This is a genomic window from Mycobacterium sp. (genome assembly GCF_049647605.1).
In the GTDB taxonomy this organism is placed as follows: Bacteria; Actinomycetota; Actinomycetes; order Mycobacteriales; family Mycobacteriaceae; genus Mycobacterium.
In genome coordinates this window covers 1-57,671 of record NZ_JBARXZ010000159.1, presented here as the reverse complement: position 1 = coordinate 57,671, position 57,671 = coordinate 1, and the positions used below count along the sequence as shown (strand labels likewise).

Annotated in this window: 54 protein-coding genes and 2 tRNA genes (1 of these 56 running past the window's edge); 24 read left to right on the top strand and 32 right to left on the bottom strand. The window is 66.6% G+C overall.

Features of this window, described 5'->3' with window-relative positions:
- The 3 genes in view from tilS to dacB are tightly spaced (each overlapping or abutting the next) and all read right to left on the bottom strand, a layout consistent with a single transcriptional unit that may run on beyond the window.
- Positions 1-206, bottom strand: the 5' portion of a protein-coding gene (gene tilS, locus WBB07_RS20520) for a tRNA lysidine(34) synthetase TilS (RefSeq protein ID WP_526310198.1). It extends 757 nt beyond the left edge of the window; only the first 206 of its 963 coding nucleotides appear in the window; its start codon is at positions 204-206; its stop codon lies beyond the left edge, outside the window.
- Complete coding sequence (locus WBB07_RS20515) at positions 185-1,249, bottom strand: Rv3626c family coenzyme F420 biosynthesis-associated protein (RefSeq protein ID WP_526310197.1); 1,065 nt, start codon at positions 1,247-1,249, stop codon at positions 185-187. Before WBB07_RS20515 ends, tilS begins: the two co-directional genes overlap by 22 nt.
- Positions 1,246-2,628, bottom strand: coding sequence for a D-alanyl-D-alanine carboxypeptidase/D-alanyl-D-alanine endopeptidase (dacB, locus tag WBB07_RS20510; protein WP_526310196.1), 1,383 nt, complete (start codon positions 2,626-2,628; stop codon positions 1,246-1,248). Before dacB ends, WBB07_RS20515 begins: the two co-directional genes overlap by 4 nt.
- A gap of 86 nt (positions 2,629-2,714) precedes the next feature.
- Between dacB and WBB07_RS20505 the strand changes: the two genes are divergently transcribed.
- Together WBB07_RS20505 and WBB07_RS20500 are read left to right on the top strand one after the other, a co-directional pair.
- Positions 2,715-3,203, top strand: coding sequence for an inorganic diphosphatase (locus tag WBB07_RS20505; RefSeq protein WP_526310195.1), 489 nt, complete (start codon positions 2,715-2,717; stop codon positions 3,201-3,203).
- Positions 3,204-3,280: 77 nt separating this feature from the next.
- On the top strand, positions 3,281-3,796 hold the full coding sequence (locus WBB07_RS20500) for a 2-oxo-4-hydroxy-4-carboxy-5-ureidoimidazoline decarboxylase (RefSeq protein ID WP_526310194.1): 516 nt from the start codon (positions 3,281-3,283) through the stop codon (positions 3,794-3,796).
- A gap of 85 nt (positions 3,797-3,881) precedes the next feature.
- Here WBB07_RS20500 and WBB07_RS20495 read toward each other — a convergent pair whose 3' ends face one another.
- The 5 genes from WBB07_RS20495 to WBB07_RS20475 form a co-directional block, all read right to left on the bottom strand.
- Positions 3,882-4,874 carry a phospholipase D-like domain-containing protein gene (locus tag WBB07_RS20495; protein ID WP_526310193.1) on the bottom strand — a complete coding sequence of 331 codons (993 nt, stop codon included), beginning with the start codon at positions 4,872-4,874 and terminating at the stop codon, positions 3,882-3,884.
- Between the two features lie 55 nt (positions 4,875-4,929).
- Entirely contained in the window at positions 4,930-6,078 is a 1,149-nt protein-coding gene (locus WBB07_RS20490; protein WP_526310192.1) for a hypothetical protein, read from the bottom strand.
- 50 nt (positions 6,079-6,128) lie between these two features.
- Positions 6,129-6,725: a hypothetical protein gene (locus WBB07_RS20485; RefSeq protein ID WP_526310191.1), complete on the bottom strand. Its 597-nt coding sequence runs from the start codon at positions 6,723-6,725 to the stop codon at positions 6,129-6,131.
- A gap of 9 nt (positions 6,726-6,734) precedes the next feature.
- Positions 6,735-7,454, bottom strand: coding sequence for an MspA family porin (locus WBB07_RS20480; RefSeq protein ID WP_526310190.1), 720 nt, complete (start codon positions 7,452-7,454; stop codon positions 6,735-6,737).
- A gap of 127 nt (positions 7,455-7,581) precedes the next feature.
- A complete protein-coding gene (locus WBB07_RS20475; protein WP_526310189.1) occupies positions 7,582-8,232 on the bottom strand; it encodes an MspA family porin in 651 nt (216 codons plus the stop codon).
- Between the two features lie 335 nt (positions 8,233-8,567).
- On the opposite strand from WBB07_RS20475, the gene WBB07_RS20470 reads away from it, so the two are divergent.
- Positions 8,568-9,113: an Rv2240c family protein gene (locus WBB07_RS20470; protein WP_526310188.1), complete on the top strand. Its 546-nt coding sequence runs from the start codon at positions 8,568-8,570 to the stop codon at positions 9,111-9,113.
- 42 nt (positions 9,114-9,155) lie between these two features.
- Entirely contained in the window at positions 9,156-9,848 is a 693-nt protein-coding gene (locus WBB07_RS20465; RefSeq protein ID WP_526310187.1) for a hypothetical protein, read from the top strand.
- 2 nt (positions 9,849-9,850) lie between these two features.
- Here WBB07_RS20465 and WBB07_RS20460 read toward each other — a convergent pair whose 3' ends face one another.
- On the bottom strand, positions 9,851-10,291 hold the full coding sequence (locus WBB07_RS20460; RefSeq protein WP_526310186.1) for a hypothetical protein: 441 nt from the start codon (positions 10,289-10,291) through the stop codon (positions 9,851-9,853).
- A gap of 60 nt (positions 10,292-10,351) precedes the next feature.
- Entirely contained in the window at positions 10,352-11,332 is a 981-nt protein-coding gene (locus WBB07_RS20455; RefSeq protein ID WP_526310185.1) for a TerC family protein, read from the bottom strand.
- A 246-nt stretch (positions 11,333-11,578) separates the two neighbouring features.
- Between WBB07_RS20455 and WBB07_RS20450 the strand changes: the two genes are divergently transcribed.
- Genes WBB07_RS20450 through WBB07_RS20430 form a run of 5 tightly spaced genes read left to right on the top strand, consistent with a single transcriptional unit; the run spans position 11,579 to position 20,827 of the window.
- Positions 11,579-15,493 (top strand): Pls/PosA family non-ribosomal peptide synthetase, encoded by a 3,915-nt coding sequence (locus tag WBB07_RS20450; protein WP_526310184.1) that lies wholly within the window; start codon positions 11,579-11,581, stop codon positions 15,491-15,493.
- Positions 15,490-16,821: a M1 family metallopeptidase gene (locus WBB07_RS20445; protein WP_526310183.1), complete on the top strand. Its 1,332-nt coding sequence runs from the start codon at positions 15,490-15,492 to the stop codon at positions 16,819-16,821. Before WBB07_RS20450 ends, WBB07_RS20445 begins: the two co-directional genes overlap by 4 nt.
- Before the next feature lie 13 nt (positions 16,822-16,834).
- A complete protein-coding gene (locus WBB07_RS20440) occupies positions 16,835-18,103 on the top strand; it encodes an MATE family efflux transporter (protein ID WP_526310182.1) in 1,269 nt (422 codons plus the stop codon).
- Positions 18,100-19,077, top strand: a complete 978-nt coding sequence (gene galE / locus WBB07_RS20435; protein ID WP_526310181.1) for a UDP-glucose 4-epimerase GalE — start codon at positions 18,100-18,102, stop codon at positions 19,075-19,077. Before WBB07_RS20440 ends, galE begins: the two co-directional genes overlap by 4 nt.
- Entirely contained in the window at positions 19,052-20,827 is a 1,776-nt protein-coding gene (locus tag WBB07_RS20430) for a hypothetical protein (protein ID WP_526310180.1), read from the top strand. The genes galE and WBB07_RS20430 overlap by 26 nt, the downstream gene beginning before the upstream one ends.
- A gap of 10 nt (positions 20,828-20,837) precedes the next feature.
- On the opposite strand, the gene WBB07_RS20425 is transcribed toward WBB07_RS20430, so the two are convergent.
- Both WBB07_RS20425 and WBB07_RS20420 read right to left on the bottom strand, forming a co-directional pair.
- Positions 20,838-20,913, bottom strand: a tRNA-Thr gene (locus WBB07_RS20425).
- Between the two features lie 56 nt (positions 20,914-20,969).
- Positions 20,970-22,178, bottom strand: coding sequence for a DNA polymerase III subunit delta' (locus tag WBB07_RS20420; protein ID WP_526310179.1), 1,209 nt, complete (start codon positions 22,176-22,178; stop codon positions 20,970-20,972).
- Here WBB07_RS20420 and WBB07_RS20415 point away from each other — a divergent pair.
- Positions 22,177-23,823: an adenylate/guanylate cyclase domain-containing protein gene (locus WBB07_RS20415; RefSeq protein WP_526310239.1), complete on the top strand. Its 1,647-nt coding sequence runs from the start codon at positions 22,177-22,179 to the stop codon at positions 23,821-23,823. The two genes, WBB07_RS20420 and WBB07_RS20415, sit on opposite strands and share 2 nt — an antisense overlap.
- Here the strand turns inward: WBB07_RS20415 and topA are convergent.
- From topA to WBB07_RS20400, 3 genes are all read right to left on the bottom strand, one after another.
- Positions 23,820-26,651 carry a type I DNA topoisomerase gene (gene topA / locus WBB07_RS20410; RefSeq protein WP_526310178.1) on the bottom strand — a complete coding sequence of 944 codons (2,832 nt, stop codon included), beginning with the start codon at positions 26,649-26,651 and terminating at the stop codon, positions 23,820-23,822. The two genes, WBB07_RS20415 and topA, sit on opposite strands and share 4 nt — an antisense overlap.
- 131 nt (positions 26,652-26,782) lie before the next feature.
- Positions 26,783-27,361 (bottom strand): hypothetical protein, encoded by a 579-nt coding sequence (locus tag WBB07_RS20405; RefSeq protein ID WP_526310177.1) that lies wholly within the window; start codon positions 27,359-27,361, stop codon positions 26,783-26,785.
- Between the two features lie 95 nt (positions 27,362-27,456).
- On the bottom strand, positions 27,457-27,660 hold the full coding sequence (locus WBB07_RS20400; RefSeq protein WP_005138711.1) for a cold-shock protein: 204 nt from the start codon (positions 27,658-27,660) through the stop codon (positions 27,457-27,459).
- A 220-nt stretch (positions 27,661-27,880) separates the two neighbouring features.
- On the opposite strand from WBB07_RS20400, the gene sftH reads away from it, so the two are divergent.
- Positions 27,881-30,211 carry a DNA 3'-5' helicase SftH gene (gene sftH, locus WBB07_RS20395; RefSeq protein WP_526310176.1) on the top strand — a complete coding sequence of 777 codons (2,331 nt, stop codon included), beginning with the start codon at positions 27,881-27,883 and terminating at the stop codon, positions 30,209-30,211.
- Between the two features lie 338 nt (positions 30,212-30,549).
- Positions 30,550-31,554, top strand: a complete 1,005-nt coding sequence (locus WBB07_RS20390; RefSeq protein WP_526310175.1) for a PAS domain-containing protein — start codon at positions 30,550-30,552, stop codon at positions 31,552-31,554.
- On the opposite strand, the gene WBB07_RS20385 is transcribed toward WBB07_RS20390, so the two are convergent.
- The 7 genes from WBB07_RS20385 to ssd form a co-directional block, all read right to left on the bottom strand.
- Positions 31,545-31,946, bottom strand: a complete 402-nt coding sequence (locus WBB07_RS20385) for an Rv3654c family TadE-like protein (RefSeq protein WP_526310174.1) — start codon at positions 31,944-31,946, stop codon at positions 31,545-31,547. The two genes, WBB07_RS20390 and WBB07_RS20385, sit on opposite strands and share 10 nt — an antisense overlap.
- Positions 31,912-32,196 (bottom strand): TadE family type IV pilus minor pilin, encoded by a 285-nt coding sequence (locus WBB07_RS20380; protein WP_526310173.1) that lies wholly within the window; start codon positions 32,194-32,196, stop codon positions 31,912-31,914. Before WBB07_RS20380 ends, WBB07_RS20385 begins: the two co-directional genes overlap by 35 nt.
- A 35-nt stretch (positions 32,197-32,231) precedes the next feature.
- The gene (locus WBB07_RS20375) at positions 32,232-32,432 is read right to left on the bottom strand and encodes a DUF4244 domain-containing protein (RefSeq protein WP_526310172.1); all 201 of its coding nucleotides are present in this window, start codon (positions 32,430-32,432) and stop codon (positions 32,232-32,234) included.
- 63 nt (positions 32,433-32,495) lie between these two features.
- Entirely contained in the window at positions 32,496-33,074 is a 579-nt protein-coding gene (locus tag WBB07_RS20370) for a type II secretion system F family protein (RefSeq protein WP_526310238.1), read from the bottom strand.
- Between the two features lie 5 nt (positions 33,075-33,079).
- A complete protein-coding gene (locus WBB07_RS20365; RefSeq protein ID WP_526310171.1) occupies positions 33,080-33,871 on the bottom strand; it encodes a type II secretion system F family protein in 792 nt (263 codons plus the stop codon).
- Positions 33,868-35,049 (bottom strand): TadA family conjugal transfer-associated ATPase, encoded by a 1,182-nt coding sequence (locus tag WBB07_RS20360; RefSeq protein WP_526310170.1) that lies wholly within the window; start codon positions 35,047-35,049, stop codon positions 33,868-33,870. The genes WBB07_RS20365 and WBB07_RS20360 overlap by 4 nt, the downstream gene beginning before the upstream one ends.
- On the bottom strand, positions 35,046-36,116 hold the full coding sequence (ssd, locus tag WBB07_RS20355; protein WP_526310169.1) for a septum site-determining protein Ssd: 1,071 nt from the start codon (positions 36,114-36,116) through the stop codon (positions 35,046-35,048). The genes WBB07_RS20360 and ssd overlap by 4 nt, the downstream gene beginning before the upstream one ends.
- Positions 36,117-36,551: 435 nt before the next feature.
- Here ssd and WBB07_RS20350 point away from each other — a divergent pair, with 435 nt between their 5' ends.
- The gene (locus tag WBB07_RS20350; protein ID WP_526310168.1) at positions 36,552-37,409 is read left to right on the top strand and encodes an HAD-IB family hydrolase; all 858 of its coding nucleotides are present in this window, start codon (positions 36,552-36,554) and stop codon (positions 37,407-37,409) included.
- 422 nt (positions 37,410-37,831) lie between these two features.
- Here the strand turns inward: WBB07_RS20350 and WBB07_RS20345 are convergent, their stop codons facing one another.
- Positions 37,832-38,587, bottom strand: a complete 756-nt coding sequence (locus WBB07_RS20345; RefSeq protein WP_526310167.1) for an oxidoreductase — start codon at positions 38,585-38,587, stop codon at positions 37,832-37,834.
- 141 nt (positions 38,588-38,728) lie between these two features.
- Here WBB07_RS20345 and acs point away from each other — a divergent pair, with 141 nt between their 5' ends.
- Positions 38,729-40,690 (top strand): acetate--CoA ligase, encoded by a 1,962-nt coding sequence (gene acs / locus WBB07_RS20340; RefSeq protein WP_526310166.1) that lies wholly within the window; start codon positions 38,729-38,731, stop codon positions 40,688-40,690.
- Positions 40,691-40,713: 23 nt separating this feature from the next.
- On the opposite strand, the gene WBB07_RS20335 is transcribed toward acs, so the two are convergent.
- Positions 40,714-41,352, bottom strand: a complete 639-nt coding sequence (locus tag WBB07_RS20335; RefSeq protein WP_526310237.1) for a chymotrypsin family serine protease — start codon at positions 41,350-41,352, stop codon at positions 40,714-40,716.
- A gap of 194 nt (positions 41,353-41,546) precedes the next feature.
- Here WBB07_RS20335 and WBB07_RS20330 point away from each other — a divergent pair, with 194 nt between their 5' ends.
- Together WBB07_RS20330 and WBB07_RS20325 are read left to right on the top strand one after the other, a co-directional pair.
- Positions 41,547-42,053, top strand: coding sequence for a phage holin family protein (locus WBB07_RS20330; protein WP_526310165.1), 507 nt, complete (start codon positions 41,547-41,549; stop codon positions 42,051-42,053).
- Positions 42,054-43,010: an alpha/beta fold hydrolase gene (locus tag WBB07_RS20325; RefSeq protein ID WP_526310164.1), complete on the top strand. Its 957-nt coding sequence runs from the start codon at positions 42,054-42,056 to the stop codon at positions 43,008-43,010.
- A 4-nt stretch (positions 43,011-43,014) separates the two neighbouring features.
- Here the strand turns inward: WBB07_RS20325 and marP are convergent, their stop codons facing one another.
- From marP to nth, 4 genes are read right to left on the bottom strand one after another with little or no spacing between them, the layout of a single operon-like run.
- A complete protein-coding gene (gene marP / locus WBB07_RS20320) occupies positions 43,015-44,202 on the bottom strand; it encodes an acid resistance serine protease MarP (RefSeq protein ID WP_526310163.1) in 1,188 nt (395 codons plus the stop codon).
- Positions 44,199-44,966: an NUDIX hydrolase gene (locus WBB07_RS20315; RefSeq protein WP_526310162.1), complete on the bottom strand. Its 768-nt coding sequence runs from the start codon at positions 44,964-44,966 to the stop codon at positions 44,199-44,201. Before WBB07_RS20315 ends, marP begins: the two co-directional genes overlap by 4 nt.
- 14 nt (positions 44,967-44,980) lie before the next feature.
- On the bottom strand, positions 44,981-45,616 hold the full coding sequence (locus WBB07_RS20310; RefSeq protein ID WP_526310161.1) for a TlpA family protein disulfide reductase: 636 nt from the start codon (positions 45,614-45,616) through the stop codon (positions 44,981-44,983).
- Positions 45,613-46,293: an endonuclease III gene (nth, locus tag WBB07_RS20305; RefSeq protein ID WP_526310236.1), complete on the bottom strand. Its 681-nt coding sequence runs from the start codon at positions 46,291-46,293 to the stop codon at positions 45,613-45,615. The genes WBB07_RS20310 and nth overlap by 4 nt, the downstream gene beginning before the upstream one ends.
- A gap of 607 nt (positions 46,294-46,900) precedes the next feature.
- Between nth and crp the strand changes: the two genes are divergently transcribed.
- Positions 46,901-47,575: a cAMP-activated global transcriptional regulator CRP gene (gene crp, locus WBB07_RS20300; protein ID WP_005138643.1), complete on the top strand. Its 675-nt coding sequence runs from the start codon at positions 46,901-46,903 to the stop codon at positions 47,573-47,575.
- 181 nt (positions 47,576-47,756) lie between these two features.
- Here the strand turns inward: crp and WBB07_RS20295 are convergent, their stop codons facing one another.
- The 3 genes from WBB07_RS20295 to sp36 are packed head-to-tail and all read right to left on the bottom strand — an operon-like array spanning position 47,757 to position 49,143.
- Entirely contained in the window at positions 47,757-48,533 is a 777-nt protein-coding gene (locus tag WBB07_RS20295; RefSeq protein WP_526310160.1) for an MBL fold metallo-hydrolase, read from the bottom strand.
- The gene (locus tag WBB07_RS20290; protein ID WP_526310159.1) at positions 48,530-48,985 is read right to left on the bottom strand and encodes a RidA family protein; all 456 of its coding nucleotides are present in this window, start codon (positions 48,983-48,985) and stop codon (positions 48,530-48,532) included. Before WBB07_RS20290 ends, WBB07_RS20295 begins: the two co-directional genes overlap by 4 nt.
- Positions 48,982-49,143, bottom strand: a complete 162-nt coding sequence (gene sp36 / locus WBB07_RS20285; RefSeq protein WP_197378998.1) for a Sp36 family protein — start codon at positions 49,141-49,143, stop codon at positions 48,982-48,984. The genes WBB07_RS20290 and sp36 overlap by 4 nt, the downstream gene beginning before the upstream one ends.
- A gap of 48 nt (positions 49,144-49,191) precedes the next feature.
- Between sp36 and bagA the strand changes: the two genes are divergently transcribed.
- A complete protein-coding gene (gene bagA, locus WBB07_RS20280; protein WP_526310158.1) occupies positions 49,192-50,211 on the top strand; it encodes an ATPase BagA in 1,020 nt (339 codons plus the stop codon).
- Between the two features lie 2 nt (positions 50,212-50,213).
- Positions 50,214-51,329 carry an ATPase BagB gene (gene bagB, locus WBB07_RS20275; RefSeq protein WP_526310157.1) on the top strand — a complete coding sequence of 372 codons (1,116 nt, stop codon included), beginning with the start codon at positions 50,214-50,216 and terminating at the stop codon, positions 51,327-51,329.
- Between the two features lie 229 nt (positions 51,330-51,558).
- On the opposite strand, the gene WBB07_RS20270 is transcribed toward bagB, so the two are convergent.
- Positions 51,559-51,867 carry a WhiB family transcriptional regulator gene (locus tag WBB07_RS20270; RefSeq protein ID WP_526310156.1) on the bottom strand — a complete coding sequence of 103 codons (309 nt, stop codon included), beginning with the start codon at positions 51,865-51,867 and terminating at the stop codon, positions 51,559-51,561.
- A 336-nt stretch (positions 51,868-52,203) separates the two neighbouring features.
- On the opposite strand from WBB07_RS20270, the gene ponA2 reads away from it, so the two are divergent.
- From ponA2 to WBB07_RS20245, 5 genes are all read left to right on the top strand, one after another.
- The gene (ponA2, locus tag WBB07_RS20265) at positions 52,204-54,651 is read left to right on the top strand and encodes a transglycosylase/D,D-transpeptidase PonA2 (RefSeq protein WP_526310155.1); all 2,448 of its coding nucleotides are present in this window, start codon (positions 52,204-52,206) and stop codon (positions 54,649-54,651) included.
- Between the two features lie 39 nt (positions 54,652-54,690).
- The gene (locus tag WBB07_RS20260) at positions 54,691-55,650 is read left to right on the top strand and encodes a metallophosphoesterase (RefSeq protein WP_526310154.1); all 960 of its coding nucleotides are present in this window, start codon (positions 54,691-54,693) and stop codon (positions 55,648-55,650) included.
- Positions 55,651-55,653: 3 nt separating this feature from the next.
- On the top strand, positions 55,654-56,748 hold the full coding sequence (gene cds1 / locus WBB07_RS20255) for an L-cysteine desulfhydrase Cds1 (protein ID WP_526310153.1): 1,095 nt from the start codon (positions 55,654-55,656) through the stop codon (positions 56,746-56,748).
- A gap of 291 nt (positions 56,749-57,039) precedes the next feature.
- A tRNA-Pro gene (locus tag WBB07_RS20250) sits at positions 57,040-57,113 on the top strand.
- A 181-nt stretch (positions 57,114-57,294) separates the two neighbouring features.
- Entirely contained in the window at positions 57,295-57,561 is a 267-nt protein-coding gene (locus WBB07_RS20245) for an SRPBCC family protein (RefSeq protein WP_526310152.1), read from the top strand.
- Positions 57,562-57,671 lie beyond the last annotated feature (110 nt).

The window sequence follows — 57,671 nt, the reverse complement described above, 5'->3', positions numbered from 1 at the left end:
TCGGCAACCGTCCGGGAGCCCGGCTGCAATCCGTGATCGACGATGAGTGCCGTCGTCGGCAGCACCCGCGCCGCCGCCGCGGTCAGTGCCAGTGAGTCGGCGCCGCCGGACAGCGCAACACACCACCGGTCCGCATCACCGGCATAACCACCGGCGAAAGCGGTTACCGCGGTGACGATCCGGTTCAGAGAACTCTGTCGATCCATTTCTCAGGCTGATCGATCTCGTCGGGACGCGGCAACGTCGCACTGCTGGTCCAGATCGCGTTGAAGCGGTCCATACCCACCCGGCCCACCACGTCGTCGACAAACGCCTTGCCACGCGTGTACTGCGCCAATTTGGCGTCAACCCCGAGCAGGGACCGCAGAATACGTTGCAGCGGAGGCTGTTTACGCTTCTTGCGCTGCTCGAAACGGTGACGGATGGAAGCCACACTGGGCACCACCGCCGGGCCCACCGCATCCATCACATGATCGGCGTGACCTTCCAGCAGCGTCCCGAGCACCAAGAGCCGATCCAGGGCTTCTCGTTGCTCGTCGGACTGCACGGCCCGCATCAACCCGAGAACCCCCTGGGAGTCCGGACCGTCGTCGACGCCTTCGCGGCGCCGCTTCACCAAGTCGGCGAGTCGGCCGACCACCTTGGTGACATCCTCGCCGCCCTCCCGGGTCAGCGTTGCCAACGTCGACGACATGTAGCCCGCCAGCCACGGATTGGCGGTGAACTGCACCCGGTGAGTCACTTCGTGCAAGCACACCCAAAGACGAAAATCCTTGGGGGGCACCCGCAGCTGCCGTTCCACCGCGATGATGTTGGGATACACCAGCAGCAGCCGGCCGCCACCGTCCTGCGTCAGCGAGACAAACGGGTCGTACTGGCCGAGGATGCCGGAGGACACGAACGCCAGCACCGCACCGGTCTGGGCACCCGTCACCCGCCCGGTCAGGAATCCCGGCGGGGTGGAGTCGCTGCCGCCGGTCATGGCCCGCATCGATTCCGTGGCGGCCTCGATCCACTCCGGCCGGTCCACGATGCGGGCATCCGGGACCGGCCCATCAGCACTGAGCCCGGTGACGTCGCGAACCGGCGGTTCAGCCGCCCGCGACGACGCCGCGAGTTCGGCGATCGCCTGATTACGGGTGTATTCGGTGACCGGCGCCGCCGACCGGGCGAGTTTGGCGCCGACCGTGGCCGCAAAACCCCAGTCGACGGCCTGCCCGATAGCCGGGTCGCCCGCGGCCGGACTCACTTGTCACACCCACAGGCGCGCAGGGTGGCGGCCAACACGTCGAGCGCGACCCGGCCCGTCGGCCCCGCATCGTTGGAGATGAACGCAAAAGTCAGCACGCGGCCGCTGGCATCGGTGAGCACACCCGCCAAGGTATTCGTGCCCGTCAGCGACCCGGTCTTGGCACGCAGCCATCCGGCGGCCGAACCGGTCACGTCATCGGAGTATCGGTTCGACAGAGTGCCGCTGCCACCGGCGACCGGCAGTAGATCCAGCAACGGCCGCAGCCGCGGATGATCCGGCCCGGCCGCTGCGCCCACCACCTCGTCGAGGGTGCGGGCAGTCAGCCTGTCGTCGATCGACAACCCGCTGGAGTCGAACAGTCGCGCCCCGGCGAGGTCGATGTCGATGCCACGCAACTCATCGAGCACCGCGTCGGCGGCACCGGCGAAGCTCAGCGGCCGCCCGGTGGCGGCCGCCACCTCTCGACCGATGGTTTCGGCCATCACATTGTCTGAGGCACCCATCATCTGCCGTAGCCGCTCCATCAGCGGGGCCGACTGCACCGAGGCGAGTTCCCGGCCCCGCTGCGGCCCGGCCGCCAGGGTGACCGTCGCCGGATCGACCCGCAGCGCCGCGGCCAACGCCTGGCCCGCATCCAGGGCCGGTGTCCTAGAACGCCGGGAATCGAAGCTGGTCGGCTGAGTACGTCCGCCGTCGAGCATGACCGATTGGATCGGGGCGATATCGCCGCCGTCGATATCGGCGGGATCCCAGCCCGGCGCCATATCCGGCCCGGTGAACAGGGATATGTCGACCTGTACGGCCGTCACCTGCACCCCACTCTCCCGCACCCCGGCCGCCAGGTCGCTGATCCGCGCAGCGTCGCGGTACCAGGTGTCCTCGTCGGCGGCAGCCGCCGACAACACCGGGTCGCCACCGCCGACCAGCACCACCACACCCGGGCGTGCTCCCTCGACAACCGAGGTGGTCAGGCGCGCGTCGCGATCCAGGGTGAGCAGCGCGGCGGCCGCGGTCAGCGACTTGTTGGTCGACGCCGGTTGCATCGGCGTGTCGTCGCGCTGGCTCCACAGCTCCTCACCGGTATTGGCATCGGTGATCCGGCCGGTCAGATTGCCCAGATTCGGATCCCCAAGCGCCTCGGCCAGCGCCCGCGCCAACCCGGCCTGCGTGGGCGCCGGCGCCCCGGACGCCACCGGAGTGACCGCAGGCTCCACGGTGACCGGCGCCGGCTGCGCCGTGATCTGCGGGTCCGGTTGCCTGCCACCGGCGGTCACAGCCGTGACCGCCACGACCGCAGCAACGCCCACGAGCACAGTGGCGCCCACCGCCAGATGGGTGGACCTTTTCCAGCTCGAGGGCCACCGGGTAGCACGCATGCACTGCAGAGTATCGCTCCATTAAGGTTTGTCCCGACGACCAGAGACCCCCAGATGTCTCACCAAAGGCGAAGGAGCCGTGCGGCGTGGAATTCGACGTCACTATCGAAATCCCGAAAGGGCAGCGCAACAAGTACGAGGTGGATCACGAAAGCGGGCGAGTGAGGTTGGACCGCTATCTCTACACCCCGATGGCTTATCCCGCGGATTACGGCTTCATCGAAGACACCCTCGGCGAGGACGGCGATCCGCTGGACGCGATGGTGCTGCTGCCGGAGTCGGTGTTCCCCGGCGTGCTCGTGGAAGCACGGCCGATCGGCATGTTCAAGATGGTCGACGAGGCCGGCGGTGACGACAAGGTGCTGTGCGTCCCGGCCGGTGACAAGCGCTGGGACCACATCCAGGACATCTCCGATGTCTCGAGCTTCGAACTGGACGCGATCAAGCATTTCTTTGTGCACTACAAGGACCTCGAGCCCGGCAAGTTCGTCAAGGCCGCCGACTGGGTGGGCCGTGAGGATGCCGAGGCTGAAGTGGTGCGCTCGATCGAGCGATTCAAGACCTCGGACCACTGACGCGGAGCTGAATTTCCACGGCCGTAACACGCCGTAACGCCGGTGTGGTTTCCGGCTCCGATCATGGATCTGTGCTCATGCATCAGGGGGTTGGCCTCGAGACGTTCAACACGACGTCCGAGAAGCGGGCCGTGCACGCGCTCTTCGAATGCTGCAACAGTGTGGGCCTGGCCCGCAGCCTGGCGCACGGGCGGCCCTACGCCGATCACGACGCACTGTTCCGGCGCGCGGACGCGATGCTGTTCTCGCTTCCCGACGCCGCGATCGACGAGATCCTCGAGGCTTATCCGCAGATCGGGGCCAGGCCGGGCAGCGTCAAGTCCGCCGCCGAGCAGTGCTCGGTGTGGAACGACGACACCTCGGTGATGGCGGAGTTGGATGCCGGCGCCCTTCGCTACCGCGACCGGTTCGGGTTCATGTTCGTGATGTACGTCGGCGGGGCCAGCTGCGCAGAGGTGGCGGCCGCACTGTCCGACCGGATGCACAACGACAGCGAGACCGAGCTCAAGGTCGTGCGCAACGAACTCGCGAAGATCAACCGCACCCGCCTCGAGCGCATGCTGGGACCCGAAGGTGGCTACCAGAACTGGTGACTGGGCTCGTCCCGGTGGGCCCCCTGGCACCGGCCTGCAGACCGTGCGCAACAGGTGGGAGACCAGCGCCTGAGCCGGGCGCCAGTCACTCGTGGGTGAGCTCCTCATCGTGGGCGAAGTCGGTTTCGACATGCCGTCCCGGATCCACTGGATCCGGCGGGTGATAGTGGCGCGAACGCTCCCAGTCGAAGTCGAATGTCGACTTCAGCCGCGCCACCGCCTCCGGTGCGGCCACCAGGATACCCAGCTCACGGCGCAGATCAAAAGCGCTGCGGTCGATGTTCATCGATCCGACGAGGGCGCGCGCATCGTCGGCGATCAGCAGCTTTGCGTGGACCCGCAGGTTCTTCTGCTTGTGCACCTTCGCCCCGAACACCCGCAAGGTGCGCAGCGAGGCGAACGTGTCGAGAATGTCCCAGTCGCTGATACCGTGCCGGCCCCCACACAACACGTGCACTTTGACGCCCCGGCCGGTGGCGGCCACCAGCCGGTCCAGGATCACCGCGTCGACGTATTTCGGGTGCTGGACGTCGAGGCGATACCGTGCCGAGTCGATGAAATCAGCCATCTGCAGACGTGAGTTCGAGTTGCTCCACAGCAATCCCACATCCCTGCCGGGTTGCCAATCCTGGTTGTTCCAGTCGGCATCGAAGACCTCGACGATCTGCGCCACCTGCTGCAGATCGCGGGTGATCACCCCGTAGTCCCGGGTGCGGGTGAAGTATTTGTCCATCAGGTTGTACGTGGCCACCATTGCCGCGACACCGTCAACGACAATCGATTTTTCATGTGTCACATAGAATTTCGAGCTCGACCACTGCACCTCGACCCCGGCGGCCCGGAGCTGCTCGAAGGTCTCGTCGTTGGCCCGGGAACCACTGGAGCGCTGCGGGTTCAGCATCACGCGAACCCGCACACCGGCCCGCCTGCGCTCGATCACCGCGTCGATCAGCGCCGGCTGGGTGAACGTGAACTGTTTGATGAGCAGCGTCGTGCTGGCGCCGGCGATGAAATCCCGTACCGGGCCGACGCCGTCGTCGGGTTCGACGATCAGCCCGGTCACCGTAGAGTAGGCCATAGCATCGGAATGCCAATACTCCCAACAGTTTCCCCAGATGCAGTATCCCGAGGCGTCACTCCGAAGCGCCGCCACTGTCCTTGTGACTGTCCTTGCCGGCCTTGCCACTGTCCTTGTCGGCCCGGGTAGCCCGACCCGCTTTGTCTGCAGTGACACTCTCGGCCGCATCCGACTCACGCCCGACAGCTGCCGCCTTGCGCTTCGTTGCGCGTCCCGCGTCGACTTTGGTGCCGGTTTCAGCTTTGGTGTCGGTCTCGGTATCCGCTTTGGTGTCGCCGTCGACGTGTTGGACGCCACGAGTTTCCTTGTGCGCCGCGATTCTGAGTCGCTCCGCGTACCCGGTGGAGGTGTCGGTATACGCTCGCAGCTGCGGCGCCGCCGTTTGCACCTCGGCGGTCGTGGCCTCATCGGCATCGCCGGAGCTTGGCTCTGCCGGGTCGACACCGGCCGCCTTCGAGGCTGAAGCAGTGGTGACGGCCTTGTCCCCCACGGTGTTCGAACCGGGCGTACGGCCCGCGAGGAATCCGGTCACCACACTGAGGTCGTACTCGAGTGTTCCCCGGATCGAGTCGGGCAACCCGCGGGTCAGCGAGGTGACAAACGTGTTCAGCGCTGCCTCGGTTTGTGCTGCGATACCGGAGAACTGCCCGGTGAGGACAAGACTCAACGGCACCCGCACCACCGAGATCGCGTTGTTGACAACGGTGTACACCGATGTGTACGGCGACGGGATCAGCGACGACGTCGGCAGAATCACGCCGGACGTCCCACCCGCGACGATCGCAAACGCGGTTTGAATCGGTAGGCCGAGTACATCGAGGAAGGTGTAGCCCACCGCCGCAACCTGAGATGTCGCAACCCGATCCGCTGGTTTGTCCACACTGCCGGCGACACCCGGCCGGGTTGTGACCGTCAACTGCGGGCGAGCCTGTTCCACGGTGACGGCGATGCTGGGCCGACCGGCCAGGAGCAGGCTCAACGGCACCCGCGCCACCGAGATCGCATCGTTGTCCACGGTGTACACCGACGCGTAGGCCGGCGTGTCGACCGTCGGCGCGGGCGCTGCAGGCAGCACCCGACTGGTTCGCGAATATGGTTCCGATGCCATGTCTTTGGTTGCCACAACCGGAACCACCGCCGGTGTGCTCAGGCAGATCAATGCCAATGATGCCGCCGCAGCGGGCGCCAACAACGGTGCTCTCATCAGAAACTCCCCTTGTCCGATCAGTGAAGCAACCCTGGATCAGTGACGCCTCACGGTGGAGGTGCTGGTAACACGATCCCGGGAGGCAGGTTGGTGCCCGGAAGGGGCGCGGTACCCGGAAGAGGCGCACCGAGCTGTTCCTTGGGCATCTGGCCGAGTGCCGCGCCCTTCAGATTGCCGTTGCGATACAGCTCGGTCAGCTGTCCCAGCCAGGTCAACGACCCGATATCGGCGTTCTCCGCACCTGGTGCGACGCCCACCACGGTGCCCTCACCGGGGGCCGACGGCACCTCGTTCTGTGGCAGCCAGTAACCGTTGTTGAACGCATTCAGATTCGGCCCGACCCCGGGCAGACCGCCAGGTGCGCTGGGAACCGGGTTCTGGCCCAAGGCATGCTGCGGGTTCAACTCCGGTAGCGCCGGAGTTCCCAACGCGTCGACAGCCGGCACACCGTTCTGCCCGAGCACCGAAATGCCCTGCGGCCCGAGATGCCCGCCGAACAACGGCACCGACGGACCAGGCTGCGGCGCGGGAACAGGAGGCGGCGGCTCGGGAGCAGGCTCGGCGGCAGCGAGGCCGGCCGGCCCACCGGCGACAGCGGCCAGCGCCACCGCCACTGCCACCAGGTTTTTCAGCTGAACGACCATCGCAGAGCCTCAGACAGCCTTGGTGACGCCGTAGTAAGCCACGGTGTCGTCGGCTTCGGCCGTGGAGTTCGTCAGAATCGCGTAGGACCGGAGGAACGACTGCCCCGCGCAGCCGTCGACCTTGATGTGAATGTCCTTCAGCGTCACCCGTACCGGAGCCTCTTTGAAGGTCTTCTTCGTGACCGTCGCGGTGGTGACGGTCCCCGGGTTGACGTGGATCTCAAAGGTACCGGTGGTCGGGAAGCTCACTCCCGTCGGAATGAGCCCGCCGGTGAGCGCCGAGCCCGAGGTCCCGATACCCGTCGACCCGATGAGACGGACCTGACTGACGTTGATGCCGCAGCCGATCTGATAGCCGACCTCCAGGGTGCCGCCGGAGAGCGAGGCCGAACCCGACCCCGTCACATCACCGGTGAATGTTCCGGCGACCATGTACTCCCGCGACGACGTCGCAGTGGTCAGCGGAGCCACTGGCAGCTGGATCTCGTCCTTTGCCGACACAGCCAGGTCCCAGCCGTCCGGGGTGGTGACCAGAGCTGGTGGAGACGACGCCACGACCCCGTTGTCCGGTGGCGGGACAGTAGCGCCGACAGGCTGCACGGCAGCGTCCGGCGGCGGCGGTGGTGGCACCGGCTCGGCGGAAGCGAACGGCGCCATCGACACTGCGAGCGACACGCAGACAGCGGCGGTTTTGGCCATTGCAGGAATTACGGCAAAACGATTCACCATGTCCGTGTTTACACCTCTCATGATGATGATTCCGGTCCACGATGAATGGCGAACGAATTCGATTCAGCGATATCAGAATCGAATTTCCCGAGGCGGCGATACCCGAAGCTACTGGTCACGGCGGCTCTCACACTGCCTTGGTCGCACCGAGGTAGGTGATGATGTCTTCACTGTTGTCAGTCGAATTGGTCGCCGTTGCATAAGACCGGATGAACGACTGCCCGGCGCACTGGTCGATTTTGACGCGCACCCCGGAGAAACTGACCCGGGCCTCGGCGCCCTTGAAGGTTTTCTTGTTCAGGGAAATGGTGTTGGTCTGGCCAGGCTTCAGATACACCTTGCCCTGCAGGCTCAACCCGGTGCCCATTGTCGAGTTCGCCCCGGTGAAGGGGATCCCGATACCCGGGGTCAGCGTGGCACTCGGGTTGATCTCGGTTTCATCGGAAATGATGCCGCACCCGATCTGGATACCGGCGTCGAGCGCGCCCCCCGTCAGCGTCGAGCGCCCCGACCCGGTGACCTTGACCGTGAAGGTCCCACTGACCAGGTATTCACGTGAGGACACCGCCGTTGTCAACGGAGCCACCGGCTGCATGCTCTCGTCACTGCCGGCCACCGTCACCACCCACCCGTCCGGAGTGTCCAACACCCCCGGCGCGACCGACATCATGGCGCCGAGATCGGGAGGAGGCGGTGGCATCGGCTCTGCCGACGCTGCCGGAGCGACTCCCACCGGCAGCAGCAGGCATACTGCCGCACTGGCAACGAAACGATTCATCATGTTCCGTGGGCGCCTCTCGTCGGCGAATGTGTCTGTGGCCCCAGTGCCGCTGAGAATGCTGCAGTGTTCCGATTTCGAAACGGTGAACGCATCAAAAACACTCACCCTCTCGATCCGGTCGGGATTGCGTCCTCTGGCTGGTGATTCGATGTCAGAAACCAGGAAATTGCCTGTGTCTCGAATAGCCTTCGAAGACAACAAGATACCGACATTTCGTCCGTCGACAGCAGCACCGGATGGCCATGAGACGGCAATGAACCCGCCTGGTTACGTTCAACTTCCGGACGCCTGGCACGCCGACCGTGGGTGCGCTGCACCACGACGGAGGACCGATGAACCCTGCACGTGCCGCACGATCCGGATCACCCGTCGCCGCGGCCCTGATCACATTGGGGGTGCTGTTGGCTCCTGGGGCGGCAGCGGAACCGACCGATGCCGTCACATCTGACCCGGGCACAGCCAACCCCGTTGCCGGCGCGCCGATTCAGACCGCCGACCCGACAAGCCCGGCGTCGGTGGCATGCGGACAGTTCGCAACGGCGCTCGATGGCGCTGCCGTCTACTACGGGTATTTTGCCGACACCATCGACGGCTCGCAGCGTCCCGACTACTCGGATCCGACCGTCAGTGACACGAACTCCATGGGACGCACCGCACTTCGACAGGCGGCCGCAGTGGCGCTCACGGCCGCCGGCACACCAGGCCTGGCGCCCGATATCGCCGCCCCGATGCGCGGTTGGTCGCTGGGCGCGACGAAGCTCCTGGTGAAGATGGGGTTGCGTGGCGGCGGGGAAACCCTGAACTTGACGGCGAACGAACTCAACGTAGACGCCAACGCCGTTCAGATGGCCTGCGCGCTGGCCGGCACACACGCCTGAGAGCACACCCCTGCCGGAGGCACCTGGCCTAGTCTGGGCGAGATGGACTCTCTGCTTCATTTCGCGGGGAACTTCTGGTGGTTGATCTTCCCACTCAGCGGCGTCATCGGCGGAGCGTGGAAAGCAGTGGCAGCGGCCAACGAGCGTCGCGCCGAACGCCGCTTGGAAAAGTTCCGGATCAAACAGCAGACCAAGGTCTTGATGGCCGAAGCCGCCGGGCGCGGCCACGAAACCGAGGCGCTGCGCCGCCGCGAGCTCGACAAGTTGTGGGGCCGGCACGACGACACCGATCAACGCTGGCTGTCATACGAGATGGATGTCGCCAAGCTGCTGGACTTCCCGCTGATGACGGATATGCGGGATCCACTCACAGCGGGATTCCACAAAGCCAAGCGGCGGGCCGACCTGCTGCGCCCCGACAAAGTCGAGGACCTGATGGCAGATCGTGCAACTCAGTTGGAATACCGCGACGCCGTACACGATTACGTCAGTAGTTTCGACATCGCCGAAGCTGAAGCGATTCGGCGACGGCGCAGCGATTTCTCCGCAACCGACCAGGAGCGGTTGGCCCGCGCGCAGCGCCTGCTGCGGCTCGCCTCCGACGACGGTGCGACCTCCGCTGAACGTCAGTCCGCCTACCGAAGAGCACGGTCCGAGCTCGACGGGCTGATCGCCCTGCCGGCCGCAACCGTGGCCGGCATCGAGCGTCGGGTAACGGGCGAATTGGAGGCTTGACGCTATGCGGCGGTGTGTAAACGGGCTGCAACCCGTTCCAGCGTCGCCACCCCGAGCGAGCGGGCGTCCTCGTGCGGCGCCGCAGGAATGAGCGTCACCCCGTCGGCCACGCCCGCGTGGTAGATGTCGGCGATCAAGCCAGCCAGCCCGTCGAGCGTGCCGGCATAGGCCAGCGAGTTCGCGGTGTCGGCGGCGAGCTCGGCCAGCCGGCGCTGCGCCGACCGCACATCATCGTCGACCAGCACAGTGACGTCGAGAACCGCCGACACCGCATCCTCGCCGAGAATCCGGCGCCGAAGACGTTGCGCCTGCGACAGATCGCGCGCGCTGAACCGCACGGCAGCTTGCTCGCCCGCCGTCAGCTCCGTCCACTCCGCAGCAGGACCGCCGATTCGCCCGTCTGCAACAAAAACCCGCAATGCACGCTGATCACCAGAAGACACAAAACGGACGCTAACCGGGCCCCAGCTCGGTGTCAGTGGTTGAGATCAGGCCGACTCGAACTAGCCGGTCGGTTCCTTCTTCCCATCCGAGCGGGTCTTGTACAAGCTGGCGACCGTGGTGATGGCCAGCGTCACGATGATCACTCCCAGACTCAGCAGTGTTGGGATCTCCGGCACCATCACATGCTCACCGCCATTGATGAACGGCAACTCGTTCTCGTGCAGAGCGTGCAGGAACAACTTCACACCGATGAAGGCGAGGATGAACGCCAGCCCGTAGGACAGGTAGACCAGACGCTTCACCAGACCGCCCAGCAGGAAGTACAGCTGGCGTAGCCCCATCAACGCGAACACGTTGGCGGCGAACACCAGGTAGGGCTCCTGCGTCAGGCCGTAGATCGCCGGAATCGAGTCCAGCGCGAAGATCAGGTCAGTGGTGCCCAACGCGACGATCACCAGGAACATCGGCGTCATCAGCTTCTTGCCGTCTTCGCGGATCCACAGCTTGAGACCGTCCCACTTATCGGTGGTGTTCAAGTGGTTCCTGGCGAATTTGACCACGGCATTGTCGCCCTCGTCATGGTCGTCACCACCGCTGACCAGCTTCCACGCGGTGTACACCAGGAACAGCCCAAAAATGTAGAACACCCACGAGAACTGGTTGATGGCCACCGCACCCAGGGCGATGAAGATGCCGCGGAAGATCAGCGCCAGGATGATGCCCACCATCAGGGCTTCCTGCTGGTACTTCCTCGGCACATTGAAGCTGGCCATGATGATGATGAAGATGAACAGGTTGTCCACCGACAGGCTGTACTCGGTGAGCCAGCCCGCGAAGAACTCCAGACCGTACTGACCTCCGTGGTAGAACCAGGTCCACAGGCCGAAGGCGATGGCCAGGCTGACGTAGACCGACAGCGCCTTGCCGCACTCTTTCATCGTCGGTTCGTGCGGATTGCGCGCAATGACGATCACGTCAAAAACGATGATCGCGATCGTCACGCCCAGCGTGATGGCCCATTCGAGCCCAGAAACGTTCATCTAGAAATAGCCTCCGGTCGTCAACAAAACGCCAGAGGTCTCTTCCACCGCCACGAATGCTCAATAGCGATCCACGGCGCCGGTCGTCCGCATGGACGGTCGACGTGATGACGACACCGCAGCGAAGGAGTACTCCCCTCTAACCGCCATTCTGACAGGTGGTCTCCGCGTTTCGCTCCTGGGAGTACCCACTCGCCATCAGCGCGGCACCTCGCCGACACGTGCTGGGCATAGTATTCACTGACTGTGACAGCAGATCTGAAGCCGGAAATACCTTCCCAATACCTGCTGTCGGCGTCCGCGCCGCAGCCACGAACGCTGATCGACATCCTCTACGACACGGCCGCCCGCTATCCGGACGCGCCGGCCATCGATGACGGGTCGGTACAGCTCACCTACAGCGAGCTGACCGCCGACATCGAAGACAGCGTGGCGTGGTTGGCTGCCCGCGGCATCGGGCGCGGCGACCGCATCGGCATCCACATGCCGTCCGGAACCTACGCGCTCTACGTGGCGATCCTGTCCGCGCTGGCCGCCGGGGCCGCCTACGTCCCCGTCGACGTCGACGATCCGCCCGAACGTGCCGACCTGGTCTTCAGTGAAGCCGATGTGGTGGCGGTGATCACCGAAGCCGGTCTGGTCCGCAAGACCGGCGCCTCCCGCGGCTGGCGCGCAGCCGCACCGCTGGGCCGCGACGACGCCTGGATCATCTTCACCTCCGGGTCGACCGGCACCCCCAAAGGGGTGGCCGTCACTCACCGCAGCGCCGCCGCATTCGTCGACGCCGAGGCGCAGATCTTCCTGAAATCGAACCCGCTCGGGCCAGGTGACCGGGTACTGGCCGGGCTCTCGGTGGCCTTCGACGCCTCCTGCGAGGAAATGTGGCTCGCCTGGCGACATGGCGCCTGCCTGGTACCGGCGCCCCGATCGCTGGTCCGCAGCGGCATGGATCTCGGCCCCTGGCTGGTGTCCCGCGATGTCACCGTGGTCTCGACAGTCCCCACCCTGGCGGCCCTGTGGCCCGCCGAAGCACTCGAAGCGGTCCGGCTGCTGATCTTCGGAGGTGAGGCCTGCCCGCCGGAACTGGCCGAACGCCTGGCGGTGGAAGGCCGCGAAGTCTGGAACACCTACGGACCCACCGAGGCCACCGTCGTGGCCTGCCTGGCGCCGCTCGACGGCCACGGACCGGTCAGCATCGGTCTTCCGCTGCCCGGCTGGGATCTGGCCGTCGTCGACGCAGGCGGCGCCCAGGTGGCCTACGGCGAGGTCGGCGAGCTGGTGATCGGCGGCGTCGGTCTGGCCCGCTACCTCGACCCGGCCAAGGACGCCGAGAAGTACGCACCCATGGAAACCCTCGGCTGGGCGCGCGCCTACCGCAGCGGTGACCTGGTCCGTCTCGAGCCCGACGGCCTGTACTTCCAGGGCCGCGCCGACGACCAGGTCAAAGTCGGCGGACGCCGCATCGAATTGGGCGAAGTGGACTCTGCCCTGGTGAACCTGCCCGGCGTGTCCGGAGGCGCCGCCGCGGTGCGCCGCACCGCCAGCGGCACCCCACTGCTGGTGGGATACATCGCCAGCGCCGACCCGGCGTTTGATCTCAATGCCGCTCGCACGGCGCTCTCCGAAGCGCTCCCCGCTGCCCTGGTTCCCCGCCTCGTCCTCGTCGACGAACTCCCCACCCGAACCTCCGGCAAAGTCGACCGCAACGCGCTGCCCTGGCCCCCACCCGGTGTCGAAATGAACGACGACACCCCAGACCTGGGCGGCACCATGGGCTGGCTGGCCAACTTGTGGCGCGACGTGCTCGGCGCCGCGATCGACGGCCCCGAAGCGGACTTCTTTGCCCTCGGCGGCGGTTCGCTGTCGGCCGCGCAGTTGGTGGCCGCACTGCGGAAGAACTACCCACAGGTGACGGTCGCCGACCTCTACGACCACCCCCGGCTGGGCTCCCTGGCCGGCTATCTCGACGAGCTGGACCCACCGGTCGAGGTCGACCCCCGCCACGTCACCCCCACCCCGGTCCTCACCCAGACCGCGCAGGTGGCGCTGTCGGTGCCGCTGGCCACCCTGACGGGCCTGCAATGGCTGACCTGGCTGGCCCTGCTGAACAACACCGTGATGGCGTTCCACCCACTGCCCTGGCTGGTCAGCATCAGCTGGTGGTGGGTCATCGCCGCATTCCTGCTGTTCATCAGCCCGCCGGGCCGCATGGCCATCGCCGTGCTCGGGGCGCAGATGATGCTGTCCGGCCTCAAACCGGGCACCTACCGGCGCGGCGGCTCCGAACACCTACGGGTGTGGCTGGCCGAGCGCCTGGCCGATGCCAGCGGCGCGGAGAACCAGGCAGGCGCACCGTGGCTCGTCTACTACGCCCGTGCGCTCGGCAACAAGGTCGGCAAGGGTGTCGACCTGCATTCGGCGCCGCCGGTCACCGGCATGCTGACACTGGGGCACCGCAGCTCCATCGAACCGGAAGTCGACCTGTCCGGGCACTGGATCGACGGCGACCTGTTCCACGTCGGGCCGATCAGCATCGGCAACGACGCCACCGTCGGTGCCCGCACCACGCTGCTGCCCGGTGCGGTGGTCGGCAAGAACGCGGACGTGGCCGCGGGCTCCGGTGTGATCGGCAAGGTGAAAAACGGGCAGTACTGGAAGGGCTCGCCGGCGGTGAAATCCGGCAAGGCGCGCCATCCCTGGCCCGAACAGCGCCCGCCGCGCAGACCGGTGTGGGTCGCTGTCTACGGGATCACCTCGATGCTGCTCGGCGCGCTGCCCCTGACCGCCCTGGCCGCGGGATTTGCCGTGGTCGGCTGGTCGGTGCGCGATACCGGCTCCCCGGGCGAAGCCGTCCTGGCCGCGCTGCCCTGGGTGCCGGTGGCAACACTGGCCGCGGTGTTCGTCTACGCCGGGCTGACCGTGCTGGGAGTGCGGGCGTTGGCACTGGGCCTCCAAGAGGGCTACCACCCGGTGCGCAGTCGAGTGGGCTGGCAGTTGTGGGCGACCGAGCGGCTGATGGACGCCGCACGCAACTACCTGTTCCCGCTGTACGCCAGCCTCCTCACGCCGTGGTGGTTGCGGATCCTGGGAGCGAAGGTGGGCAAGGACACCGAGATCTCGACGGCCCTGCTGACCCCGAAGTTCACGGTCATCGAGGACGGCGCATTCCTGGCCGACGACACCATGGTGGCCTCCTACGAGCTGGGAGGCGGGTGGATCCACGTCGCATTGGCCACCGTCGGCAAGCGGGCGTTCCTGGGCAACTCCGGGATCACCCAACCCGGCCGACGGGTGCCCGACGACGGACTGGTAGCGGTCCTGTCCGCCACCCCACGCAAAGCCAAACGCGGCTCGTCCTGGCTGGGTAGCCCTCCGATCCGGCTGCGCCGCCAACCCACTGCGGCCGACGCGCTGCGCACCTTCCAGCCCCCGACGCGGTTGAAGGTGATGCGCGGCGCGGTCGAGACGTGCCGGCTGATCCCGATGATCGTGACGTTTGCGATCGGAGTGGCGGTGCTCGCCGCGCTGCAGGCGGTGATCTTCGAAGCCGGCTACCTGTGGGCCGCCCTGGTCTGCGGGTTGATCCTGCTGTCCGCGGGCGCGGTGGCGGGCGCCATCGCCGTGCTGGCCAAATGGGCTGTGGTGGGCCGGATCTCAGCCGTGGAACACCCGCTGTGGTCGTCATTCGTATGGCGCAACGAGGTCTCCGACACCTTCGTCGAAACAGTGGCCGCCCCATGGTTCGCCCGCGCCGCCAGCGGAACCCCGGTGATGAACCTGTGGCTGCGGGGCCTGGGAGCCAAGATCGGCCGCGGTGTCTGGTGCGAGACGTACTGGCTGCCGGAGGCCGACCTGGTGAGCCTGGCCAAGGGTTCGACCGTCAACCGCGGATGTGTGGTGCAGACCCACCTGTTCCACGATCGCATCATGCGGATGGACACCGTGATCCTCGAGGAGGGCGCCACACTGGGCACCCACTGCGTGGCGCTGCCCGCAGCGAAACTGGGCGCCGGCGCCACCATCGGACCGGCTTCGCTGGTGATGCGCGGGGACGAGGTTCCCCCGTCGACCCGCTGGCAGGGCAACCCCATCGCGCCCTGGATGGGGCCGAAAAAGAAGAAACAGCCCGCCGCCACCCAACGGCGGGAACCTGCTGCGTGACAAAGAAGAAAAGCCCAACAGCAGGCAAGCCCCCGGTCATCGACCCGTACCTGCCCGGAAACGGCAACTTCGGTTATCGCGTCTCCCGCTACGAATTGAATCTGCAGTACAAGGTCGCGATCAACCGACTGTCCGGGGCGGTGACGATCACCGCCGCGACACTGGCGGCACTGCGCACCTTCTCACTGGATCTCTCGGATGCGCTGTCGGTGTCGAAGGTGTCGGTCAACGGCCGCCGGCCGCAGCACTTCAAGGCATCGGGCCACAAACTGCACATCACGCTGGCCGCCGCCCTGCCCGCCGGGGCCGCCCTGACCATCGAGGTGCGTTACAGCGGGTCACCGAAACCGCTCCACACCTATTGGGGTGAGGTCGGTTTCGAAGAACTCACCAACGGCGCGCTGGTGGCCGGACAACCGAACGGGGCCGCGTCGTGGTTTCCGTGCGACGACCATCCGGCCGCCAAGGCCAGCTACCGCATCGCCATCACCACCGACAGCCCGTACCTGGCGATCGCCAACGGCGAGCTGCTGTCCAAACGTGTCAGAGCCGGAAACACCACCTGGACTTACGAACTCGCCGAGCCGACGTCGACGTACCTGACGACGCTGCAGATCGGCGACTACGTGATGTACAAACTACCCAAAGCGCCCGCCCCCATGTTCGCGGTGCTGCCGGCGGCGCTCAAACGCAACTTCGACCACGATTTCGCCCGACAGCCCCAGATGATGAAGCTGTTCGTCAAGCTGTTCGGCAAGTATCCGGTGTCCAGCGGATACACCGTGGTGGTGACCGAGGATGCACTCGAGATACCGCTGGAGGCACAAGGCCTTTCGGTGTTCGGCGCCAACCACTGCAACGGCAAGCGCAGCACTGAACGGTTGATCGCCCACGAGCTCGCCCACCAATGGTTCGGCAACAGTGTCACCGCCCGACGCTGGCGCGACATCTGGCTACACGAGGGCTTCGCCTGCTACGCCGAATGGCTGTGGTCGGAAGAATCCGGTGGCCCCAGCGCCGACGACTGGGCCCGCCGCTACCACCAGCGTTTGCGGGCTTCACCGCAGAATCTGCTGCTCGCCGACCCCGGCCCCCGCGACATGTTCGACGATCGCGTCTACAAGCGTGGCGCACTGCTGCTACACGCCCTGCGCCTGCGGATCGGTGACAAGAAATTCTTTGCGCTGCTTCTGGATTGGGCCACCCGATACCGCCACTCCACTGTCGTCACCGACGATTTCACCGCGCTGGCCGCCAACTACACCGACCAACCGTTGCATCCGCTGTGGGACGCCTGGCTGTACAACAAGCCGGTCCCCGACCTGTGACGGCTACAGCTGGATGACCGACGCAGCCACCCCGATCGGACCTGTCACCCGCAGCAGCGTCGCGCGGGTCGGTGTGGCGACGGCGGTCACCGCGGTGTGCGGATATGCCGTGCTGTACCTGGCCGCGCGCGACCTGGATCCCGCGGGGTTCTCGGTCTTTGCCGTGTTCTGGGGGGCCTTCGGTCTGGTCACCGGCGCCGCGTTCGGCCTGCTACAGCAAACCACCCGCGAAATCAAGCTCGCCGCAACAGCTTCGGCCGCACGAGGCCCGGTCACCCATCCGATGCGGGTCGGTGCGATCGTCGGCCTGCTCACCGCCGCCGTCCTGGCGGGCAGCTCCGCGCTGTGGGCACCGCACGTGTTCGCCGACGCCCGCACCCTCTCGGTGGTCCTGCTCGCAGTCGGGCTGGCGGGATTCTGCGTACACGCCACCCTGCTCGGAGTGCTGGCCGGAGACAACCGGTGGACACAGTACGGCGCCCTGATGGTCACCGACGCGGTGTTGCGGGTGGTGGTTGCGGTGACGACGGTGCTGATCGGATGGGGGCTGGTCGGCTTCCTGTGGGCCACCGTTGCCGGGGCGGCGTCCTGGTTGTTGCTGCTGCTGGTCTCACCGACGGCACGCGCCGCGGCACACCTGGTCGCAAACCAGAACACCGTCACCTTCCTGCGTGGCACCGCACATGCGGTGGCGGCCGCCGGCGCCAGCGCCGTTCTGGTGATGGGCTTTCCGGTGCTGCTGAAGGCCACCTCCGGCGATCTGGGCGCAGGTGGCGGGGTGGTGATCCTGGCTGTCACATTGACCCGCGCTCCCTTGTTGGTGCCGCTGACCGCGATGCAGGGCAATGTGATCGCCCACTTCGTCGATCAGCGCAGTCACCCGCTGCGCGCGCTCCTGGGCCCCACCGGCCTGGTCGTCGCGGTCGGAGCGGTGGGCGTGGTGCTGGCCGGCACGGCGGGCCCCTGGCTGCTGCGGGTGGGCTTCGGCGCGGACTACGTCGCCTCCGGGGCGCTGCTCGCCTGGCTGACCGGGGGTGCGGTGGCGGTCGCGCTGCTCACCGTCACCGGGGCGGCCACCGTCGCCGCGGCGCTGCACCGCGCCTACTCGTTGGGGTGGGTCAGCGCTACGGTGGCCTCCGCACTGCTGCTGAGCTTGCCGTGGGCGCTGGAGACACGCACGGTGGTGGCACTGCTGTGCGGCCCGCTGGTGGGCATCGGCGTTCACGTCGCGGCGCTCACCTACGCTGCGAAGGAACGTCCATCTGAGAAGGAGACGACATGAGCTGGCTGGTGACCGGCGGCGCCGGGTACATCGGTTCCCACGTGGTGCGCGCCATGCTGGCAGCCGACCTGCCAGTGGTGGTGATCGACGACCTCTCCAGCGGCTTCGCACAATTTGTGCCCGAATCGGTTCCGTTCGTGCGCGGCACCCTGCTGGACCGCCCCCTGGTCGAAGACACGCTGCGGCAACACCACGTCCAAGGTGTCATCCACGTCGCCGGCTACAAGTACGCAGGCGAGTCGGTGAAGCGGCCACTGCACACCTATGAGCAGAACGTCTCCGCCATGGTGATCCTGCTCCAGGCCATGGAGACGGCCGGTGCCGACCGGATGGTGTTCTCCTCCAGTGCGGCCACCTTCGGCACCCCTGACGTCCAGATCGTCGACGAGACCACCCCCACCTCGCCGCAGTCGCCGTACGGCGAGACCAAACTGATCGGCGAGTGGCTGCTGCGTGATCTCGGCCACGCCACCGAGCTGCGGCACACCAGCCTGCGTTACTTCAACGTCGTCGGCTCCGGAGACGACACACTGTTCGATGCCAGCCCGCACAACCTGTTCCCCCGGGTGTTCGACATGCTGATCCGGGGTGAGACACCCCGGATCAACGGCGACGACTACCCGACACCGGACGGGACCTGCCTGCGCGACTACATCCACGTCGCCGACCTGGCCTTGGCGCATGTGGCCGCAGCCCAGCGCCTGGACCAGGGCCTGGCGATCGAGCCGGTGTACAACCTCGGCAGCGGCGCCGGTACCTCGGTGCGCGAGATCATGACCGCGATCCGGGAGGCCACCGGCGTCGACTTCGAGCCCGAGATCACGCCGCGCCGCCCAGGTGACCCGGCCCGCATCGTAGCCGCTGGCGACCTCGCCGAACGCGACCTCGACTGGAAGATGCGGCATTCGCTCGAGGACATGGTGGCCTCGGCGTGGCGCGCCCGACGTCTTGCCGGAGACTCCTATCCGCGTTAGGAACATCGCCCTCGGGCTGATCGCACTGCACCTGGCCGTCCGCGGCGTGCTGGCCTTCGGCGGCTACTTCTACTGGGACGACCTGATCCTGGTCGGCCGGGCCGGCACCCAAGACCTGTGGTCACCGGCCTATCTGTTCGACGACCACGACGGCCACGTCATGCCCGGGGGTTTCCTGCTGGGCGGTCTGATCACCAGAATGGCTCCGCTGGTCTGGGCGGGTCCGGCGATCAGCCTGGTGATCTTGCAGCTGCTGGCTTCGCTGGCGCTGCTACGCACCCTGTATCTGATCCTCGGTTGGCGTCCGGTGCTGTTGCTGCCCTTGGGTTTTGCCCTGTTCACCCCATTGGGGATTCCGGGATTCGCCTGGTGGGCGGCCGGACTGAACTCATTGCCGATGCTGGCGGCGTTGGCGTGGGTGTGCGGCGATGCCGTCCTATTGGCCCGTACCGGCGATCGCAGATACGCGGTGACAGGCACCGCGGCATTCTTCGGTGGTCTGCTGTTCTTCGAGAAGGCGGCCGTCATCCCCTTCGTCGCCTTCGCTGTCATTGCGCTTCTCGGTTACGTTGCCGGCGAACATGATTGGCTACGCAGCGCATGGCGTCGCGGAGCGCGACTGTGGATCCCGTCGCTGGCGGTCACCGCCGGATGGGTCGGCCTCTACGTCCTGGTGGTCGATCAGCAGCGGTGGAGCACCGATCTGGCGATGACCTGGGACCTGTTGGCCCGCAGTTTTACCCACGGCATCGTCCCGGGTCTGGTGGGCGGGCCCTGGATCTGGCAGCGGTGGGCCCCGGCGTCCCCGTGGGCATTGCCCCCGACCTCGGCGATGGTGCTGGGCTGGCTGGCGCTGGCCGTCGTCGTCATGCTGGCGCTGGTCCGCAAGCGCCGGATCGGCCTGGTGCTGGCCGCGGCGCTGGGTTATGCGGTCGCCTGCCAGATACCGATCTACCTGATGCGCTCGTCACAGTTCACGGCGCTGGAACTGGCGCAGACCCTGCGCTACCTGCCGGACCTGGTGGTGGTGCTGGCATTGCTGGCCGCCATCGGCCTGGCAGCGCCCAACAGACCCACCCCGGCGCTGAATGCCTCCCCGCTGCGTACCGCCGCGGTGACGGCCGTCGCCGTCGCTTTCCTGGTCAGCAGCCTCCATTCCACCTCGACGTTCCTGACCAGCTGGCGTGACAACCCGACCAAGGCCTATCTGCAGAACGCCCAGGCGGCACTGTCTCAGGCGGCCGCGCAGTCCAGCGCCCCGATGCTCGAGCAGGAGGTCGACCCACTGATCCTGCAGCGGGTGGCATGGCCGGAAAACCTTGCCGGACACATGTTCGCCCTTCTGCGGGACCGACCCGAATTCAGCACCAGCACTACCGATTTGCGAGTTCTTGACATGTCCGGCCGGCTCGCCGACGCGCAGGTCACCTGGGTGCGTTCCATCCGGCCCGGCCCCACCCCGCAGTGCGGCTATCTGGCTCAGCCCGACCAGCCGGTGGAGATGCCGCTGGACGGGCCACTCCTGCCCGCCGACTGGACGGCCGAGCTGAACTACCTGGCCAACAGCGACGGCACCATGCTGGTATCACTGAACGAGGGCACCGCGACCAAGGTCCCGGTGCGACCGGGACTCAACCGGGTCTTCGTGCGACTGCCCGGCGCCGGTGACACCATCACCGTGGCCGCTCAAACCACCGCCCTGTCCATCTGCGTGGCATCCGGGCCGGTGGGATTCGTCGCGCCGATATGACGCCATCCTGTGGAGCCGCCCAGGGGAATCGAACCCCTGACCTTCTCATTACGAGTGAGATGCTCTACCGACTGAGCTAGGGCGGCGGCACCCGGCAAGCCGGGCGGAACGAGTCTACGGGTAGGCCGTCCAGCCCACCAAACTAGTCGCGCAGCGCCTGGCCGACGGTGGCCACCATCGCGTCGACAGCAAACTTCGGCTTGACGTTGACAGCCAATGCTTCGCGGCAGGCCAACACCGCCTCGACACACCGCAACAGCCGCTCCGGAGAGGCGTGCGCCGCCATCGCCGACACCTGGTCGGCCATGTCGGGATGATTCGGGGCCACGCCGCGCACTCCGGACGAGATCAGCAGTGCATCCCGGAAATAGGTGGCCAGATCGATCAGCGCCCGGTCGAGGGCGTCCCGAGACGCCCGGGTTTGCCGCGACTTCTGCCGTTTCTCCAGGTCCTTGATGGCGCCGGCGGCCCCCCGGATCGCCCCCGCCGCACCTTTGCCGGTGCCCCCGGCCCCCAGTGCCGTCCGCAGTTCCTCGGTCTCGACCTCGTTGCGCCCCTCGGTGAGCGCTTTGGCCTCGATCTCGGCGGCGGCCACCAATTCCTCGGCGGCGGCGTACGCGCGTGACGGCGTGGCCGCATCCCGGGCCATTCCCAGGGCTCGCTTACGCCGGTCGCGGGCGTCGGGGTCGGTGGCCAGGCGCCGGGCCCGCCCGACGTGCCCACCGCTGACCGAGGCCGCCCACTCCGCCTGTTCGGCGCTCAGACCGTCGGATTCGATCAGCACCTGCGCGATGGCCTCGACCGTCGGCGTCACCAGCGCAACATGCCGGCACCGCGATCGCAGGGTGATGGAGATGTCCTCTGGATCCACCGACGGCGCACACAGCAGGAACACCGTCGACGGGGGCGGCTCCTCGACGACCTTGAGCAGGGCGTTGGCCGCTCCTTCGGTGAGGCGGTCAGCGTCTTCGACGACCACGATCTGCCAACGGCCGGTACTGGGCCTGCGGGAGGCGATCTGCACGATGTTGCGCATTTCGCCGACTCCGATGGACAGCCCTTCCGGCACGATGCGCCGCACGTCGCCGTGTGTCCCGGCCATCGTGGTGGTGCAGGACCGGCATTCACCGCACCCCGGGGTGCCCTCCGCGCTGCACTGCAGCGCCGCGGCAAAACACAGCGCGGCGATCGATCGGCCGGAACCCGGCGGGCCGGTGAGGAGCCACGCGTGTGTCATGGTTCCCGCGCTCAGGGCGCTGTGAGATGCACCACCACGCGCAGCGGTAGCCGCAGCCACCAGCTCCGCCTCCACCGCATGCTGGCCCACCAGGCGGGCAAAAACCCCGGACATCACCGTCAACCCTAGTGGGTGGCAGCGACAAGGCAGCCTTGACCGATACGGTTACCGGGTGACCACGGACTCACTACCCGGAGGGCGAATCAGCGCATTCGTCCGCTGGGTGGTACGCACCCCGTGGCCGGTCTTCACCCTGGGCATGCTGCAGGCCGACATCATCGGCGCCCTCTTTGTCCTCGGGTTCCTCCGGTTCGGACTGCCGCCGGAGGACCGGGTGCAGCTCCAGGACCTGCCCACGATGAACCTGGCGATCTTCCTGGCCGTGCTGTTCGTGTCGTTCGGCATCGGCGCCTATGTCAGCCTCAAGCTGCTCATGCCGGTGTTCCGCTGGCAACGCCGCGACGGGTTGCGCGCCGACACCGACCCCCAGCAGATCGAAGCCACCGAACTCGCCCGCGCCAGAGCTCTGCGGATGCCGATCTACCGCACCCTGATCAGCCTGACGAACTGGTGCATCGGGGGCATCGTGTTTGCGCTGGCCGCCTGGTCGACAGCCAGACACTCGCTGCCGGTCCTCGGCGTGGCCACCGCTCTGGGCGCCACTGCGACCACCATCATCGGCTACCTGCAGTCCGAGCGGGTGCTACGCCCGGTGGCCGTTGCCGCGTTGCGAGGGGGTGTCCCCGAGACGTTCCACGCTCCCGGCGTGATCCTGCGGCAAGTCCTGACCTGGGTGCTGTCCACCGGCGTCCCGCTGCTGGCGATCATCCTCAGCGTCGGCGCCAGCAAATTGTCGCTGTTCCGGGCCACCGCCGACAGCACCCTCATCCCGATCCTGCTGATGGCGCTGGCCGCCCTGGTGATCGGGCTGGCCGGCACGGTTCTGGTCGCGATGTCCATCGCCGATCCACTGCGGCAGCTGCGGTGGGCACTCGGTGAGGTGCAGCGGGGCAATTACAACGCCCACATGCAGATCTACGACGCCAGCGAGTTGGGTCTGCTCCAGGCCGGCTTCAACGACATGGTGCGCGACCTCGCCGAACGACAGCGCTTGCGCGACCTGTTCGGCCGCTACGTCGGCGAAGACGTGGCCCGCCGCGCACTGGAACGCGGGACCGAACTCGGCGGTCAGGAACGCGACGTCGCAGTGCTCTTCGTCGACCTGGTCGGTTCCACCCACCTGGCGTCCACCCGCCCACCCGGCGAAGTGGTGAAACTCCTCAACGAGTTCTTCCGGGTCGTCGTGGACACCGTGGCCCGGCACGGCGGATTCGTCAACAAGTTCCAGGGTGACGCCGCCATGTGCATCTTCGGCTCCCCGATCGAGCATCCAGATGCCTCCGGTGCGGCGCTGGCCGCGGCTCGCGAGATGCATGCCGAGCTGCTGCCGGTGCTCGGCAATGCCGAGTTCGGCATCGGAGTCTCCGCCGGACGCGCCATCGCCGGCCACATCGGCGCCCAGGCCCGCTTCGAATACACGGTGATCGGCGACCCGGTCAACGAAGCGGCCCGACTCACCGAACTGGCCAAGCTCGAACCGGGCCGGGTGTTGGCGTCGGCCACCGCGGTCAGCGGTGCCGTCGACGCGGAAGCGCTGGCCTGGGATGTCGGCGAGATCGTCGACCTGCGCGGCCGCACCGCACCCACTCAGCTGGCACGGCCGGTGAATCTTGCTGTGCCGAGAGAGCTCTCGCGCTAGGCCTTCTTCACAGCTTTCTTGGCCGGAGCCTTCTTCGCCGGAGCCTTCTTCGCCGCGGCTTTCTTGACGGCCTTCTTGGCCGGCGCCTTCTTCTTCACCGGCCCCCGAGCACGCCTGTCGGCCAACAACTCCGAGGCACGCGCATCGGTGATCGACAGCACGTCGTCACCCTTGCGCAGGCTCGCGTTGGTCTCGCCGTCGGTGACATACGGACCGAACCGGCCGTCCTTGATCACCATCGGCTGCCCGGAAGCCGCGTCGGTGCCCAACTCCCGCAGCGGTGGAGCCGAAGCAGCTTGGCGGCCACGGCGTTTCGGTTCGGAGTAGATCTTCAGCGCCTCGTCCAGCGTGACGGTGAACATCTGCTCTTCGTTGGCCAGAGACCGGGAATCGGTGCCGCGCTTGAGATACGGGCCGTAGCGGCCGTTCTGCGCGGTGATCTCCTCGTTGTTCGCCGGGTCCACACCGACGATCCGCGGCAGCGACAGAATCCGCAGCGCATCCTCGAGGGTCACCGTTTCCAGGTCCATCGACCGCAACAGCGAACCGGTCCGCGGTTTCGGCCCGGTGGGCTTCTTGCCCTTCTTGGCCGCCACACCGTCTTCCGGCTCATCCGGCGGGGGCAGCACCTCGGTGACGTACGGCCCGTACCGCCCGTCCTTGGCGACGATCTCGTGTCCACTCACCGGGTCGACACCCAACGAGCGCCCCTCCTGCGGAGTGGCAAACAGCTTTTCGGCCAGTTCGAGAGTCAGCTCGTCCGGGGTCAGCTCGTCATTGAGGTTGGCGCGCTGCGGTTTGAGCTCCCCGTCCGGGGCGTCCGGATCGACAATCATCCGTTCCAGGTACGGGCCGTTGCGCCCCACCCGGACATTGACCGCCCTGCCTTCGGCATCATCGAAGAGCTTGATGGAGTTCACGACTCGCGCGTCGATGTCCTCCAGGTTGCCGCCGACCAGCTTCTTGAGCCCACCGGCCCGGGCGATCGACCCGTCGACACCGTGATCGCCACCGAAGTAGAAGTTCGACAGCCAGTTGGTGCGCTGCTCGGTACCGGAGGCTATCGAGTCCAGCTCGTCTTCCATCGCGGCGGTGAAGTCATAGTCGACCAGGCGGCCGAAGTGGTGCTCCAGCAGCCCGATCACCGCAAAGGCCACCCAGCTGGGCACCAGGGCGCTGCCCTTCTTGTGCACGTAGCCGCGGTCTTGGATGGTCTTGATGATCGACGAGTACGTCGACGGCCTGCCAATCCCCAGCTCTTCCAGAGCCTTGATCAACGAGGCCTCGGTGTAGCGCGCAGGCGGATTTGTCGAGTGCCCGTCCGGGATGAGCTGGTTGGCCGTCACCCGCTGACCCTGGGTCAGATTGGGCAGCCGACGCTCGGCATCGTCCGCCTCGCCCCCGGCCTGCTCGTCCAAGCTCTCGACGTAGGCCTTCAAGAAGCCGGCGAAAGTGATGGTGCGGCCGCTGGACGAGAACGTCACCTGTTGGCCGGTACTGGCGTCACCTGAGATCCGCAGGCTCAGCGTGGTGCCACGGGCGTCCGCCATCTGGGAAGCCACGGTGCGCTGCCAGATCAGCTCGTAGAGGCGGAACTCGTCATTCTCCAGCTCCCGACGCACCCCATCCGGGGTGGCGAAGGTGTCACCGGCCGGGCGGATGGCCTCGTGGGCCTCCTGAGCGTTCTTGACCTTGCGGGTGTACTGCCTGGGCGACGGGTGCACGTACTGCTCGCCATAGAGCTGTGCGGCCTGCGTACGGGCCGCATTTATGGCCGACTGCGACAGCGTGGTCGAGTCGGTACGCATGTAGGTGATGTAGCCGTTCTCGTACAGCCGCTGCGCGACGCTCATGGTCCGCTCCGAGGAGAACCGCAGCTTGCGGCCGGCTTCCTGCTGCAGCGTCGACGTCATGAACGGCGGATACGGCTTACGGGTGTAGGGCTTCTCCTCCACCGACGAGACCGCCAGCGTGGCGCCCTGCAGTCCGCTGACCAGCGCACCGGCAGTGGCCTCGGTGAGTACCACCACCTCGGCGGGTTTGCGCACCGCGCCCAGGGAGTCGAAATCGCGGCCGGTGGCCACGCGCAGTCCGTCGACCGAGACCAGTCGCGCGTTGAAGACCGGCGGCTGGGCGTTCGGATCGGACACGCTGGCGTCCAGCTCGGCGGCGATATCCCAGTATCCGGCGCTACGGAACGCCATGCGCTCACGTTCGCGCTGCACGATGATCCGCGTCGCCACCGACTGCACGCGGCCCGCCGACAGCTTCGGAGCCACCTTTTTCCACAGCACCGGGGAAACTTCGTAGCCGTAGAGCCGGTCCAGGATGCGCCGGGTCTCCTGCGCGTCGACCAGATCGATGTCCAGATCGCGAGGCGACTCGGCGGCCGCCCGGATAGCGGGCTCGGTGATCTCGTGGAAGACCATCCGTTTGACCGGGATGCGTGGCTTGAGGGTCTCCAGCAGATGCCAGGCGATCGCCTCACCCTCGCGGTCACCGTCTGTCGCCAGATAGAGCTCGTCGACGTCCTTGAGGAGGCCCTTGAGCTCGGTGACCGTGCTCTTCTTCTCGGGGCTGACGATGTACAGCGGTTCGAAGTCAGCGTCGACGTTGACCCCGAGCCTGGCCCACGGTTCGGACTTGTACTTCGCCGGCACATCGGCCGCCGCACGCGGCAAGTCGCGGATGTGCCCTCGAGAGGATTCGACAATGTAGTTCGGACCCAGATAGCCCGCGATCTTGCGCGCCTTGGTCGGGGACTCGACTATGACAAGACGTCGAACCCCACCCTTACTGCCACCGTTCCCACGGCTATCGCCAGCCACCAGCGCCTACGCTCCACTCCTGCGGTCTTGCTCGCTTCTGCAGCCCCCCGACCCTGCGGGGAATAGCCAATTTTGCATTGCGGGCCTCCCGACGCAAACCGGTTGTCGGTCTCATTTCTACGTCACAGCCATCAGACACGTGGCCACTGGGTGAACGCCTCGACATCACCAGGTGGTTCCCCCACGTTCTCTACCAGCCGCGATAGCCGTCGACGGCCACTGATCCGCAGCGCCGGGCGCGCCCCTCTGGTGCCGATCAAGGTCGGCGCAATTCCGACCCGCATCAGTGCCGAAGCCAGCGGGGAATGGGTGTCCGGGGCATGTGGGTCCAGCCCAAGCAGGTATCGGTCGGCTTCCGGGGACCCGGCCGCCAACGTCCAGGCCCGCAACTCGCGCGGACCGGGCAGCCACAACGGCGGAACGGTCTTCACCGCCCCACGTGTCCAGTCCTGCGCGATCCGCGTCAGCCGCGGATCGACAGCCGTGCGCACCAACGGAGTGTTCTCGTCGGTGCGACCGATCTCCGGTTCCAGACCTGCCTCGGCGATCATCTCGGCCAGTGCGGCAGCTCGCCACAACTGGTCGACAACCACCGACAGCCGGGCACCGGAGTCCTGCAACACCACCTGTCCGCCAGCGGCGAGCAGGCCCGTCAGGTCGGTTACCGCAGGCGGCACCGACTCAGCGGAGAAGAAGGACAGCTGGGCCACGCCACTGACAGTAGGGCAGCGACGCTCAGACACTTGAAAAGAAACACCCCCGCCGGACCAACCAGCGGGGGTGCAATCGTCAAGTGACGGGTGGCTCAGACGGCGCGGACGCCGGTGGCCTGCGGGCCCTTGGGGCTCTGGCCGACCTCGAACTCGACCCGCTGGTTTTCTTCGAGGGTACGGAATCCCGAACCCTGGATTTCCGTGTAGTGGACGAACACGTCAGCGGAGCCGTCCTCGGGTGCAATAAAGCCGAAGCCCTTTTCCGCGTTGAACCACTTCACAGTTCCCTGTGGCATCTTTCGATCTTTCCTTAACTTGTAACTACCGGGTGCGACACATCGATGTTCGATGAGCCGGGCCCGTTCCGACCGCACATCCTTCGCAGGAACCGCGACCGCAACGTCGATCCTGCGAGAGCGTTTGACACCACACAGAAGCTGCGACCACCCATATCCAAGCACGTTCGGGGCCGACGCGACAGTCTCGTTGTCACTCCGCTCGTGAACAATTCTTGATGTGACGGCAAATTTCGGCGGCGAACTGCTCTCCGCGGCGCTCTCGAAGGCGGTTTCCGGAGCCGAATTCGGCGAGGATCCGCTGCGTCACGTCGCCGAGTTGCCGGCCCAACAGGGACGCCCGACACACTGGCCTACCTGGGCAGATGCCGAATTGGTGGCACTGTTCGCGGAGCGAGGTATCAGCGCACCGTGGTCGCATCAGGCCGAAGCCGCCGAGCTGGCGCACTCCGGACGGCACGTGGTCCTGAGCACCGGTACCGCATCCGGAAAATCGTTGGCTTATCAGCTGCCAATTCTCCAGGCACTCGCCACCGACCGCCGCGCGCGGGCACTTTATCTGTCCCCGACGAAGGCGCTGGGGCACGATCAACTGCGCTCCGCGTACCAACTGACCGCCGCGGTGTCACGCCTTCGGGACGTCGCACCGACCGCCTACGACGGTGACAGCGCCACCGAGGTGCGCCGGTTCGCCAGGGAACGGTCCCGCTGGCTGTTCTCCAACCCCGACATGATCCACCTGTCGATGCTGCGCAACCATGCCCGCTGGGCGGTGTTCCTGCGCGGACTGCGGTACATCGTCGTCGACGAGTGCCACTACTACCGGGGCGTCTTCGGCTCCAACGTGGCGATGGTGTTGCGCCGGCTGCTGCGGCTGGCCGACCGGTACTCGGGATCACCCACCGTCATCTTCGCCAGCGCGACCACCGCCGCCCCCGGCGAGACCGCCGCCGAACTCATCGGGCAGACCGTCGCCGAGGTCACCGCGGACGGTTCACCCCACGGAGCCCGCACCGTTGCGCTGTGGGAGCCCGCGCTGCGAACCGACATCACCGGCGAGAACGGCGCCCCTGTCCGACGGTCCGCAGGCGCGGAGGCCTCGCGTGTGATGGCCGACCTGATGACCGAGGGAGCCCGCACCCTGACATTCGTGCGGTCGCGGCGCGGCGCGGAACTGACCGCGCTCGGCGCCAAGGCACGCCTCGAGGACATCGCTCCCGAACTTGCCGACAAGGTGGCCTCCTACCGAGCCGGCTACCTGGCTGAGGATCGACGTGACCTCGAGCAGGCTCTGGCCGACGGACGATTACGCGGGGTGGCCACCACCAATGCTCTGGAACTCGGCGTCGACATTTCCGGCCTGGACGCGGTGGTGCAGGCCGGCTTCCCCGGCACCGTCACCTCGTTCTGGCAGCAGGCGGGCAGATCCGGACGACGCGGACAGGGCGCCCTGATCGTGCTCATCGCGCGTGACGACCCATTGGACACCTACCTGGTGCACCATCCGGCGGCGCTACTGGACAAGCCGATCGAACGAGTGGTGATAGATCCCCGCAACCCCTATGTTCTTGGTCCCCAATTACTCTGCGCGGCAACAGAATTACCCGTCAGCGACGCCGAGGTTCGGCTATGGAGCGCCGATCAGGTGGTGGGCGAGCTGGTTGATGATGGCCTGCTGCGGCATCGATCCGGCCACTTCTACCCCGCGCCCGGCGTCGATCCGCATCCAGCGGTCGACATCCGCGGCTCCAGCGGCGGACAGATCGCCATCGTCGAATCCGGCACCGGGCGGCTGCTTGGTGGCGCCGGGGCCGGACAGGCGCCGGCGACGGTCCATCCAGGCGCGGTCTACCTGCATCAAGGCGAAAGCTACGTGGTCGACAACCTGGACTTCGAGTCGGCGGTGGCATTTGTACACCCCGAAGACCCCGGCTACACCACACACGCCCGCGAGCTCACCGACATCACCGTCACCGCACCGGGCGAGCACGTCGACCTCGGCGATGTCACGCTGGGCCTGGTGCCCGTCGCTGTCACCCACACCGTGATCGGCTATCTCCGCCGAACCCTGGCCGGCGAGGTGATCGATTTTGTCGAGCTCGACATGCCGACCAGCACCCTGCCCACCGTTGCCGCGATGTATACGCTCACTCCGGAACTGTTGGAGCGCAACGGGATCGAAGAGCTGCGAATCCCCGGCGCCCTGCACGCCGCCGAGCATGCCGCCATCGGCCTGCTACCGCTGGTCGCCAGCTGCGACCGGGGCGACATCGGAGGGCTGTCAACCGCCGTCGGCCCGACGGGACTGCCGACGGTGTTCGTCTACGACGGCTACCCCGGCGGGGCCGGGTTCGCCGAGCGCGGATTCCATCAGATCCAGACGTGGCTCGAGGCCACTACAGAGGCGATCGCCGCCTGCGAATGTCCACAAGGCTGTCCGTCATGTGTGCAATCACCGAAGTGCGGCAACGGCAATGATCCGCTCGACAAGGCCGGGGCGGTCACCGTGCTCCGCTGCGTGCTCAACGAATTGACACGGTGCCGAATGTGAAACTGAACATGAAGCTGCCGAACACGGAACTGGGACAACCAAGGCGGACGACCGACCCCTCGACGGCCGACCTCCTGGACAGGCGCCACGCGACCGTGGCCTTGCAACTTCCCAGGTGCGGTCGAACGGTCGGACAACACGATCCGTTCCCCATCCCGACAGGTCGGGCGCAGACGCCGAAGCTACCCGCATTCCGGGGGCTGCGCAAATCTTTTGGACCCCGTTGTTCGACAGCGACCGCAGCGAATCGTCGGCTCACCGCAGCGATTCTTGCGATCTTCTTCGGAATTCGTCGCTAACTTACGCGCCGAGGGTGAAACCGGCAGTAAAATCTACGCATGGCGCACGACTGGCTACTCGTCGAGACGCTGGGCGAGCAACCGGTGGTGGCAGCACAGGGCCACCAGCTGAAGAATCTCGTGCCGGTTTCGGTGTTCCTGCGACGCAATCCTCACCTCGATGCGCTCACGGCTGCGGTCGCGGAAACGGCCCTCTCCGCGGCGCCGCTGCGACGGCCAGTACCGAACTGCGAGCGGGTGATCCGCGCCGAGCCGGTGGTGATGTCCGACGGCAGGGTCCACGGTGTACACGTCTGGCTGGGGCCGGCAGACGCCGAACCGCCGCCGCGGGCCATTCCCGGTCCACTGGTGTGGAACCTGACCACCGGTGTCGCCACCGGTACCGTCGAATCGCTGACCAACAGTGGACTGAACCCCGAAACCGAGCGCACCGACGGCCGAACGTTCGCTCAGGACCTCCCGACACGGGATATGCAATCCAATGAAACCCAGGTGCTCTCGCTTGCCGTGCAGAACCGGCCGGGCACCACGATCTGCGACCTGTGGGATGTCACCGACCATTCCGGCGAGCCGATCACCGTCGGGTTCGTGGCCCGCTCCCGGATCGAGACCGCCGCCGACGGAACCGCGCACCTCATCGCGCGCGCGATGAACTGGCGCAGCCACCGCGAAACCCCGGCCGTTGCACCCGATCACCTTGCTCAACGAATACTTGACGGGCTGGCCCGACCCGGTAGTTACCGCGCGCTGGTGGACATCAACACCTGGACCCTGCTCAAGTGGCTCGATCAGCCGTGTCCGCTCTACGACTGGCGTGACCGGGCCGGCGCCCCCTGGGTCCATCCCGATGACCTGACCCTCATCGAGGCCATGACAACCGAGTTGGGCAGCGGCGTCACCGAACGGGTACTGCGCCTGCCGGGTCGTCACACGGACTGGGTTTCGATGCACGTCACGGTGCACAGGGTGGAGCTCCAGCCCGGTGCGTTCGCCGGGCTGATCACGCTACGCGAACCCACCGGCACCGAACTCGATCACCGCTGACGTCCGTCACCGGCGACAGGCCCGGCCCGCGCGCTGGCCCGTGCATACCCGGCCCCCCATCGCCCCACATGGACCGGAATCTCTACGCGGACCACCACATCGAGCCCATCGGTGGCGCACCCGGAATTCTGGGCCCGCATCGCCGTGACGACCGTTTGGGCCGCCTCACACGCCGCACCCGGTCCGCCGACAAGCCAGGCCGCAGCAGCCAGTGCCGCCAAGTCGGCGGCGGCCTGTGCGCGGTGCCGCGCCACCACTGCCGCACCGACCTGCGTCGCTGCCACCGTCACCACCATCACGACCGCGATCATCGCCGCGGCCAGCACGGTGGCGGCGCCCTGATCGTCACGAAGGCCATCAGCCGGGTTCGACCATCGCGACCGCGTCTGCACTGAGCGTGACGCCCGGAAGTCCCGCCGGGCCGGCCGTGACCGTCGCGACAAAAAACTGTCCGTCACGCCGGATCTGGACACCGGCGCCCGCGGGAGCGATGCGCTGCGCAACCGGTATCGCGGATGCGTCACCACGTGCTGCCAGCCGGGCCGCTTCCCTGGCGGCGTCGACGCAGCGGATCTGCGCCGCCATGGCACCGAGGCCCGCCGCGCACAGCGCCAGAACTGCCACCAGAGCGGCGACGGCCAATGCTGCTTCGACGGTGGCGATTCCGGCCTCACCGGCTAGGCACTGGTGTTCAGGGCACGACCGATGATGCCGGTGAGTGCCCCGACAACGGAGTCTCCGGTGACCACCGTGTACAGAATCGCGCCGAACGCCGCCGCGGCCACCGTGCCGATGGCGTACTCGACGGTGGACATGCCCGTCTCGTCGACGGCCAGCAGCAGTATCCGGGTCCGGATTCGCTGAATCATGTTTTCCATCAATGGTTCTCCCCTTTTCTTGGTATTGAGCGATTCCTTGGCATTTCACGATTCCCACGTCGCTCACAGCAGCCCCGAACCGAATACGTCACCGGCCAAACCCGCAACCGTCGGCACCACGCCGAGGCAGACGAACGCGGGCAGAAAACACAGTCCGAGCGGTCCGGCGATCAACACCGACGCGCGTTCGGCGGCGGCGGTGCCGGCGTGTGTGACGTCCGCCCTGATCCCGTCGGACAGCTCGGCGACACCATGCGCGAGCGCCGTACCCGAGGACGCCGACCGGCGAGCCAACCGCAGCAGCGCTTGACAATGACTGTCGATCGATTCGGAATCTGTTTCAGTCCAAGCAATGTCAGCATCTGCACCCAATGCCAACAGGTCGGCGGCCCGGTTCAGTATCGAGGCCAGCTCCGGGGGCGCATGGACTGCAGTGGCACGCGCCGCGGTCGGCACCGCCATCCCGGCGCGCAGGCACACCGCAAGTACATCAAGACTCGAGGCAGCGGCCAGTGGATCCGCTTGTGGTGGTGCGTGTTTGCCGACCCGTGATCGGCGGTGCAGACCGGCACGGGCGCGGACCTTCGATGGTCCGGCGCCCAGCAGCAGCGCGGCGGCCAATGCCAAGGCGGCGGCGGGCAGCGGGTTCATGCCGGTAGCCGATCGGTGATGTGCCCCGACCACAGCACGCCGACACAGACCAGCAGTACACCGACCACCAGCACCGCACTGCCGGCACCGCCGGACAGGAACGTCAGCGGCTCGGCACCCATCAGCTCACCCAGTCCAACCCCCAGCACCGGCAGTGCGGCCAGAATGGTGGCAGTTGCCCTGGCCCCGGCCATTCCGGCGTCGACCCGTGCGGCGTAGCGCTGACGCTCGGCGATATCGAGCTGGGCGGCGCGCATCAGGACCCCGATGGGAAGCCCTTGATCGGTCGCCAGCTGCCAACAGGCCGCCAGGCGCCGCCACTGCTGGGGCAGCGATGACCGCTTCGCGACGTCCTGCAGGCCGACGGCAACATCGGCGCCGAGGCCGGCACGCGCGGCCACGGAACGTAACCCGGAGCTGACCGCCGCCGACGTGCCGGCGGTTTCGGTTGCGGCGATGTCGAAGGCCGACACCGGGTGGGCGCCGGCTTTCAGCTCCGAGGTCAGCAGCTCCAGTGCGCCGGCCAACGCCAGCCCTTCCCGTCGCGCCTGTCGGCGAGCTCTCGATCGGCGGTAGCGCAGTGTCCCGGTGCCCGCGGCCAGCGCTGCCGCGACGATCGCCGGCATCGGCAGCTGGACCACCACCACCGCGGCAGATACCGCACCCACCATCGCCAGGCCACGACGCGACGGTCCGGCCGGGACCGCTCGCCGGATGATCCGGCGACGGCTACCGGAGGCCGACGGGTGCACCAGCACCGCCATGGCCAGCAGCAGCGCGGGGATCATGACGCTAGCCCGGCTGCGATCAGGTGCCGCAGTTCGGCAGCTCCCTCGGTGTGGCCGCGGTCGACGTGCCATGCCGTCAGGACACGGCAGGTGTCGGCACCATCGTCGCGCTGCAGGATCGCGATCTCGCTGAGCTGCCGGGACCCGTCGCGCGCTCGAGAGACGTGGAGCAGGACTCGCACCGCAGCCGCCAGCTGGCTGTGCAGTGCGGCCCGGTCCAGACCACCGAGTGCGCCGAGCGCCTCCAATCTGGCGGGCACTTCGGCGGGCCGATTGGCGTGCACCGTGCCCGCGCCGCCGTCGTGACCGGTGTTCAGCGCCCCCAGCAGATCGACCACTTCGGCCCCCCGGACCTCGCCCACCACAATGCGATCGGGGCGCATCCGCAGCGCCTGCCGCACGAGTTGGCGGACGGTGACCTCCCCGGCACCCTCGACATTGGCGCCCCGGGCGATGAGGGACACCAGATGCGGGTGCGGCGGCGCCAGTTCGGCCGCGTCTTCGACACACACGATGCGCTCTTGTGGGGCGACCGCACCCAACAGTGCCGACAGCAATGTGGTTTTGCCCGCGCCGGTTCCTCCCGAGACCAGGAATGCGAGGCGGGCGTCGATGACTTCCCGCAGCAGCGATTCCGCGTCGGCGGCGATGGCCCCCGAGGCGCACAGCGCCGCCAACCCCTGGCTCGCGGGGCGCAACACCCGAAGCGAAATGCAGGTCCCGGCAACAGCGATCGGGGGAAGAACCGCGTGCAACCGAATGGTGAGCCGGCGCGCTCCGACACCGCTGAGCAACCCGTCCACCCAGGGGGCGGCATCGTCGAGCCGGCGTCCGGTTGCCAACGCCAGCCGCTGCGCCAGGCGTCGCACGGCGGCCTCGTCAGCGAACCGAACCGGGCTGCGTCGCAAACCGGTCCCGTCGTCGACCCACACCCGGGCCGGGGACGTCACCAACACGTCGGTGGTTCCAGGTGCGTGAAGCAGCGGTTCCAAAAGCCCGGCTCCGGTGAGTTCGGTCTGAACCGCACGCAGGTTCGTCAACACTTCGGTGTCGCCGAGAAGGCCTGCCGATTCGGCCCGGATCGCCTGCGCAACCACCCCGGCGGGCAACGCTGTCGGCCCGGACCGTGCCTCCACCGCCAACCGTTCCCGCACCCGGTCGATCAACGACTCGCTCATGCCGCCCGCCCGGATGTCAACTGGGAGCCCAGCACATCGGCCACCCTGTGGGCGGCTGCTGCCAATGGCGATCGGGCCCGCAGCAACAGACCTCCGCGTTCCAACTTCTCGGCGATCAACGGTTCGGGGCGCATCGCGGCCAATAGCGGTAACTGCGTGGTGTCGGCGATGTCGCCGGGACGCAACCCACCCGGTGCCGGCCCCCGGACCACCAGGCCGACGTTGGGGTTCAGTGCGGTCAGCGTCGGAGCCATCGCCGCGGTGGCGGCGCAGGACCGTACGTCACAGGTTGTCACCAGCACCAGCAGGTCGGCATCGTCTATCGCCGTCCGCACCGCGTCGGTGAGTCGCCGAGGCAGATCGCAGACCGTCGTCACCCCGGCGCGACGGGTTGCGTCGAGAACCGCTTCGACCGCACCCGCGGACAGCTCGAATCCCTTTCTGGAGCCGGACAATACCGAGATCCCGTGGTTGGTGGGCACGGCGTCACGGATCACCGACCAGTTCAACCGCCCGCCCTGAACCTGCAGATCAGGCCAACGCAATCCGGGTCGGTGCTCACCGCCGAGCAGCAGGTCGATACCGCCGCCCCAGGGGTCGAGGTCCAGCAGCAGCGGCGTGGGGAGTTGAACCGCGAGCGCAGCCGAGAACAGTGAGGCGCCTGCGCCACCGCGGCCGGCCATGACTGCCACGGTGCTTCCGCGGGACACCGACGGCGGGGTGTCCGCCATTTCGGAGAGGTGCCGGACCAGCTCGTCGGCCCGATCCGGCAACGTCAGGACATCGCGGGCGCCGATCGTGAGGGCCGAGCGCAATGTCGCCACGTCGGGTTCCCCGAACGCACACAAGAAGACCCCGGTTCGGCGCGGTAGGCCCGACTGCAGACAGCACTCGGCGGCGCCGGCGTCAACCACCACGGCGGCCGCGGCCAGCCAGGCCTTGCGAGAGGGCGGGGCGCTGGGGTCGAGGTGGATGGCCCGGATGCCGGCGGCCGCGGCCACCCGGTCGATCTCCTCCCCGAGCGCGGATCCGGCAATGAGGGCCAACAGCCCGGGTGTGGTCGTCACCGGTCCACCGTGTACCGGGACAGTCGGTGCCGGCCAGTCACCGCCACCGATATGTGGAGGATCTCGGATTTGTGGACAACGACGCGGATTGCTTGTCCAGCGAACAGCCGGAAGGACCCGAAGAGCCGGTTTGGTCACGACTGACAAAAAGGTGAAAAATAAAGGACGACCCTCGCCAGGGGGGGAGGAGGCGAGGGTCGTCGTGTATCAGCCCCGGGGGGTCGGGCTGATGCACACCCGGCATAAGCCAGGTAATAGTCACTATACACACGACCCAGCACACCGGCGCAAGTCTCGAAATGGACACGCCAGCCGACTCTCACCGAAAGATCTGCAGTCTCCGACAGGTGGCTTGAACTGCCATTTTGAACACAATCTCAGACGGCGTGCCACCTATGCCCGGGCCGGCGTTGCGCCTACACCTATTGTGGGGTCGTGACCGCTTCCGATCCGGATGCCAAGCAGCTAACCGCGCCGCAAACTGCCGAGACAGCTGCGCACCACACGCGTACCGCAGCATTTTTTGATCTTGACAAGACCATCATCGCCAAATCGAGCACGCTCGCTTTCAGCAAACCGTTCTTCGATCAGGGTCTACTGAATCGCCGGGCGGTGCTCAAGTCCAGCTACGCCCAGTTCCTTTTCCTGATGTCGGGGGCGGATCACGATCAGATGGACCGGATGCGGTCCTACGTGACGGCCATGTGCACCGGCTGGGACGTCGAGCAGGTCAAGTCGATCGTCGGAGAGACCCTGCACGAGATCGTGGACCCGCTGGTGTTTGCCGAGGCGGCGGATTTGATCGCTGATCACAAACTGTGCGGCCGCGATGTCGTGGTGGTGTCGGCGTCGGGCGAAGAGATCGTGGCACCGATCGCCCGCGCCCTGGGCGCAACCCACGCAATGGCCACCCGGATGGTCGTCGAGGACGGCCGGTACACCGGCGAGGTGGCGTTCTACTGCTACGGCGACGGCAAGGCGCAGGCGATCCGGGAGCTGGCCGCTCGAGAGGGGTACCCGCTCGAGCACTGTTACGCCTACTCGGACTCGATCACCGACGTGCCGATGCTGGAGACCGTCGGCCACCCTTGTGTCGTCAACCCCGATCGGGCCCTCCGCCGCGAAGCGACCGCACGCGAATGGCCGGTCCGGACGTTCTCCAAACCGGTGTCACTGCGGGACCGGATCCCGGCGCCATCGACCGCTGCGGTTGCCACCACGGCGGCCGTGGGAATCAGTGCGCTGGCAGCCGGCGCCCTGACGTATTCGCTGCTCCGCCGGTTCACACTCTGAAGTCAAGCGCAATAACGAATCGGAATCGCACCGTGCAACTTCGCATTTGGGCCTTGCTGTGACGGTGATCACGTAGTACAAAGGAGTCACGGAAGCCCGGTGAGGCCAAGACCGATTCGGAAGAGAAGAATCGATCTCCCGTACCGAGCATCCCAGCACGGATCCCGGCACCCACGCGGAGCCACAGCCGCGATAATGGCAGAAATGTTGCGGGCCTGCGTAATTGCGAAAAGCGGACGAACCAAGACCCCTTGGGTTGGGGTCAGCTTCGAAACGCATCGCAAAGTCGCCGAGGCCAACCCACGCAGCCAACCTATGGACGCTTGGTAACCGTAGATCCGTGCTAGCGGGCGGTGAACCGAATCCTGGATTTCCAGGCCTCGGAGCGCCGCCCGCTTTTGTTGTCGCAAACAGCTCCCCGGTCAGCTCCTCTTGGCCTGATCTTTCGCCTCAGCGATCGAGACCGCCTCTCGCGCACCGGCTTGCAGCGCCCGACAGTGCAGCAGCAGCCACTCTGTCAGCCCCTTCTCCGTGCCCGTGGCGAAACCCAGCGCAGCAGCTCGGTACTCGGCAGCCCGGCGCATCCAATAGACCTCCGGCACGCCAAGCCCGTGCGGATCAAGCCCGGAGCTGATGGTGACCAGCCGCGCAACACCGCGGGCCACCACACCATCGGAGCTGCCGAAAGCCGCAAGAGTGAGAAGTTCGCCGTGCGCGACGGCCGCCAGGATGGGCGCCGGAACCTTCGAGCCGCCCGTCACCAGGGTAGACATCAGGTCCAGCCGGGCCGAGACCTCGGGCTGGGCGCGAGGGCGCGCCAGCTCTTGGTCGGAGACCACATCGGCGGCCGCCAGCATGTGCATCCGCGCCAAGGCCTGCAGCGGCGCCCGACGCCACACCCCGACCATGGTGGTCTCGCCGCCCTCCAAAGCCTGGGCCACCCGCAGCGCACCGGCGAAGATGGGGTCCGAGGCGGTGTGCTCGTCGAGTTGGGGCGTACCCCCGTCGAGCACCGACGACGCCCGAGCCGCGCGCAACGCGGCCTCGGCGGAGGTCACCGGCCAGCCCCGCAGATTGGCACGGTGCCGGTGTGCCCGCCCCAATTCGTCACGGGCCTGTTCGGCGGCATCAGCCACACCTGGCAGGTCCACCAGCGGGGCCAGCGGGTCAGCACTCACGGCCGCTCACCCTACTCGCGAGGTACTCGAGCGCCGCTGGTCCGGGGATCGTCAACCGTTCGGCGCACGTCACACGCCGCCCGCAGCGCGTCATGTGAGTAGCCAACGTCGTTGCAACCTTAGGTGACTACGCTCACAACCATGACCGAGACGCACACCGAAGTTCTGTCAGCGTATCCGCCTGCTGCGGAGTTCGCCGCGCAGGCGAATGCCACCGCCGAGTTGTATGACGAGGCCGAGGCGGATCGGTTGGCGTTTTGGGCAAGACAGGCCAACCGGTTGTCGTGGGACAAGCCGTTCACCGAGGTGCTGGATTGGTCGGCACCGCCGGTGGCGAGGTGGTTCGGCGATGGCACCCTGAATGTCGCCTACAACTGTGTGGACCGGCACGTCGAGGCCGGCAACGGTGACCGGGTGGCCATCCATTGGGTGGGCGAGCCCGTCGATGACGCCCGCTCCATCACCTACGCCGAACTCAAGGACGAGGTGTCGCAGGCGGCGAACACGTTGACCGACCTCGGCCTGGTCGCCGGGGATCGAGTGGCGATCTACATGCCGATGGTGCCCGAAGCGATTGTCGCGATGCTGGCGTGTGCCCGCCTAGGGGTGATGCACTCGGTGGTGTTCGCCGGATTCTCGGCTTCCGCACTCAAGGCCCGGATCGAGGACGCCTCGGCGAAGGTGGTGATCACCACCGACGGGCAGTACCGGCGCGGGCAGGCGGTGTCCCTCAAAGACGGTGTCGACGAAGCGATCGCCGGCTTGGGTGAGGCCAGCCCGGTCGAGCATGTGCTGGTGGTGCGTCGCACCGGCATCGACGTCAACTGGACCGACGGCCGCGACCTGTGGTGGGACCAGACCATCCCGAAAGCGTCGGCCGAGCACACCCCGCAGGCCTTCGAGGCTGAGCATCCGTTGTTCCTGCTGTACACCTCGGGCACCACCGGTAAACCCAAGGGCATCATCCACACCTCGGGTGGTTATCTGACCCAGGCCTCCTACACCCATCACAACGTCTTCGACATCAAGCCCGAGACCGATGTGTACTGGTGCACCGCCGATATCGGCTGGGTCACCGGGCACAGCTACATCGTGTACGGGCCGCTGTCCAACGGTGTCACCCAGGTCGTCTACGAAGGCACCCCGGCCTCCCCGAACGAGCACCGGCACTTCGAGATCATCGAAAAATACGGTGTCACCATCTATTACACCGCCCCCACCCTGGTGCGCACCTTCATGAAGTGGGGCCGCCAGATCCCGGCCGCGCACGATCTGTCGTCGCTGCGTCTGCTCGGTTCGGTCGGGGAACCCATCAACCCCGAAGCCTGGCGTTGGTACCGGATGGCCTTCGGTGACGACAAAACCCCCATCGTGGACACCTGGTGGCAGACCGAAACCGGCGCCATCATGATCTCCCCGCTGCCCGGGGTCACCCACACCAAACCCGGCTCCGCGATGGGCGCCCTGCCCGGTATCTCGGCCAAGATCGTCGACGACGACGGCAACGAACTGGCCCCGGGCACCGACCACGGCGAACAAGCCTCCGGCTACCTGGTGCTCGACAAGCCGTGGCCGGCGATGCTGCGCGGTATCTGGGGTGACCCGCAACGCTTCAAGGAGACCTACTGGTCCCGGTTCGCCGAGCAGGGCTGGTACTTCGCCGGTGACGGCGCCCGCTACGGCAGCGACGGCGAGATCTGGGTTTTGGGCCGTATCGATGACGTCATGAACATCTCCGGACACCGCATCTCCACCGCCGAGGTCGAATCCGCCCTCGTCGGGCATTCCGGAGTGGCCGAGGCCGCCGTCGTCGGGGCCACCGACGCACAAACCGGCCAAGCCATCTGCGCGTTTGTCATCCTCAAATCCTCCGCCCACGGCGGGGACACCAACATGATCGACGAACTACGCGCCGAGGTGGCCCGCGAGATCTCCCCGATCGCCAAACCCCGCGAGATCCACGTCGTCCCGGAACTACCCAAAACCCGCAGCGGCAAGATCATGCGCCGACTCCTGCGCGACGTCGCCGAAGGCCGCGAACTCGGCGACACCTCCACCCTCCTGGACCCCAGCGTCTTCGAGGCCATCCGCGCCAGCAAATAGCGGCCAAGAGGTACTGACCAAGGTCAGACCGGGACGAATCCCGTTCCCGGTCTGCCCTTGGCAGTGATGTCGGCCAGCTGCGTATTGAACGACATCGTGACCGCCGGTGTGTGCAGCGGGATGAACTTGACGACGCAGGTCGGCAGATCCTGACTGAAGGCGCCGTGGATCATTCCGACCAGCTTGTTGTTGACGGTCACCGGCGCACCAGAATCACCCGGCGCTCCACACACCTGATTGAGAATCGTTCCGGGGTTCTCACCAGGCCCCCAGGTGACCCCGCATGAGGTGCCGGTGGTGCGGCCGAGTTTGCAGGCGACCTGACCGAACGTCGGATCCGGGCCGAGGCCGTCGATGACAAAACCGTTGACATTGTTGGTGGGGATCACTTTGCTGCGGTCGAACCTGATGACGGCGTAATCGAGTGCCTCATTGCCTGCCACCATCTCCCCTACCGGCCCGGCCTCCGGCGCACCTTCGGCGGCGACGGAGGCGCCGGGGCCACCGCAGTGTGCCGAGGTGAAACCGACCAGGTCGCCGCGGCTGTCGTTTCCTATGGCCGTCAACGTGCAGTAGGACTCACCGTCGATGACGATGCCTGATCCACCCCCGAGCGTGACGGGGGCAGCGGCGGCCGGGCCGGCGGTGGCGACGGACAACATGGTCAGCGCCGTGACAGCGCAGACCACTAGGCGCGCGATCTTCAATGCGAACTCCCAAGTCAGGGCCCCGACCCTGTGAGCAATCGTCGGGCAGAGTCTAGCGGGGTCTCAGCAGCAACTCCGGCACCACAGCCACAAGGTCGACCGATCAGCCAGAGTCGTCCCCAGTGAACCAGACATGGCAACATGAAGCCGTGAGCAATGGTGACCGCAAGAGTGGCGTGCCCGCGACCGTGACATCGATTCCGCTGATCGACCCCCACGCGGTGCCGGCGGATCCATCGATCGGCGATCTGGTCAAGGACGCCACCACCCAGGTGTCCACTCTGGTCCGCGCCGAGGTCGAACTGGCCAAGGCGGAGATCACCCGCGACGTCAAGAAGGGCCTCACCGGCAGCGTCTTCTTCATCCTCGCGCTGGTGGTGCTGTTCTACTCCACCTTCTTTTTCTTCTTCTTCCTCGCCGCGTTGCTCGACACCTGGTTGTGGACCTGGGCTGCCTATCTGATCGTCTTCGGCATCATGCTGGTGACCACCGGATTGTTCGGGTTCCTCGGCTACCTGAAGGTGCGCCGCATCCGTGGCCCGCAGCAGACCATCGAGACCGTCAAGGAAACCAAGGCGGCGTTCACCGGGACAGACCGGGAAGCTGCCGTCCCCGACAAGGGCATCGCACCCACCAAAGATCCCTCAGGCTGGTAGATGCCGCCCCCGGACCCGTCCGTCGTCCGAATCGACGGGCCCTGGCGGCATTTGGACATACACGCCAACGGCATCCGCTTCCATGTGGTCGAAGCGAACCGGACCGACTCCGGCGACGGCGTAACAGCCACTGACCGGCCGCTGGTGATCCTGCTCCACGGCTTCGGCTCTTTCTGGTGGTCGTGGCGGCATCAGCTGCGGGGTTTGACCGGCGCGCGGGTGGTCGCCGTGGACCTGCGCGGGTACGGCGGCAGCGACAAACCGCCCCGCGGTTACGACGGTTGGACGCTTGCCGGGGATACCGGCGGCCTGATCCGCGCGCTCGGCCACAGCTCCGCAACGCTGGTCGGCCACGCCGACGGCGGGCTGGTGTGTTGGGCGACGTCGGTCCTGCACCCCCGGCTGGTGCGCGCGATCGCTCTGGTCAGCTCACCGCACCCGGCGGCGTTGCGCCGGGCCGCGCTGACCGGCCGGGGCCAGGGGCGTGCGCTGCTGCCGACGCTACTGTCCTATCAGCTGCCGCGCTGGCCCGAACATGTGCTGACCCGCCACGACTCCGCCGAGCTCGAGGCGCTGGTCCGCAGCCGAGCCTCCGAGAAATGGCTGGCGTCAGAGGATTTCTCGGAGACCGCCGCCCACCTGCGACGCGCCATCCAGATACCCGGTGCAGCACACTGTGCGCTCGAGTATCAACGATGGGCGGTACGCAGCCAGCTCCGCAGCGAGGGCCGCCGCTTCATGAAGCAGATGAATCGCCCGGTGGGCATCCCGTTGCTACACATGCGTGGCGAAGCCGACCCCTATGTGCTCGCCGATCCGGTGGACCGCACCCAGCATTACGCTCCGCACGGCAGATTCGTATCGTTGTCCAGTGCAGGCCATTTCGGCCATGAGGAGGCCCCGGATCAGGCCAACGACCACCTCATGAGGTTCCTGGCCCAAGTCGACGGGCTCTGACGAGCTACGTCACGCAGGAGCCGGTCGGCGCCCGTTCGGTGGCATGCACCTTTGCCATCTGCCGTTCGACCTCATTGGCAGTCAGCACAAATCCAGTCTCGGTGTCGTCGACGGCGGCTCCGAACACCACTCCCAATACGTCACCCCCGCGGTTGATCAGGGGGCCGCCCGAGTTGCCTTGCCGGACAGTGCCTCTGATGGTGTACACCTCACGGTTGACGGTGGTGGTGCGGTAGATGTCGGGACCGTTGAGTTCGATGATCTCGCGTACCCGCGCCGGGGTTGCGGCAAAGTCCCCGCCCCCCGGGTAGCCGAGCACCAACGCGTCGGTGCCGGTGATCGCCGGATCGGGCGCGAAGTCCAAGGGCCGCGCGGGCAAGCCCGGCACGTACAAGATGGAGATATCGGCGTTGGGATCGTAGGAGACGACTACGGCGTCGTAGGTCTGACCCGCGGACTCGATGGTGACACTGTCGGAGCCGGCGACCACGTGGGCATTGGACATCACATGGTCGGGACCGACCACAAACCCGGTGCCTTCCAGGACCTTCTGGCATCCCGGTGCCACACCGCGGATCTTGACGACGCTGGGTGCAACGGCCGCCACCACAGCGTCGGTGGCCAACGTCGCGTTCGGTGGTTCAACCTCGACGATCGGTGTCCGGCCGAAGGGCTGCAGCACATCCGGCAACCCCGAGGTGTCCAGCAGCGCCGACAACCGCTTCGGCACCGCCCGCAGCCAGTCGGGTGCCACCCCGTCGACCTGGGCCAGCACTTTGGAGCCCTTCACGGCATTGACCAGGTTCGGCTGATCCGAGGAGGTCAGCGGCGTGGCCAGCAGCCAGGCGGCGACCATCACAACGATCAGCTGCAAACCGACGCCGATGACCGAATCGACCAGACGAACAACAGGGTTGCGGACCGCTCCGCGGACGGCGCGGCCCAGCACCACGCCGGCGACCTCGCCGACGACCACCAGCGCCAGGATCAGGAACAGCGCGGCGAAGAGCTTTGTCCTGGCACCGTCGATGTGATTGACCAGGTGCGGCGCCAGCAGCACCCCGGCAACGGCTCCGAGGATCACCCCGACAAATGACATGACCGATCCGAGCGCCCCCGATCTCCAGCCGGAGATGGCGGCCACGAAGGCAATCGCCACGACGGCGATGTCCAGCCACTGCGACGGTGTCACGCGACCTCACCGCCGACAAGTGCCAGCGCGTCGTCGAGTTCGAGCAGTTTCTCGGTATCCCAGGGTCGTGACCAGCCGGCGACGTCGAGGATCGCCGAGATGACCTGCCCGGTGAACCCCCACACCAGCATCTGGTTGAGCAGGAACGCCGGCCCGGCATAGCGGCTGGTGTTGACGCTGCGATACACCATCAAGCGATTCTCCGGGTTGATGAAGGCCCGGATCGGTACCCGGGCCACGACGGCCGTCTCCGCTTCGTCCACCACCGTGACCGGCCCTGGGTCGGGTGAGTACGCGAGCACCGGCACCACGTGGAAACCCGACGGCGGAATGAACATGCGCTCGAGCGTGGCAAGAGGGTGCAGCCGCGTGACGTCGATTCCGGTCTCCTCCCGCGCCTCCCGCAGCGCGGTGGCGACGGGTCCATCATCGCCCGGATCGCTGGCGCCGCCGGGAAAGGCGGCCTGCCCGGCGTGGTGACGCAGCGTGGCGGCCCGAACGGTGACGAGCAGGTCGGCATTGTCGGGCAGGCCGGGGACGGTGGAGTCCGTCGGTTCCCCTTCTGGTCCCGAGAACAGGATCAGAACCGCCGCGTCCCGCTTGGTGCCGGACAGGGACGCAGCGTCGTTGGCTGCCGTGATGGATGCCAGCACTTCTGGCGGCACCCGCCTCCGGTAGGCCCGGCGCACATCGTCGACATTGTCGAGCAGTGGTCGCAGCCACGACGGCCCGACGTCCGGCGTCGGGGGCACCGCTACGCTCACGGCGCGCCCCTCTCTCATCGAAGTTTGTCTCCGACCGCGGCAGCGATTTCATCGGCGCTGACAAACGGACGCGGCAGGATCTCGGCAACGGTACCGTCCGCCCGTATTAGCACAGTCGCAGGCATCACGTTGGGGACCTTCAGCGCCGCGGCGATACTGCGGTCCCCGTCCTGAAGCGTGGGCAGCCGGACCCCCCACTCGGACAGACGCGCCAAAGCCGCTTCCTGGTTGGGGTCCTGGTGGACGGTCAGCACCTGCACCTCCGGACCCACCCGCTGCTGGTATTCGACCAGCGCAGGCAATTCGTCCGCGCAGGGGCCACACCAATATGCCCACAGGTTGAGCACCGTCGGACGACCGGCCAGAGCCCGCGCCACGTCGACTGATCCACCGTCGGCCGCACACAACGCGGACACCCCCTGCAAAGCGGCCGGCCCGGCGCCGCCGTCGCCGACCGGGCACGGCGGCAGGTCGGCATCGCGGCGCAGCTGTGCGAGCTGTTCCGGGTCGACACTGGACCGGGTTCCGGTTGCGGTCGGCATCCCCGACACACCGGTCTCAGGCTCATCGCCCAGCGACAGCACCATTGCCACCACCAGAGCCGCGATGGCTGTCACCGCGGCGATGGTCCAACGGGCCGAACTCGTCACAGACCGGCCAGGGCCAGCAGATGTTGAGTCTCGGGCCCCTTCACCAGAGGTGCCGCCACCAGCGGATCGGTGGGCCCCGCGCCGAACGAGGGGCAGTCCTTGGCCAGGACACAGACCCCGCAAGCAGGTTTGCGGGCATGGCAAACGCGCCGGCCGTGGAAGATCACCCGGTGACTCAGCAGCGTCCACTCCGAGCGCTCGATCAAGTCACCGACGACCTTCTCCACCTTGACCGGGTCCTCTTCGGCGGTCCAGCGCCAGCGCCGGACCAACCTGCCGAAGTGGGTGTCGACGGTGATACCGGGGACATCGAAGGCGTTTCCGAGGACGACGTTGGCAGTCTTGCGGCCGATTCCGGGCAGCGTCACCAGCTCTTCGAGTGTGGCCGGAACCTCACCGCCGAAGTTGTCCACCAGGGCCTGCCCGAGGCCGATCAGCGAGTTGGCCTTGTTGCGGTAGAAGCCGGTGGGCCGGATGAGCTCTTCCAGCTCGGCGCGGTTGGCGGCTGCATAGTCGACCGCGGTGCGATATTTGGCGAACAGGGCCGGCGTCGTGAGGTTGACCCGAACGTCGGTGCACTGCGCCGACAAGATGGTGGCCACCGCCAGTTCCAGCGGATCCGTGAAGTCCAGCTCGCAGTAGACGTGCGGAAATGCCTGCGCGAGCGTCCGGTTCATCCGGCGTGCGCGACGGACCAACCCCAGGTGCGTCTCCCGGTCCCACTTCGCCTTGTTGGCCACCCCCACAGGCTACTGACCGGCTCAGACACGTTGCGGACAAGCTGCCCTCGATTCGTTACAGCCGCTGCCGATGAGTGTGTAAACCGTGATCCCGCTGAGACCTGGCGCGTGTTTACTTCTCCCTTGTGTCCTGGTTGCTCGCTGCGTCGGTTCCCGGCCTGCTCATGGTGGCGACCTTCGGTCTTCAACGACTGGAGTCCCGCATCTGCACGGCCGAGTCTCGCGACGGCGCTGAGCTCACCAAACAGCCCAGGATTCGCGCCGCACTACCGGCCGCAAAGCGGCCGGAAACAGACTTCCCGTCGTTCCCGTCGCTGCGCGCGGCGTTCGAAGCACTCGACGGTGAGCCCCGTTTGCCGACCCGCTTGAGTACGACGGAACGGATCTCGGCGGACGGGAATCCGCAATTTCAGAGGACTCGACATGCCAATCGTGTGTAACTTTGGCTAGTCAGGCCGCTGTTAACCTCTAGACTTGCATCGCAAACCGGAATAGAGGCTGGTCGGCGCGCATCACACCAGCCAAGAGCTAACAGAGGGGCAACGTGGACGAGATCCTGGCCAGGGCCGGAATCTTCCAGGGAGTCGAACCGAGCGCCGTATCTGCGCTGACGAAGCAGCTGCAGCCCGTCGACTTCCCGCGGGGGCATACCGTGTTCGCCGAAGGCGAACCTGGTGATCGGCTCTACATCATCATCTCGGGCAAGGTGAAGATCGGTCGTCGCTCACCCGACGGCCGGGAGAACCTCCTGACGATCATGGGCCCTTCCGACATGTTCGGCGAGCTGTCCATTTTCGACCCGGGGCCGCGGACGTCGAGCGCCACCACCATCACTGAGGTGCGTGCGGTGTCGATGGACCGTGACGCCCTGCGGGCGTGGATCGCCGACCGGCCCGAGATCGCCGAGCAGCTGCTGCGCGTTCTTGCTCGCCGGTTGCGACGGACGAACAACAACTTGGCCGATCTGATCTTCACCGACGTTCCGGGCCGCGTGGCCAAGCAGCTGCTGCAGCTGGCCCAGCGCTTCGGCACGCAGGAGGGCGGCGCGCTTCGCGTCACCCATGATCTGACGCAGGAAGAGATCGCCCAGCTGGTCGGCGCATCCCGCGAGACGGTCAACAAGGCGTTGGCCGACTTCGCCCACCGCGGCTGGATCCGGCTCGAGGGCAAGAGTGTGCTGATCAGCGACAGCGAGCGACTGGCCCGCCGAGCGAGGTGAGCGCGGGCGGAGCTTGCGTAGCCCGCGCGTAGCCGAGCGAGTATCTGCACCGAGCGAGGTGAGCGCGGGCGGAGCTTGCGTAGCCCGCGCGTAGCCGTGCCGAGCAGACGCAAACTCGCGTTGATTCACCTCGAATCACGCGTGTTTGCGTCTGCTCGCGGCTATCTGAGGGTTCCGGTCCTCAGGTTCTGAGATAGTCCAGCTGAGCGCTGACGGATTTCTCGGCGGCATCCCAGAGCTTCTGGTCGACGTCGGTGTAGACGTGTTCGACGATCTGTCGTGCTGTGGCGTCCTCGCCGAGCTCCCGCATCGCGACGCGGACCTGTTCGAGTCGTTCCTCCCGGTGCGCCAGGTACATCTCGGTGACACCGTGCAGGTCCGCGAGTTCCGGGCCGTGGCCGGGCAGCACCGTACGCTGCCGCAAGCCACGCAGCCGACGCAGCGATTCGAGGTAGTCGCGCAGGCTGCCGTCCTCGGAGTCGATGACGGTGGTGCCGCGTCCCAGCACGGTGTCCGCGGTCAGCACAGCGTCGTCGAGCAGGAAAGACACCGAATCTGCAGTGTGACCGGGAGTCACCAGCACGGTGATGCGTAGGCCGGCGGCGTCGATCACCTCGCCGTCGGTCAGTGGCCCGCCGAGACCTCGCAGGAAGCCACTGCCCACCGACCGCACCACTGCCCCGGTGCGCTCGACCAGCCGGTCGATCCCATCGGTGTGGTCGCCATGCCGATGACTGATCAGTACCAGCGGGATGGCGCCCAGGGCAGCGATCCGGTCCAGGTGTTCCTCGTCGTCCGGACCGGGGTCGACGACCACCAGCTCGTCACTCCCCGGACCCCGCAGCACCCAGGTATTGGTGCCGTCCAGGGTCATGATGCCGGGGTTGTCGCACAGCAGCACCGCCGCCGTATCCGTTACCGGACGCAGCTGGGCGTAGGCGGGGTGCTGCAGAGTCACACCACCTCGACGATGAGCTCGACTTCGACTGGGGTGTTGCGGGGCAGCTCGGAGACTCCCACTGCGGATCGGGCGTGGGCCCCGGCGTCGCCGAATACCTCACCGAAGAGCTCCGAGGCCCCGTTGATGACGCCGGGCTGACCGTCGAATCCCGGTGCCGAGGCGACGAACCCGACGACCTTGACCACCTTGACCACTGCATCGATGCCCACCAAGGCGTGGACTGCGGCAAGCGCGTTGAGCGCACACACTCGCGCCAGCGCTTTGGCATCCTCGGCGCTGACGTCCGCGCCGACCTTGCCGCTACCGAGCAGTTCACCATCGGTGATGGGTAGCTGACCCGAGGTGTACACCAGGTTCCCGGTGCGTACGGCGGGCACGTAGGCCGCCAACGGTGCGACGACGGGCGGGAGCTCGATGCCAAGTTCGGTCAGCTTGGCAGACCAGCTCATTTCGGCCGCTTCAGGTAGGCGACGTGCTGTTCTCCGGTGGGTCCGGGCAGCACCGCGACCAACTCCCAGCCGTCAGCCCCCCACTGGTCGAGGATCTGTTTGGTGGCGTGGGTGAGCAGCGGCACGGTGGCGTACTCCCAAATGGTCGGTTCACTCATGGGCCGAGCTTAGCCGCAGCCCCCAAACCCTTGGTTAGCATGCAAACCATGGCGACGACAGCAAGCGGCGCAAGCACCCTGAGTTGGCCCTCTCGATTGGCCAAAGCCCGGTTGCACTTCGTGAGCGGCAAAGGCGGGACAGGTAAGTCCACGGTCGCCGCCGCGCTGGCACTCACGCTGGCCGCGGGCGGACGCAAGGTGCTGCTGGTGGAGGTGGAGGGCCGGCAGGGCATTGCGCAACTGTTCGACGTCCCGCCGCTGCCCTACCAGGAGGTCAAGATCGCGACTGCCGAACGCGGCGGGCAGGTCAACGCACTGGCCATCGACATCGAGGCGGCTTTTCTGGAGTACCTCGACATGTTCTACAACCTGGGGCTCGCCGGGCGGGCGATGCGCCGGATCGGCGCCATCGAGTTCGCGACCACCATCGCCCCGGGCCTGCGTGATGTGTTGCTCACCGGCAAGATCAAAGAGTCGGTGGTTCGCCTGAACCGCAACAAGTTGCCGGTTTACGACGCCGTGGTGGTGGACTCGCCACCGACCGGCCGGATCGCCCGATTCCTCGATGTCACCAAGGCCGTCGCCGATCTGGCCAAGGGCGGCCCCGTGCATGCGCAGAGTGCCGGTGTGGTGAATCTGCTGCACTCCGAACAGACCGCGATTCATCTGGTCACCCTGTTGGAGGCGCTGCCGATCCAGGAGACGGTCGAGGCCATCGAGGAACTCACCGAGCTCGGCCTGCCGATCGGCAGCGTCATCGTCAACCGCAACATCCCGGCCGTGCTGCCGGCCGACGCGCTGGCCAAGGCCGCAGAAGGCCACATCGATGTCGACGCGGTACGTGCCGACCTCGACAAGGTGGGAATCACCCTGCCGGACAACGATTTCGCGGGGCTTCTGACCGAGAGCATCGAGCATGCCACTCGGATCCAGGCCCGCGCCGAGAGCGCTGAACAACTCGACGCCATCAAGGTGCCGCGCCTGGAACTACCTGCGATCAACGATGGAATCGACCTCGGCAGCCTGTATGAGCTTGCCGAGTCGCTGGCGGCACAGGGGGTCCGATAATCATGAGCCACACACCACCGACGTTGGACATGGCGTCGATCCTGCGCGACACCTCGAACCGGGTCGTGGTCTGCTGCGGCGCCGGCGGTGTCGGCAAGACCACCACAGCGGCAGCCATGGCGCTGCGTGCCGCCGAGTACGGGCGATCGGTCGTCGTGCTGACCATCGATCCCGCCAAACGGCTGGCGCAGGCGCTGGGCATCAAGGACCTGGGCAATTCACCGCAGCGGGTGCCGCTGTCCGACGAGGTGCCCGGCGAATTGCACGCGATGATGCTCGACATGCGACGCACCTTTGACGAGATGGTGCTCGAATACTCGGGAAACGAACGCGCACAATCGATTTTGGACAACCAGTTCTATCAGACCGTCGCGACGTCGCTGGCCGGCACACAGGAGTACATGGCGATGGAGAAGCTGGGCCAGCTGCTGGCCCAGGACCGCTGGGACCTGGTGGTCGTCGACACCCCGCCGTCGCGCAACGCGCTGGACTTCCTGGACGCGCCGAAACGGCTCGGCAGCTTCATGGACGGCCGGTTGTGGCGGCTGCTGCTGGCACCCGGCCGCGGTTTCGGCAAGCTCGTCACCGGTGCCGTAGGGCTGGCGATGAAGGGCATGTCCACGATTCTGGGTAGCCAGATGCTCTCGGATGCTTCAGCTTTCGTGCAATCGCTTGATTCGACATTCGGCGGTTTTCGCGAGAAGGCGGACCGCACTTACGAATTGCTGAAACGGCGCGGCACCCAGTTTGTGGTGGTTTCCGCAGCAGAACCTGACGCTTTGCGTGAGGCCTCGTTCTTTGTGGATCGGCTGTCGCAGGAAGGCATGCCATTGGCGGGCCTGATCCTCAACCGGACGCATCCGACACTCTGTGCGCTGTCGGTGGAGCGTGCGGTCGACGGCGCCGAGGCGCTGGAGCGCGATGACCCAGAGTCGGTGACAGCGGCGGTGTTGCGGGTCCACGCCGACCGGGCGCTCACCGCCAAGCGTGAGGTGCGACTGCTGTCACGTTTCACCGGGGCGAACCCGACGGTGCCCATCGTCGGGGTGCCGTCGCTGCCCTTCGATGTGTCGGATCTGGAAGCGCTGCAAGCAATAGCAGACCAGATCACCGCGTGAGTCGAGGCTGCCGAGGCACGAGGCAGCCGAAGAGCTCACGCCCCAACAACACCGCGTGAGTCGAGGCCGCCGAGGCACGAGGCAGCCACCAGGTATTCGAACTTGCACTGAGGGTCGACTTTTCGCAAAAGTACCGCCCTCACCGCAGTTTCGGCGGACAACAGCAATCAGGCCGCCGAATGTTGTTCGGCGGCCTGATCAGAAGTTTGCAGTTACCTGCTCGACAGTATTAGCCAGCGCTGCGGTGCTTGCGTTGAGCGGCGAAGAAATCCGACCACGAGACCACCTCCGGGTGCTGCTTCAGCAGGGCGCGGCGCTGACGCTCGGTCATCCCGCCCCAGACTCCGAACTCCACCCGGTTGTCGAGTGCGTCGGCACCACACTCGGCGATCACCGGGCAATGGCGGCAGATCACCGCGGCTTTGCGCTGTGCCGCTCCCCTGACGAACAGTTCGTCGGGGTCGGCACCCCGGCAACGTGCTTGCGAGACCCACGCGATCCGGGCCTCTCCTTCCGCCCCCGGCAATGGACACGTCATAGGCGCCGCCATAGCGCTCCCCGGTGCGGTCTGCATTACTGACATCAGCGAACTCCCCTTCGCTCCGGCCGCCCAGTCGGCCACTGCCTCGGGCGTAAATTGCTCCTGCGACTTACGCCACATTGCGCACTTTCTTGTTACCTGTGTCGCACTGTGTGTCCAAGTTAGGTGGTCAGATAGCGTTTTGGCAACACTCAGATTGCGACTTTTTTGGGACAACCGTGCAATCCCTCAGGTAATACACGGTTTCGGGGCACCTCCACCCCCGCCCGCCCGGGCCCCACCAGCACCGGACGGGCGTCACCGCTGCCGACGATCCCAATTACTCTGTAGTCCATGTCGGACCGCCCCCCGGTCGCCGTCACCCTGATCAAGCTGGCTTGGTGCTGCTTGCTGGCCAGTGTGCTCACGGCGGCGTTGATGTTCCCGGTCGTCGGCGGTCTGGGCTTGGTGTCGAACCGAGCTTCCGACGTCGTGGCCAACGGCTCCTCGCAACTTGTCGAAGGCGAGATACCCGCCGTCTCCACCATGGTGGACGCCAAGGGCAATGTGATCGCCTGGCTTTACACCCAGCGTCGCTTTGAGGTGCCCAGCGACAAAATCGCCGACACGATGAAACTGGCAATCGTTTCCATCGAGGACAAGCGGTTTGCCGAACACAGCGGTGTGGACTGGCAGGGCACCCTGACCGGGTTGTCGGGATACGTGTCGGGCAACCCCGACACCCGCGGCGGCTCGACCATCGAGCAGCAGTACGTGAAGAACTATCAGTTGCTGGTGACTGCGCAGACCGACGCCGAGCGGCGCGCTGCCATCGAGACCACTCCGGCCCGCAAGCTGCGGGAGATCCGGATGGCGCTGACCTTGGACAAGACGTTCACCAAGCCGGAGATCCTGACCCGCTATCTGAATCTTGTGTCGTTCGGCAACAACGCGTTCGGTGTCCAGGACGCCGCGCAGACCTACTTCGGCGTCGACGCCTCTCAGCTGAACTGGCAGCAGGCCGCCCTGCTGGCGGGTCTGGTGCAGTCGACGTCGACGTTGAATCCGTACACCAACCCCGAGGGCGCGTTGGCGCGCCGCAACGTTGTCCTCGACACGATGATCGACAACATCCCGGAGCATGCCGAGGCGTTGCGGGCGGCCAAGGCCGAACCGCTGGGCATCCTCCCGCAGCCTCAGGAGCTGCCGCGGGGTTGTATCGCCGCCGGTGACCGCGCATTCTTCTGCGATTACGTCCAGGAGTACCTGGCCAGGGCGGGTCTCACCAAGGATCAGTTGTCCAAGGGCGGATATCTGATCCGCACCACCTTGGACCCCGACATCCAGGCCGGGGTCAAGAACGCGATCAACGAATTCGCGGCGCCGGACCTGGCCGGTGTCGCCAGCGTCATGAGCGTGATCAGGCCCGGCAAACAGTCGCATCCGGTGTTGGCGATGGCCAGCAACCGGACCTACGGGTTGAATCTCGACGCCGGCGAGACCATGCAGCCGCAGCCGTTCTCGCTGGTCGGCAACGGCGCGGGTTCGGTGTTCAAGATCTTCACCACTGCCGCCGCTCTCGAGATGGGCATGGGTATCAACGCCCAGCTCGACGTGCCCAGCCGGTTCGAGGCCAAGGGCCTGGGCAGCGGTGGCGCCCGGGGCTGCCCGAAGGACACCTGGTGTGTTCAGAACGCCGGCGGCTATCGCGGCCAGATGAGCATCACCGATGCGTTGGCCACCTCACCCAACACCGCTTTTGCCAAGCTGATCTCTCAGGTCGGGGTGCAGCGGACCGTCGACATGGCGGTGCGCCTGGGACTGCGGTCCTACGCCGAGCCGGGTACGGCCCGCGACTACGACCCGGACAGCAACGAGAGTCTGGCCGATTTCGTGAAGCGGCAGAACCTGGGTTCGTTCACCCTGGGCCCGATCGAGGTGAATGCCCTCGAGTTGTCCAATGTCGCGGCGACCATCGCTTCCGGTGGCGTCTGGTGCCCACCGAACCCGGTGGACAAGGTCTTCGACCGGGATGGCAACGAGGTCGCGGTGACGACGGCGACGTGCGAGCAGGCAGTGCCGGAGGGCCTGGCCAATACGTTGGCCAACGCCATGAGCGAGGACGACAGGGGCTCCGGTACCGCAGCCGGGGCCGCAGGTTCGGTCGGATGGGATCTGCCGATGTCGGGCAAGACCGGTACCACCGAGGCCAACCGGTCGTCGGGCTTCCTCGGTTTCACCAACCAGCTCGCCGCCGCCAACTACATCTACGACGACTCCACCGAGCCCAGTGAGTTGTGCTCGTTCCCGTTGCGTCAATGCGGGTCGGGCAGCCTGTACGGCGGCAACGAACCCGCCCGGACCTGGTTCACCGCGATGAAGCCGATCGCCACCACATTCGGCGAGGTGGTGATGCCGCCGACGGATCCGCGCTTTGTCGACGGTGCCCCGGGTTCACGGGTCCCCAGCGTGTCCGGTCTGACGCAGGATGCGGCCCGTCAGCGGCTGAAGGACGCCGGCTTCCAGGTTGCCGATCAGGCCACGCCGGTCAACAGCACATCGTCGAGCGGAACGGTGGTCGGTACCACCCCGTCCGGTCAGACGGTGCCCGGTTCCATCATCACGCTTCAGGTCAGCAATGGGATCGCCCCGGCGCCGCCCCCGCCGCCCGTCGGGTTGCCGCCGCCAGGCGCACCGCCGCAGTTCGGGGAGACGGTGGTGGAGATTCCGGGCCTGCCGCCGATCACGGTGCCGGTGTTGATTCCTCCCGCACCGGCGCCCCCGCCGCCACCGCCCCCGTAACGGGCGCCGCTGTTGCGGGGCCGCAGTAGGCTGCAGTGCATGGCTGGCGCATTACAGGTGCTGAAGAAGACCGCTGCAGTGACGCTCGGGACGACGGTCGCCGGGATCGGATACGCGACGATCATCGAGCGCAACGCGTTTGTGGTGCGTGAGGTCACCATGCCGGTTTTGTCGCCTGGTTCGTCTCCCCTGCGGGTATTGCACCTGTCCGATATCCACATGCGGCCGGCGCAGCGGCACAAGCAGGCGTGGTTGCGTGAGCTGGCCGGGTGGGAGCCCGATCTGGTGGTCAACACCGGTGACAATCTGTCCCACCCGAAGGCCGTGCCGGCTGTCGTCCAGTCGCTGGGCGATCTGCTGGCCGTTCCGGGCTTGTTCGTGTTCGGCAGCAACGACTACTTCGCGCCGACGATGAAGAACCCGGCGAAGTATCTGTACGACGCCGATTTCCGGGCCCACGGCACCCCGTTGCCGTGGCAGGACCTGCGGGCGGCATTCACCGAGCGCGGCTGGCTCGACCTCACGCATACCCGCCGCGAGTTCGAGGTGGCCGGGCTGACGATTGCCGCGGCCGGGGTGGATGACCCGCACATCGAGCGGGATCGGTACGACACCATCGCCGGCCCGGCGAATCCCTCCGCGAATCTGCGACTCGGGGTGACCCATTCGCCGTACACCCGGGTGCTGGATCGTTTCGCCGCCGACGGTTACCAGCTGGTCATGGCCGGGCACACGCATGGCGGGCAACTCTGCTTGCCGTTCTACGGCGCGATCGTCACCAACTGCGATCTGGATACCTCACGGGTCAAAGGTGCGTCGCGTTGGGGCGCCGACACCGCTCTGCATGTGTCCGCAGGCATCGGCACCTCTCCGTATGCTCCGCTGCGGTTCTGCTGCCGTCCGGAGGCCACGCTGCTCACCCTTGTCGCGGCCCCGACGGGCGGACATGATTCCGGCCGGATGCTGGGACAGTCGCATCCGACCGCTTCTGTGTCCTGATCTGTGACTCGGGTCGTTGACCGCGGCGGTTCACGCCGCTGGGTGGATAACGCTGTCCGGCTGATCGAGGCGGATTCTCGGCGCAGCGCCGATACTCATCTGTTGCGGTATCCGTTGCCGTCGTCGTGGTGCGACGGGGTGGACGTCCAGCTCTACTTGAAGGACGAAACCACCCACATCACCGGGAGTCTGAAGCATCGGCTGGCGCGTTCGTTGTTCCTGTACGCGCTGTGCAACGGCTGGATTCAGGAGGGCACCACCGTCGTCGAGGCGTCCTCCGGGTCGACGGCGGTGTCCGAGGCCTACTTCGCGGCGATGCTGGGGTTGCCGTTCATCGCGGTGATGCCGGAGTCGACGAGCGCATCCAAGGTCGCACTGATCGAAGCTCAGGGTGGGCGCTGTCATTTTGTGGCCCGGTCCGCGCAGGTGTACACCGAGGCGCACCGGCTTGCCCAGGAAACCGGCGGGCACTATCTGGATCAGTTCACCAATGCCGAGCGGGCCACCGATTGGCGCGGCAACAACAACATCGCCGAGTCGATCTTCACGCAGTTGCAGGAGGAACGGCACCCGATCCCGTCGTGGATCGTGGTGGGTGCGGGTACCGGCGGCACCAGTGCCACCATCGGGCGTTACATCCGGTATCGCCGGCATGACACCCGCCTGTGTGTCGTCGACCCGGAGAACTCCGCGTTTTTCCAGTCTTACGAGCTGGGTAGCGACGTGGTGACGGACGCTTCGTCACGTATCGAGGGGATCGGTAGGCCTCGGGTGGAGCCGTCGTTCCTGCCGCACGTCGTGGACCGGATGGTCAGCGTGCCCGACGGGGCATCGGTGGCTGCGGCTCACCACGTCAGCCGGGTGCTCGGGCGTCGGGTGGGGCCGTCCACCGGTACCAACATCTGGGGCGCATTCGGCCTGTTGGCAGAGATGGTGGCCCAGGGTCGCAGTGGTTCGGTGGTGACGTTGTTGGCGGACAGCGGCGACCGTTACGCCGACACCTACTTCTCCGACGAGTGGCTGGCGAACATGGAGCTCGATACCAGCGGCCCCGCCGCAAAGCTGCTCGAGTTCGAACGCTCCTGCTCCTGGAGCTGATCGACGGGACCGGAGTCGTCGGAGGTGAGGAACAACCACAGGGCCGCCAACGCGAAGAAACCTCCGTACACAGCTGCACCCAACGCAGTCATTGCTGCACCTCTTCCTGTCACCTACCCGGCGCGCGGTATGCACTCCGTTGTGATGGTCAACGTCCACGACTCGCCATTTCCATCCCGATCGCCGTAGCCGGATCGGGTCCCGACGTGGATTCTGGTGTTCCCACAACAGCCGATGTTCACGCGTTTGGCTTCCGGGCCACTCCGTGCGATAGGCTGTCGAAGCTTCACTCGGGGTGTGGCGCAGCTTGGTAGCGTGCTTCGTTCGGGACGAAGAGGTCGTGGGTTCAAATCCCGCCACCCCGACTCGTGTGACTGCAGGTGAGAGGCCCTGACTGGATATCCAGTTCAGGGCCTTCTTCCTTTTGGTCCCCGGAACTTGTCGGTCTCCAGCACTGCCGAGCAGTCCCTGACGCGGTGAGCAATGCCGGGTTCTGTGGAATTGTCGAGACGAGAGCATTCACGATCCGACCGGAAGGGCACTGCGATGGCGCGTTGGTTTCCCCTCGAACCCACCGATGCGAGTGTGTTCGGTTCCGCTCCGCACGTGTTTCGCTACCAGAAGCGCCTGGACGCACCGGTGGAGTCGGTGTGGCTGTCGCTGACCTCGGACCATTCGTTGAGCGACTGGGGTTCCCTGGTGCAGGCGGTGCACTGGTACAGCCCGCGACCGTTTGGCGTGGACACCACACGTGAAGTCGTCTTGGCGCCGGGGCTGGTCAAGGTACGTGAGCATTTACTTGGTTATCTGTAACTAACACCAAGAACTGAGCTGCCCAACTGTTCAGGACGAGCGCTACATGTGTACGCAGTGGAAGTACGAGTCGGATCGGGCTGCACATGTGTAGGACGTGGGTGGGTTTG

What these genes read in the sequence shown, in the direction of transcription:
- dacB (WP_526310196.1), bottom strand. Translation starts at nt 2,628, where the DNA reads ATGCGTGCTACCCGGTGGCCCTCGAGCTGGAAAAGGTCCACCCATCTG.
- WBB07_RS20500 (WP_526310194.1), top strand. Translation starts at nt 3,281, where the DNA reads ATGCATCAGGGGGTTGGCCTCGAGACGTTCAACACGACGTCCGAGAAG.
- WBB07_RS20495 (WP_526310193.1), bottom strand. Translation starts at nt 4,874, where the DNA reads ATGGCCTACTCTACGGTGACCGGGCTGATCGTCGAACCCGACGACGGC.
- WBB07_RS20490 (WP_526310192.1), bottom strand. Translation starts at nt 6,078, where the DNA reads ATGAGAGCACCGTTGTTGGCGCCCGCTGCGGCGGCATCATTGGCATTG.
- WBB07_RS20485 (WP_526310191.1), bottom strand. Translation starts at nt 6,725, where the DNA reads ATGGTCGTTCAGCTGAAAAACCTGGTGGCAGTGGCGGTGGCGCTGGCC.
- WBB07_RS20480 (WP_526310190.1), bottom strand. Translation starts at nt 7,454, where the DNA reads ATGGTGAATCGTTTTGCCGTAATTCCTGCAATGGCCAAAACCGCCGCT.
- WBB07_RS20475 (WP_526310189.1), bottom strand. Translation starts at nt 8,232, where the DNA reads ATGAATCGTTTCGTTGCCAGTGCGGCAGTATGCCTGCTGCTGCCGGTG.
- WBB07_RS20470 (WP_526310188.1), top strand. Translation starts at nt 8,568, where the DNA reads ATGAACCCTGCACGTGCCGCACGATCCGGATCACCCGTCGCCGCGGCC.
- WBB07_RS20465 (WP_526310187.1), top strand. Translation starts at nt 9,156, where the DNA reads ATGGACTCTCTGCTTCATTTCGCGGGGAACTTCTGGTGGTTGATCTTC.
- WBB07_RS20455 (WP_526310185.1), bottom strand. Translation starts at nt 11,332, where the DNA reads ATGAACGTTTCTGGGCTCGAATGGGCCATCACGCTGGGCGTGACGATC.
- WBB07_RS20440 (WP_526310182.1), top strand. Translation starts at nt 16,835, where the DNA reads ATGACCGACGCAGCCACCCCGATCGGACCTGTCACCCGCAGCAGCGTC.
- galE (WP_526310181.1), top strand. Translation starts at nt 18,100, where the DNA reads ATGAGCTGGCTGGTGACCGGCGGCGCCGGGTACATCGGTTCCCACGTG.
- WBB07_RS20420 (WP_526310179.1), bottom strand. Translation starts at nt 22,178, where the DNA reads ATGTCCGGGGTTTTTGCCCGCCTGGTGGGCCAGCATGCGGTGGAGGCG.
- WBB07_RS20400 (WP_005138711.1), bottom strand. Translation starts at nt 27,660, where the DNA reads ATGCCACAGGGAACTGTGAAGTGGTTCAACGCGGAAAAGGGCTTCGGC.
- WBB07_RS20390 (WP_526310175.1), top strand. Translation starts at nt 30,550, where the DNA reads ATGGCGCACGACTGGCTACTCGTCGAGACGCTGGGCGAGCAACCGGTG.
- WBB07_RS20375 (WP_526310172.1), bottom strand. Translation starts at nt 32,432, where the DNA reads ATGGAAAACATGATTCAGCGAATCCGGACCCGGATACTGCTGCTGGCC.
- WBB07_RS20365 (WP_526310171.1), bottom strand. Translation starts at nt 33,871, where the DNA reads ATGATCCCCGCGCTGCTGCTGGCCATGGCGGTGCTGGTGCACCCGTCG.
- WBB07_RS20360 (WP_526310170.1), bottom strand. Translation starts at nt 35,049, where the DNA reads ATGAGCGAGTCGTTGATCGACCGGGTGCGGGAACGGTTGGCGGTGGAG.
- acs (WP_526310166.1), top strand. Translation starts at nt 38,729, where the DNA reads ATGACCGAGACGCACACCGAAGTTCTGTCAGCGTATCCGCCTGCTGCG.
- WBB07_RS20335 (WP_526310237.1), bottom strand. Translation starts at nt 41,352, where the DNA reads ATGTTGTCCGTCGCCACCGCCGGCCCGGCCGCCGCTGCCCCCGTCACG.
- WBB07_RS20325 (WP_526310164.1), top strand. Translation starts at nt 42,054, where the DNA reads ATGCCGCCCCCGGACCCGTCCGTCGTCCGAATCGACGGGCCCTGGCGG.
- nth (WP_526310236.1), bottom strand. Translation starts at nt 46,293, where the DNA reads ATGAACCGGACGCTCGCGCAGGCATTTCCGCACGTCTACTGCGAGCTG.
- WBB07_RS20290 (WP_526310159.1), bottom strand. Translation starts at nt 48,985, where the DNA reads ATGAGCTGGTCTGCCAAGCTGACCGAACTTGGCATCGAGCTCCCGCCC.
- sp36 (WP_197378998.1), bottom strand. Translation starts at nt 49,143, where the DNA reads ATGAGTGAACCGACCATTTGGGAGTACGCCACCGTGCCGCTGCTCACC.
- bagA (WP_526310158.1), top strand. Translation starts at nt 49,192, where the DNA reads ATGGCGACGACAGCAAGCGGCGCAAGCACCCTGAGTTGGCCCTCTCGA.
- bagB (WP_526310157.1), top strand. Translation starts at nt 50,214, where the DNA reads ATGAGCCACACACCACCGACGTTGGACATGGCGTCGATCCTGCGCGAC.
- WBB07_RS20270 (WP_526310156.1), bottom strand. Translation starts at nt 51,867, where the DNA reads ATGACGTGTCCATTGCCGGGGGCGGAAGGAGAGGCCCGGATCGCGTGG.
- ponA2 (WP_526310155.1), top strand. Translation starts at nt 52,204, where the DNA reads ATGTCGGACCGCCCCCCGGTCGCCGTCACCCTGATCAAGCTGGCTTGG.
- WBB07_RS20260 (WP_526310154.1), top strand. Translation starts at nt 54,691, where the DNA reads ATGGCTGGCGCATTACAGGTGCTGAAGAAGACCGCTGCAGTGACGCTC.
- WBB07_RS20245 (WP_526310152.1), top strand. Translation starts at nt 57,295, where the DNA reads ATGGCGCGTTGGTTTCCCCTCGAACCCACCGATGCGAGTGTGTTCGGT.